Source organism: Amycolatopsis sp. NPDC049253, assembly GCF_040678995.1.
Lineage (GTDB): Bacteria > Actinomycetota > Actinomycetes > Mycobacteriales > Pseudonocardiaceae > Amycolatopsis.
In genome coordinates this window covers 26,688-84,358 of sequence record NZ_JBFAQX010000033.1, presented here as the reverse complement: position 1 = coordinate 84,358, position 57,671 = coordinate 26,688, and the positions used below count along the sequence as shown (strand labels likewise).

The 57,671-nt window shown below is 71.0% G+C and carries 50 protein-coding genes (1 of these 50 only partly in view); 35 read left to right on the top strand and 15 right to left on the bottom strand.

Annotated elements, in window-relative coordinates; genetic code table 11:
* The 6 genes from AB0K15_RS41115 to AB0K15_RS41090 form a co-directional block, all read left to right on the top strand.
* Positions 1-269: the 3' portion of an AAA family ATPase gene (locus tag AB0K15_RS41115; protein WP_364063995.1), read on the top strand. Its footprint begins 802 nt before the window's first position; only the last 269 of its 1,071 coding nucleotides appear in the window; its start codon lies off the left edge, out of view; its stop codon occupies positions 267-269.
* Positions 270-282: 13 nt separating this feature from the next.
* Positions 283-2,532, top strand: a complete 2,250-nt coding sequence (locus AB0K15_RS41110; protein WP_364063990.1) for a DUF5682 family protein — start codon at positions 283-285, stop codon at positions 2,530-2,532.
* Complete coding sequence (locus AB0K15_RS41105; protein ID WP_364063987.1) at positions 2,529-3,629, top strand: VWA domain-containing protein; 1,101 nt, start codon at positions 2,529-2,531, stop codon at positions 3,627-3,629. The genes AB0K15_RS41110 and AB0K15_RS41105 overlap by 4 nt, the downstream gene beginning before the upstream one ends.
* Complete coding sequence (locus AB0K15_RS41100; protein WP_364063982.1) at positions 3,629-5,503, top strand: hypothetical protein; 1,875 nt, start codon at positions 3,629-3,631, stop codon at positions 5,501-5,503. The genes AB0K15_RS41105 and AB0K15_RS41100 overlap by 1 nt, the downstream gene beginning before the upstream one ends.
* Before the next feature lie 513 nt (positions 5,504-6,016).
* Positions 6,017-6,385 (top strand): hypothetical protein, encoded by a 369-nt coding sequence (locus AB0K15_RS41095; RefSeq protein WP_364063973.1) that lies wholly within the window; start codon positions 6,017-6,019, stop codon positions 6,383-6,385.
* A gap of 855 nt (positions 6,386-7,240) precedes the next feature.
* Positions 7,241-8,059, top strand: coding sequence for an alpha/beta hydrolase (locus tag AB0K15_RS41090; RefSeq protein ID WP_364063970.1), 819 nt, complete (start codon positions 7,241-7,243; stop codon positions 8,057-8,059).
* A 928-nt stretch (positions 8,060-8,987) separates the two neighbouring features.
* Here the strand turns inward: AB0K15_RS41090 and AB0K15_RS41085 are convergent.
* Positions 8,988-9,245 (bottom strand): hypothetical protein, encoded by a 258-nt coding sequence (locus AB0K15_RS41085; RefSeq protein WP_364063967.1) that lies wholly within the window; start codon positions 9,243-9,245, stop codon positions 8,988-8,990.
* A 654-nt stretch (positions 9,246-9,899) separates the two neighbouring features.
* On the opposite strand from AB0K15_RS41085, the gene glnA reads away from it, so the two are divergent.
* Entirely contained in the window at positions 9,900-11,324 is a 1,425-nt protein-coding gene (gene glnA, locus AB0K15_RS41080; RefSeq protein ID WP_364063964.1) for a type I glutamate--ammonia ligase, read from the top strand.
* A 176-nt stretch (positions 11,325-11,500) separates the two neighbouring features.
* Entirely contained in the window at positions 11,501-12,193 is a 693-nt protein-coding gene (locus AB0K15_RS41075) for a gamma carbonic anhydrase family protein (RefSeq protein ID WP_364063961.1), read from the top strand.
* Positions 12,194-12,619: 426 nt separating this feature from the next.
* Here AB0K15_RS41075 and AB0K15_RS41070 read toward each other — a convergent pair whose 3' ends face one another.
* Positions 12,620-13,027 carry a metalloregulator ArsR/SmtB family transcription factor gene (locus AB0K15_RS41070; RefSeq protein WP_364063954.1) on the bottom strand — a complete coding sequence of 136 codons (408 nt, stop codon included), beginning with the start codon at positions 13,025-13,027 and terminating at the stop codon, positions 12,620-12,622.
* A gap of 114 nt (positions 13,028-13,141) precedes the next feature.
* Between AB0K15_RS41070 and AB0K15_RS41065 the strand changes: the two genes are divergently transcribed.
* From AB0K15_RS41065 to AB0K15_RS41050, 4 genes are all read left to right on the top strand, one after another.
* Positions 13,142-13,783, top strand: a complete 642-nt coding sequence (locus tag AB0K15_RS41065; protein WP_364063951.1) for an arsenate reductase ArsC — start codon at positions 13,142-13,144, stop codon at positions 13,781-13,783.
* Positions 13,784-13,812: 29 nt separating this feature from the next.
* Positions 13,813-14,217 carry an arsenate reductase ArsC gene (locus AB0K15_RS41060; RefSeq protein ID WP_364063948.1) on the top strand — a complete coding sequence of 135 codons (405 nt, stop codon included), beginning with the start codon at positions 13,813-13,815 and terminating at the stop codon, positions 14,215-14,217.
* Positions 14,218-14,255: 38 nt separating this feature from the next.
* Complete coding sequence (gene arsB / locus AB0K15_RS41055) at positions 14,256-15,353, top strand: ACR3 family arsenite efflux transporter (RefSeq protein WP_364063941.1); 1,098 nt, start codon at positions 14,256-14,258, stop codon at positions 15,351-15,353.
* A gap of 593 nt (positions 15,354-15,946) precedes the next feature.
* Positions 15,947-16,336: a metalloregulator ArsR/SmtB family transcription factor gene (locus AB0K15_RS41050; RefSeq protein WP_364063938.1), complete on the top strand. Its 390-nt coding sequence runs from the start codon at positions 15,947-15,949 to the stop codon at positions 16,334-16,336.
* On the opposite strand, the gene AB0K15_RS41045 is transcribed toward AB0K15_RS41050, so the two are convergent.
* Together AB0K15_RS41045 and AB0K15_RS41040 are read right to left on the bottom strand one after the other, a co-directional pair.
* Positions 16,278-17,492, bottom strand: coding sequence for an MFS transporter (locus tag AB0K15_RS41045; protein WP_364063935.1), 1,215 nt, complete (start codon positions 17,490-17,492; stop codon positions 16,278-16,280). The genes AB0K15_RS41050 and AB0K15_RS41045 overlap by 59 nt on opposite strands.
* 3 nt (positions 17,493-17,495) lie before the next feature.
* Entirely contained in the window at positions 17,496-18,836 is a 1,341-nt protein-coding gene (locus AB0K15_RS41040) for an NAD(P)-binding domain-containing protein (RefSeq protein WP_364063932.1), read from the bottom strand.
* A gap of 102 nt (positions 18,837-18,938) precedes the next feature.
* Here AB0K15_RS41040 and AB0K15_RS41035 point away from each other — a divergent pair, with 102 nt between their 5' ends.
* Positions 18,939-19,778 (top strand): GNAT family N-acetyltransferase, encoded by an 840-nt coding sequence (locus tag AB0K15_RS41035; protein ID WP_364063929.1) that lies wholly within the window; start codon positions 18,939-18,941, stop codon positions 19,776-19,778.
* 199 nt (positions 19,779-19,977) lie between these two features.
* Here the strand turns inward: AB0K15_RS41035 and AB0K15_RS41030 are convergent, their stop codons facing one another.
* On the bottom strand, positions 19,978-20,223 hold the full coding sequence (locus AB0K15_RS41030) for a hypothetical protein (protein WP_364063926.1): 246 nt from the start codon (positions 20,221-20,223) through the stop codon (positions 19,978-19,980).
* A 336-nt stretch (positions 20,224-20,559) separates the two neighbouring features.
* Positions 20,560-21,483 (bottom strand): MarR family transcriptional regulator, encoded by a 924-nt coding sequence (locus AB0K15_RS41025; protein ID WP_364063923.1) that lies wholly within the window; start codon positions 21,481-21,483, stop codon positions 20,560-20,562.
* A 191-nt stretch (positions 21,484-21,674) separates the two neighbouring features.
* Between AB0K15_RS41025 and AB0K15_RS41020 the strand changes: the two genes are divergently transcribed.
* From AB0K15_RS41020 to AB0K15_RS40955, 14 genes are all read left to right on the top strand, one after another.
* A complete protein-coding gene (locus AB0K15_RS41020) occupies positions 21,675-22,727 on the top strand; it encodes a cupin domain-containing protein (protein WP_364063920.1) in 1,053 nt (350 codons plus the stop codon).
* Positions 22,728-22,731: 4 nt separating this feature from the next.
* A complete protein-coding gene (locus AB0K15_RS41015; protein WP_364063917.1) occupies positions 22,732-23,922 on the top strand; it encodes an FAD-dependent monooxygenase in 1,191 nt (396 codons plus the stop codon).
* Between the two features lie 25 nt (positions 23,923-23,947).
* Entirely contained in the window at positions 23,948-24,862 is a 915-nt protein-coding gene (locus AB0K15_RS41010) for a fumarylacetoacetate hydrolase family protein (RefSeq protein WP_364063914.1), read from the top strand.
* A gap of 86 nt (positions 24,863-24,948) precedes the next feature.
* Complete coding sequence (locus tag AB0K15_RS41005) at positions 24,949-26,130, top strand: cytochrome P450 (RefSeq protein ID WP_364063911.1); 1,182 nt, start codon at positions 24,949-24,951, stop codon at positions 26,128-26,130.
* A 12-nt stretch (positions 26,131-26,142) separates the two neighbouring features.
* Complete coding sequence (locus AB0K15_RS41000) at positions 26,143-26,346, top strand: ferredoxin (RefSeq protein ID WP_364063908.1); 204 nt, start codon at positions 26,143-26,145, stop codon at positions 26,344-26,346.
* Positions 26,347-26,354: 8 nt separating this feature from the next.
* Positions 26,355-27,521: an FAD-dependent oxidoreductase gene (locus AB0K15_RS40995; protein ID WP_364063905.1), complete on the top strand. Its 1,167-nt coding sequence runs from the start codon at positions 26,355-26,357 to the stop codon at positions 27,519-27,521.
* Positions 27,518-28,480 carry an amidohydrolase family protein gene (locus AB0K15_RS40990; protein ID WP_364063902.1) on the top strand — a complete coding sequence of 321 codons (963 nt, stop codon included), beginning with the start codon at positions 27,518-27,520 and terminating at the stop codon, positions 28,478-28,480. Before AB0K15_RS40995 ends, AB0K15_RS40990 begins: the two co-directional genes overlap by 4 nt.
* Before the next feature lie 130 nt (positions 28,481-28,610).
* Entirely contained in the window at positions 28,611-29,594 is a 984-nt protein-coding gene (locus tag AB0K15_RS40985) for an ABC transporter substrate-binding protein (RefSeq protein ID WP_364063898.1), read from the top strand.
* On the top strand, positions 29,591-30,451 hold the full coding sequence (locus AB0K15_RS40980; RefSeq protein ID WP_364063892.1) for an ABC transporter permease subunit: 861 nt from the start codon (positions 29,591-29,593) through the stop codon (positions 30,449-30,451). Before AB0K15_RS40985 ends, AB0K15_RS40980 begins: the two co-directional genes overlap by 4 nt.
* Positions 30,448-31,239, top strand: a complete 792-nt coding sequence (locus tag AB0K15_RS40975; protein WP_364063889.1) for an ABC transporter permease — start codon at positions 30,448-30,450, stop codon at positions 31,237-31,239. Before AB0K15_RS40980 ends, AB0K15_RS40975 begins: the two co-directional genes overlap by 4 nt.
* A 1-nt stretch (position 31,240) precedes the next feature.
* A complete protein-coding gene (locus tag AB0K15_RS40970) occupies positions 31,241-32,023 on the top strand; it encodes an ABC transporter ATP-binding protein (protein WP_364063884.1) in 783 nt (260 codons plus the stop codon).
* Positions 32,020-33,222, top strand: coding sequence for an aminopeptidase P family protein (locus tag AB0K15_RS40965; protein WP_364063875.1), 1,203 nt, complete (start codon positions 32,020-32,022; stop codon positions 33,220-33,222). The genes AB0K15_RS40970 and AB0K15_RS40965 overlap by 4 nt, the downstream gene beginning before the upstream one ends.
* Entirely contained in the window at positions 33,222-34,121 is a 900-nt protein-coding gene (locus tag AB0K15_RS40960) for an NAD(P)-dependent oxidoreductase (RefSeq protein WP_364063867.1), read from the top strand. The genes AB0K15_RS40965 and AB0K15_RS40960 overlap by 1 nt, the downstream gene beginning before the upstream one ends.
* Complete coding sequence (locus tag AB0K15_RS40955; RefSeq protein ID WP_364063862.1) at positions 34,118-35,305, top strand: alpha-hydroxy acid oxidase; 1,188 nt, start codon at positions 34,118-34,120, stop codon at positions 35,303-35,305. Before AB0K15_RS40960 ends, AB0K15_RS40955 begins: the two co-directional genes overlap by 4 nt.
* Before the next feature lie 290 nt (positions 35,306-35,595).
* Here the strand turns inward: AB0K15_RS40955 and AB0K15_RS40950 are convergent, their stop codons facing one another.
* The 4 genes from AB0K15_RS40950 to AB0K15_RS40935 form a co-directional block, all read right to left on the bottom strand.
* Entirely contained in the window at positions 35,596-38,319 is a 2,724-nt protein-coding gene (locus AB0K15_RS40950; protein ID WP_364063859.1) for a BTAD domain-containing putative transcriptional regulator, read from the bottom strand.
* 204 nt (positions 38,320-38,523) lie between these two features.
* Complete coding sequence (locus AB0K15_RS40945; protein WP_364063855.1) at positions 38,524-41,319, bottom strand: glycoside hydrolase family 2 TIM barrel-domain containing protein; 2,796 nt, start codon at positions 41,317-41,319, stop codon at positions 38,524-38,526.
* Between the two features lie 278 nt (positions 41,320-41,597).
* Complete coding sequence (locus AB0K15_RS40940) at positions 41,598-42,764, bottom strand: Dyp-type peroxidase (RefSeq protein WP_364063848.1); 1,167 nt, start codon at positions 42,762-42,764, stop codon at positions 41,598-41,600.
* The gene (locus tag AB0K15_RS40935) at positions 42,757-43,914 is read right to left on the bottom strand and encodes an EfeM/EfeO family lipoprotein (RefSeq protein WP_364063845.1); all 1,158 of its coding nucleotides are present in this window, start codon (positions 43,912-43,914) and stop codon (positions 42,757-42,759) included. The genes AB0K15_RS40940 and AB0K15_RS40935 overlap by 8 nt, the downstream gene beginning before the upstream one ends.
* A 204-nt stretch (positions 43,915-44,118) precedes the next feature.
* Here AB0K15_RS40935 and AB0K15_RS40930 point away from each other — a divergent pair, with 204 nt between their 5' ends.
* Positions 44,119-46,317, top strand: a complete 2,199-nt coding sequence (locus AB0K15_RS40930) for an alkaline phosphatase family protein (protein ID WP_364063842.1) — start codon at positions 44,119-44,121, stop codon at positions 46,315-46,317.
* A gap of 266 nt (positions 46,318-46,583) precedes the next feature.
* On the opposite strand, the gene AB0K15_RS40925 is transcribed toward AB0K15_RS40930, so the two are convergent.
* Complete coding sequence (locus AB0K15_RS40925) at positions 46,584-47,285, bottom strand: phosphatase PAP2 family protein (protein ID WP_364063837.1); 702 nt, start codon at positions 47,283-47,285, stop codon at positions 46,584-46,586.
* A gap of 533 nt (positions 47,286-47,818) precedes the next feature.
* Between AB0K15_RS40925 and AB0K15_RS40920 the strand changes: the two genes are divergently transcribed.
* The 4 genes from AB0K15_RS40920 to AB0K15_RS40905 all read left to right on the top strand — a co-directional run bounded on the left by AB0K15_RS40920 (position 47,819) and on the right by AB0K15_RS40905 (position 50,144).
* The gene (locus AB0K15_RS40920; RefSeq protein ID WP_364063834.1) at positions 47,819-47,998 is read left to right on the top strand and encodes a hypothetical protein; all 180 of its coding nucleotides are present in this window, start codon (positions 47,819-47,821) and stop codon (positions 47,996-47,998) included.
* Positions 47,999-48,062: 64 nt separating this feature from the next.
* Complete coding sequence (locus tag AB0K15_RS40915; RefSeq protein ID WP_364063832.1) at positions 48,063-48,542, top strand: hypothetical protein; 480 nt, start codon at positions 48,063-48,065, stop codon at positions 48,540-48,542.
* Positions 48,543-48,622: 80 nt separating this feature from the next.
* Positions 48,623-49,249: a DedA family protein gene (locus AB0K15_RS40910; RefSeq protein WP_364063829.1), complete on the top strand. Its 627-nt coding sequence runs from the start codon at positions 48,623-48,625 to the stop codon at positions 49,247-49,249.
* A 58-nt stretch (positions 49,250-49,307) separates the two neighbouring features.
* The gene (locus AB0K15_RS40905) at positions 49,308-50,144 is read left to right on the top strand and encodes an undecaprenyl-diphosphate phosphatase (protein ID WP_364063826.1); all 837 of its coding nucleotides are present in this window, start codon (positions 49,308-49,310) and stop codon (positions 50,142-50,144) included.
* A 94-nt stretch (positions 50,145-50,238) separates the two neighbouring features.
* On the opposite strand, the gene AB0K15_RS40900 is transcribed toward AB0K15_RS40905, so the two are convergent.
* From AB0K15_RS40900 to AB0K15_RS40885, 4 genes are all read right to left on the bottom strand, one after another.
* Entirely contained in the window at positions 50,239-50,982 is a 744-nt protein-coding gene (locus tag AB0K15_RS40900) for a glutamine amidotransferase (RefSeq protein ID WP_364063823.1), read from the bottom strand.
* Positions 50,975-52,255: a MurT ligase domain-containing protein gene (locus AB0K15_RS40895; RefSeq protein ID WP_364063820.1), complete on the bottom strand. Its 1,281-nt coding sequence runs from the start codon at positions 52,253-52,255 to the stop codon at positions 50,975-50,977. Before AB0K15_RS40895 ends, AB0K15_RS40900 begins: the two co-directional genes overlap by 8 nt.
* 269 nt (positions 52,256-52,524) lie before the next feature.
* Positions 52,525-53,646: a glycosyltransferase family 1 protein gene (locus tag AB0K15_RS40890; protein WP_364063817.1), complete on the bottom strand. Its 1,122-nt coding sequence runs from the start codon at positions 53,644-53,646 to the stop codon at positions 52,525-52,527.
* Positions 53,647-53,650: 4 nt separating this feature from the next.
* Positions 53,651-54,436: a hypothetical protein gene (locus tag AB0K15_RS40885; protein WP_364063814.1), complete on the bottom strand. Its 786-nt coding sequence runs from the start codon at positions 54,434-54,436 to the stop codon at positions 53,651-53,653.
* 328 nt (positions 54,437-54,764) lie between these two features.
* Between AB0K15_RS40885 and AB0K15_RS40880 the strand changes: the two genes are divergently transcribed.
* From AB0K15_RS40880 to AB0K15_RS40870, 3 genes are all read left to right on the top strand, one after another.
* Positions 54,765-56,345 carry an alkaline phosphatase family protein gene (locus tag AB0K15_RS40880; RefSeq protein WP_364064019.1) on the top strand — a complete coding sequence of 527 codons (1,581 nt, stop codon included), beginning with the start codon at positions 54,765-54,767 and terminating at the stop codon, positions 56,343-56,345.
* Between the two features lie 104 nt (positions 56,346-56,449).
* Positions 56,450-57,499 carry a glycosyltransferase gene (locus AB0K15_RS40875; RefSeq protein ID WP_364063811.1) on the top strand — a complete coding sequence of 350 codons (1,050 nt, stop codon included), beginning with the start codon at positions 56,450-56,452 and terminating at the stop codon, positions 57,497-57,499.
* Complete coding sequence (locus AB0K15_RS40870) at positions 57,496-57,651, top strand: hypothetical protein (protein ID WP_364063808.1); 156 nt, start codon at positions 57,496-57,498, stop codon at positions 57,649-57,651. Before AB0K15_RS40875 ends, AB0K15_RS40870 begins: the two co-directional genes overlap by 4 nt.
* The last annotated feature ends 20 nt before the right edge of the window (positions 57,652-57,671 follow it).

The window sequence follows — 57,671 nt, the reverse complement described above, 5'->3', positions numbered from 1 at the left end:
GTGGCGGATCGGCCGGCGACCGGGTGTTGGCGGTGATGAGCACGGCCGAAGCGGTGTCGGTCGCGCACGCGGTCGGTGTGCGGGGTTGGTACTTGCGCGGCGAAGCGGGTAGTCCGGCCGACGTCGTGGCCTGCCTGGCCGGCACGGCGGCGAAGGACAACGCGGACGACCTGGCGCGGCTGCGCCGCTATCTCGAACAGCACGCGGCCCGGCGCGGCGCCGAGACCTGGCAGGAGCTGCACCACGCGCGGCACCTGCTGCCGGGCTGAAGGAGAGCGGGGCATGGGAGCGGTCTTCCTCGGCGTGCGGCACCACAGCCCGGCGTGCAGCCGGGCGGTGGCGTCGGCCGTCGCCGCGCTGCGGCCCGCGTATGTACTGGTGGAAGGGCCGTCGGACGTCAACGACCGGCTCGGTGAACTGCTGCTCGGGCACGAGCTGCCGATCGCGATCCACACGAGCTACCGCGACGAGCAACGCACCCGTTCGTCGTGGTCGCCGTTCTGCGATCACTCACCCGAGTGGATCGCCCTCACGGCGGGCACCGAGGCCGGGGCCGAGGTGCGGTTCATCGATCTGCCTGCCTGGCATCCGGCGTTCGACGGATGGGACAACCGGTACGCCGACGCGGAGCTGCGCTATGCCGAGGTGGTCCGCCGGCTCTGCTCGGAGTTCGTGGTGGACAACCCCGACGCGCTCTGGGACCACCTCTTCGAAGCCGCTCCGGACGAGGACCTGGCCGAGCGGCTGAGCGCGTACTTCGACCTCTTGCGAGGGGAGGCCGAGGCGAGCGAGCGCGACCAGGAGCGCGAGGACTACATGGCTTCGTGGGTTCGCGCGGCGGTCGCCGACGCGGGGGAGCGGCCGGTGCTGGTCGTCACGGGCGGGTTCCACGCCGCGGCGGTGCGGCGGCTGGCCGCGAGCGGCGGCACCGCCTGGCCCGAGGTGCCACGGCGGCCCGATGCGGCGAGCTACCTCGTGCCGTACTCGCACAAGCGGCTCGACGCGTTCACCGGCTACCAATCAGGCATGCCCTCGCCCGGCTACTACCAGCTGCTCTGGGAGCGGGGACTGGCCGGCGCCGGTCGGGGGCTGCTGGAAGCTGTTGCCCAGCGGCTGCGCAAGCGGCGCCAGCCCGTGTCCACAGCGGACCTCATCGCGGCCCGCACGCTCGCCGAGGGCTTGGCGAAGCTGCGCGGGCACAACCACCCCGCCCGGGTCGACGTTCTCGACGGCTTGCTCGGAGCCCTGGTCGCCGACGACCTGACCCAGCCGCCGCCGTGGACTGTCCGCGGACCGCTGCAGCCGGGCGCCCATCCGGTCGTGGTCGAGATGGTGGCCGCACTCAGCGGGGAACGCGTGGGCCGGCTGCATGCGGACACGCCGGCGCCGCCGCTGCCCGGCCGGGTCGCGGCGGAACTGGCGGAGCTGGGCCTGGACGGCGCCGGTCCGGTCCGGCTGGAGCTGACCGGCGCACCGGGCCGGCGCGCCAGCCGGGTGTTGCACTGCTTGCGGCTGCTGGGGATTCCCGGGTTCGACCGGCAGTCCGGTCCGGCCGGCGGCGCGGATCCGGTGGTCGTCGAGACCTGGCGGCTGACCCCTGGTGGCGCCCGCCTGCCCGCCCTGATCGAGGCGGCCGCGTACGGCGCGACGCTGCCCGAAGCGGCGTTGGCGGTGCTGCACGAGCGCATGCCCGGCGCGGATTTGCCCACGTTGGCGGGCGTCCTGTTCGACGCGGCGCTGTGCGGGGTCCCGGCCCTGCCCGAGTCCGTTGTGGACACGTTGGTCGCGGAGGTGGGCCGGGCGGACGACCTCGCGCCGCTCGGCGGTGCGCTGGGCACGGTGCTCGCGTTGTGGCGCCACGACGAGCTGTTCGGTCTCGCGGGCAGCCCGGCGGCGGCCGCGGTGCTGCGGGTGGGCGTCGACCGGGCCCTGTGGCTGGCCGAAGCCGTGCGCGGTGGCCCGGCCCCTGCGGAGCGGCGCCGGCTCGCCGCGGTGGTGGCGGTGCGCGACACGATCCGTCACGCCGAGCACGTCCTCACCGTGGACCGCGCGACGGCCGCCGCGGTCGCCACCCGCGTTGCCGCGGACGCCGGCGTGCCGCCCGACCTGCGTGGCGCCGCGACCGGCCTGGCCTGGTCACTGGGCACGGCCCCGGACCCGGAACGGACCCGGGCCGCGGTGCGGGACATGGCCGCACCCGACACCATCGGCGACTGGCTCGCCGGGCTGTTCGGCATCGCTCGCGAGGAAGTGCTGGAGTCCGATGGTGTGCTGGGCACGCTCGACGAGCTCGTGGGCGAGCTGACGGAAGCCGAGTTCCTGATCGCCTTGCCGGCGTTGCGCCTGGCCTTCGGCTACTTCCCGCCCGCCGAACGGGAGCGGATCGCCGAGCGGCTGCTGGACCGCCGCGGTCTCCGCGGGTCGGGGCGCGCCCTGGTGCGACCCGGTCGGGTCGACCCGCTGGTGGTCGCCGAGGCGACGGCGTTGGAGGCCCGGGTGGACGCCCGCTTGGCCCGGGAGGGGCTGGCATGACCGATCTCGAACGCTGGCGGCTGATCCTCGGACAGCCGGCGGAGCCGGCGACGGGAGGGCTCGACCTTGTCGGGGCGCGGCAGGACGCGGCCCTGTCGTGGCTCTACGACCGCGACGAAGAGCTGGCCGAGCGGGACGTGCGCGGTGGCTCAGGTGCCACCGTTTTGTCCACAGTGGACTGGCTCGACGACGTGCACCGGCTGTTCCCGCGCGAGACCATCGAGCGCCTGCAGCGCGACGCGGTGGAGCGCTACGACATCACCGAGATCGTCACCGACCCCGACGTGCTGGCCCGGATCGAACCGAGCCCGGCGCTGCTGCGGGCGGTGCTGCGCACCAAGCACCTGATGAACCCGGACCTCCTGGCGATGGCGCGGAAGCTGGTCGAAGCCGTGGTGCGGGACCTGCTGCGACGGCTGACCCCGGAGCTCCGCCAGTCGTTCACCGGAACCCGGTCGCGGCGCCAGAGCCGCCTCAAGCAGGCGCGCGACTTCGATTTCCACCGGACGATCCGGGCGAACCTCGGGCGCTACCAGCCCGCCGAGCGGCGGCTGCTCATCGACAGCCCGAAGTTCGCCTCCCGCACGCGCAAACATCTCGAGCGGTGGCAGCTGATCCTGCTCGTCGACCAGTCCGGGTCGATGGCCGGCTCGGTGATCCACTCGGCGGTGACCGCGGCGTGCCTGTGGGGCCTGCCCGGGCTGAAGACGCACCTGGTCACGTTCGACACCGCGGTCGTCGACCTCACCGAGGACGTCACCGACCCGGTCGAGCTGCTGATGAAAGTCCAGCTCGGCGGCGGTACGGACATCGCGAAGGCCGTCGCCTACGGCGCCGGGCTCATCGAGAACCCGCGGCGCGCGATCGTCGTGGTGGTCAGCGACTTCTTCGAGGGCGGCGACGAGTACCGGCTGGTGCACGACGTGCGCAAGCTCGCCGAAGCGGGCACACACATGCTGGCGCTCGCCGCGCTGGACGAAGAAGCGAGCCCGGTTTACGACCGCGCGCTGGCACAACGGCTGGCCGACGTCGGCGCGCACGTCGGCGCGATGACGCCCGGGATGCTGGCGGAGTTCGTCGCGGAGCGGCTCGGTTGATGCGGGCCGACCTCCTCGCGCTCACCCCGGACGCGCTGGCCGCACTCGCCAACCGCGGCCTGGTCAAGCGCGCGCAGAAGGACATCGACGCGGGCCACGGCCCGGTCGTCGAAGCCGTGGAGACCGGTGAGGTGCGCGGCCGGTTCGCAGACGGCATCGAGGTCGTCTTCCCGCCGGAAGGCGCACTCGACAGCGCGGCGTGCACCTGCGGCGCCTCCGGCGTGTGCCGTCACCGGATCGCGGTCGTCCTCGGCTACCAGCGCCTGCCCGCCGCGGCGCCGGAGTTCACGGCGTGGTCGCCGGGTGAAGTCGGCGACGACGTCCTGACCGCCGAATTCGGCGCGCGTGCGGTGACGGCGGCCCGCCGCGGGTGGCGAGCCGGGCTGGCCGTGCGGCTGCGCCGGCCGACCGCGACGGATCCGGTGGCAGTGGCCGAACTGCCCACGGCGACCGTCCGGTTCCTGGTGCCCGGCGAGCTGAGCTACGCGCACACCGACGCGACGGACCGGGCACAGCAGGTCGCGATCGCGGTCTGGGCGTTCCGGGAGGCCGACACGCGCGGCCTGGCCGGCGAGGACATCCGGTTCGCGGTCGGCGGCCCGAGCACGGCACGGGTGGCGTCCGGGCCGGCGCTCGAGGTCGTCACGCGAGTGCTGTCCGAGGGGGTCGCGAACACGAGCCCGGTGCTGCGCGCGTCGATCGGCCGGATCGCCGACGATCTGGGAGCGTCCGGGCTGCGCTGGCCCGCGGCGGCGATGGCGGAGCTCGGCGAGCAAGTGGACGCGTATGCCGCCCGCAGCGCCAAGCACCGGATGGAGCGGTGCGCGGAGTTGTTGGCGGAACTGCCGGCGCGGTTCAGGGCGACTGGCGCACCGGCCTTGGTCCTGGGCACGGACGAGCAGGCGGAGACGAGACTGCGAAGGATCCGGCTGATCGCGCTGGGCGCGCGGGTGCGGGGTGCGCCAGGAGAACGCGAGGCGGAGGTCTACTTCGCCGGCGACGGCTCGGTGCTGGTGCTGAAAGCGCGATGGGACACCGGTGAAGAGCCGGTGACCGGTCACGAACTGGCCGGCCGCCGGATCGCGGGCACGACGCTGGGGGCGCTGGCCACGTCGAACGTGGTGTCGGAAACGGCGGTGCGCAGCGCCAGCCGCGCATTGAGGCTGGGCACGGCCCGGATCGGCACGATGTCGGTGACCCCGGTCGGCGCGGCGTGGGACGACCTGCCGTCGGTGGTCCGCGACTTCGCGGCAGCAGCCGAGCAGCTGGCGGACCTGCCACCGAAGCTGGTCCGGCCGCGTGTCGAAGCCGAGGACGTCGCGGTGGTGGCGGTCGCCGAGGTGTGCGAGCTGGGCTACCACCCGGGCGCGCAGCGACTGGACGCGGTGATCGCGGACGCCGCCGGGACGCGGGCCCGGATCACGGCCACCCACAGCGGAATCTGCCCGGGCCGCCTGGCCGCGTCGCACCGCGCTTTGGCCTCGGGCCCCACCCGGATCAGCGGTGCGCTGCGCCGAACCGGCAGCAACCTGCTGATCGAACCGCTGGCGGTGCGCACGGAGGCCGGAGTGCTGGTCCCGGACCTGGCCACCGACGATCGCGCCGAGCTGCTGGGGCCACCGCCCGCAGTGGATCAGGACCCGCTGCGCACCGCGCTGGGCGCAGCGGGGTCGGTGCTGGCGGAGGCAGCGCACCGAGGCCTCTCGCACGCGCCCCCGACGTTGCGCACCCGAGCCGAGCAGACCGCAGCGGAGCTGGCCGGCGTGGGCTTGCGTGCGATGGCGGCGGCGATGACGAACCTCGCCACGGAGTGGACGGCGGAGTCCTGGACGGCGGCACAGACCCGAATGCTGACGACGGCGGAACTCCGCTGACATATGCCCAAGGAGGTGCGGGCCCGCCGAGCCGGCGGGCAGGCTGATGGTGCCCGACGGACATGATCGTGTCCCTGACGGGCGCCCAGACCATTCGCCGGACCAAGTAGCAGACCGGCGCGCCTCGGCGGCCGGCGCTGTCACGAAAGCTTCAGGGCAGTGGCGAAACTCGGTGTGCGGTTATGGGCCAACTCGGTCCTCGGACACATATGTGGTGAACTTTCACCGATAGTCTCCCAGCCAGCCGGTCCTGCAGAAGCAAGGTCGGCCTCGTGCTGTCAGCCTTCTCCGATCCATGCGGTGGTCGGCATGGCATCGATCGTCGCTCCCGTGATCCCCACGTCCGATCCCGAGCTCTGGCCTGCTGACGCGGCCGGTGTGCTGATGGCGTCTCGGCTGCCGCTGCCCGAGCCGGTGGTCCGCGGCCCTCGACGGCACTCGAGTACGACATCGCCCGGATTGATCGCCCGGGCCGACTCCGCGTCCGGCCGGTGCAGGCAGGTGCCCGACGGTGTGCCCGAGACCATTCCCGGCGGCCACCTCATGGATACCCGCGCCGGTGACTTCCCGATCAACGCGGGCGAGTACCTCCACGCCCAGGCCGAGAATCGGAGGTTGTTCGCCGCGATCTCCATCAGTCTGAACACGCGGCCGGCACCGGCGCGTTCGCCCTACGACCACAATCCCGGCCTCGACCGCGACTCGACACGACGAAGCCGGCTTGACGGTGACTGCTGTCGAAGACACGGTGAGATGCCAGACGGGCTCGTGGGCGACGGCCAGGCTGTCTGCGACCGCGATGGCGAGGGCGCCCGCGACGCGGGCCAAGGACCCTGCGACCGGCACCGGCGCGGAGACCGGCAAGCCCTGCGCCGCGGTTGAGACTTGCCAGATGCGGTGTTCGGGGTTGTTGGCCTAACACAACGCGATCCGAACTCTGCGATCCTCGTCGACGGGCCGGAGATCGTGATCAAGAGGGTGAATTCCCGCCGGATGCCGACGGACGTTGCTCCATTCGGCCGGCCGGGAGGTGAGGCTTGATCCCGCTTTGGAGAATCGGCCACGCCAACATCGGCGCGCTCGTCCGCGCCGACGCCCTGGCCGACCTGCGCGCCCAGTTCGACGCCGTCCGCGCCGCGCTTCGTTCGGGGTGAAGGGCGGCCGGGCCTCGGGTGAGAAGTCCGTGGAGTCGGTGGAGCTGCTGTCGCACCTGGCCGTGCCATGGTGCCCGTCGTGACCGACGACCCCATGGCACGGCCGCCCTGCCCGCCGCCGTCTCGTGGACGTCGTTCGCCGACACCAGCTGCACTCTCGCGGCCTCCTGGCGCAACGAGGTGGCGCTGTCCGAGTAGGAGCCGGCGGCCTGCCTGCTGTTCATGCCCGCCGTCGAGGTCCACCTGACCCAGGGCGGAACTCGCCATCGCTGCCATCGAGAACGCCCGCGAGTCGAAACGCATGATCCTCGACCCGTTTCGACACCTACGTCCGCTGCATCGAAGCCTCGGGAGCCCCGGCGCGCGACCGGTTCCAGGGGCGGGCCATGAGCGGTACCTGTGCGAAGTCGCCGAGCTGCTCGCCGCCGACGGGCCTCCGGACCAGCCCGCCATCGTCGTCAGGCGCCGCGAGGCCGGCGTGCTCGCCCGCGATCAGCCGCAGGACTCATTACGTGCCAGGTAATCGACTGGCCTCTCGGCTTCGCCGAGTATTGGGTCATAACACAATGGTGAGGAGCTGAAAATGCCTTTCTTCGAGGTCGGTGACGGGACGCGTCTTTCGTACGAGGATTACGGTGCGGGAGCGCCGATGGTGTTCGTCTCCAGTTGGGTGCTGAACGCCGAAATGTGGGAGTATCAGGTCCCCTTCTTCGTCGAGCAGGGATACCGGTGCGTCCTGCTGGACCGGCGGGGGCATGGCCGCTCGGACCGCCCCTCCTCCGGCTACGACGCGGACACCGGCGCCGACGATCTGGCCGCTTTGATCGAGCATCTGGACCTGCGCGGCATCACGCTCGTCGCCCACTCGGCCGGCGGTGGCGAGGCCGCACGCTATCTGTCCCGGCACGGTGAGGAGCGGGTGTCCAGTGTCGCGTTCCTGGCATCGACGTTGCCGTGCCTCCAACTGACCGAGGACAATCCCGAGGGAATTCCCGAGACGGTCAACGAGGCGACGCTGGCACAGTTGCGGAAGGACCGGCCGAAGTGGTTCGCCGATCGAGCGCAGGGTTATTTCGCCACGCATCTGGGAAACGACGTCTCACCGGCACTGATCGAGCATGAGGTCCGGCGCTGCCTGTCGGCATCGCCGTTCGCGACGGCCGCGATGTTCCACTCGAACTTCCACGCCGATTTCCGCCCCGACCTGCGTCGCGTCACTATTCCGACGCTGGTTGTGCACGGAGTGTCCGACCAGTCCGCACCCATCGACGTCACCGGCCGTCGTACCCGGAAGCTGGTGACCCATGCGGTCTACCGGGAATATCCCACTGCCGGACACGGCCTGTACGTCACCCATGCTGAACAACTCAACGCCGATATCTTGGAGTTCATCAAGAGCTGAAGTGGTTTCCACGTCGCGTGCAAGTGCTCGTAGCCGATCCGCGTGGTCCAGACACCATCTGGACGCGAGCTGAACCAGCCGGTCGGCTGTGCCCCGGAGCGCAACGGTTGGCCAACTTCGACTCGGCTATCCAGGCCGGCGTCGACATCGCTGATCTTGCGCCATGCCGGTTCGGCACGCCGTCGAAACCGGCGACGGTCGTCGAGGGTGAGCCGGCGACTCGGCCGAGCGGCTGGGCGTAGAGCAGAACGAGCGTGGCCGCGACTCGGGAACGGAGTGGCTGATCATGCTCGCCACACCCGGTGGCCGATAAGCCCTCAGGTGCGGTGTTCGCGTTGCGTCACACTTCGCGAGTTCCGGCCGTAGCCCCACCGAGTAGTAAAACCGCAGGTCAAGCGACTCGAACGGGTTGCCGGTGTTTCGGGGTTGCGGGCTTCCCGTCCCCGAGAAGGTAGGCGAGAGCCATGGCGTGATCGTGGTGCTGGGAATCTCGGGCGAGCGACGGCTGAAGGAACGGCGTCAGTAGCTACGGGTCACGCGGCCGATGACGGACGACAACCACCCTATCGATTGGCGAAACGATCTGTCGGCACCGGTCGCGACGTAGGGGAGACGTCGCCGCTCGGCGTCGAGGTCGCGGGTGGCTATTGGGCGTGCCTTGAGCTTGTAGTCGCCGGGGTGGGTAGTAGGACGTTTTTGTCGCTCGGACTCGCTGTGATGACGGCGAGCATTACGCGTCCGTGCGGGGTGTGGAATGTGTGCTCGGGATCAGTCGGTGATCATGGTGTAAAAGGGGTCGCGTTCGGGGATGCGGTCGTCGGCTTCCCGGGTGCCGAGCCGGGTCCCGGCGTTCTGGTTGTGGGTGGAGAGGGCGGGCTTCACCGCGAGGCTTCCTGGGGTCGGCTTTTGCTTGACGGCGCACGTGCCTTCATGGGTTGCGGCGAAGGGGGTATTTGTTGCAGTCGCTGGTCTGAGCGGGGTTGGGGTGGACCGTGTAGTTGTCGCCGAACCCTGCCCTGCGCACGGAGATCGAGGTGTCACCGTTGGCCTTGCGCATGGGCTCGTCGTAGTGGAGCCGGGTGAGGGGCGGGGTGGCAGCCCATTGGTCGGGGCCGTACGTGCCGGGGTAGGTGCTGGTGATGTTGGTTTGCGCTTGGCGGATGAGAAGATCGCCACCACCGCACATCACCTGTGGTATGACGTCACCAGACACAACTGGACCGACGCCACGAACCTGAAGCCCGGTGATTCCTGGACACACTCGGCGATGGTCACGCCATCATCCAAACCTGGCAGATCACCGTTGAGTTCCCCGCGACGGGTGTCCAGATGTACTACGACGAACGCCTGGCGCTCGGTCACCGCTGGAACCAGCACTCGGAGGAGAAGCTCTCGTCCCGTTCGGCTTCGGCCTGTCCTACACCACCTTCCGTCTGGGCAAACTGCGGCTTTCCCACGGCGGCGGCGGACTCCGCGCCCAGACGACGGTCACCAACACCGGCAGGCGGACCGGTTCGGAGGTCGTCCAACTTCATCGGCCAGAGGCCGACACGGGCCATCCGCTGCGCATTTCAGCCCTTCGTGTTCCACTTCGCGCTCTTCCGGGACACCGGAGCGGCGCTTCGGCTGGGCCTCGGGTGCGACGCCGTGTGCAGGTTTTCGCCGAGCTCACCGGAGACGTCCGCGAAATGCAGTAAACTCTTTCGGCACAACATCTGTGCCCGGTGGTGAGGCTCGCCGGACCCGAACTGTGGTCTCGGCCCATCGCGATCAGCGTCCTCGGCCTGTCCTGAGGCTCGCCGTTGTTCGTCATCGACACCCGCGAAGGAGAGAGGGGAACATGTTCACCAACGCCGACGAGATCCTGAGCTTCGTCGCCGACGAGGACGTCCGGTTCATCGACGTCCAGTTCTGCGACCTGCCCGGCATCATGCAGCACTTCACCGTTCCGGCGGCCTCCTTCGACGCGGAGTCCTTCACCGACGGGCTCGCCTTCGACGGCTCCTCGGTCCGCGGGTTCCAGTCCATTCACGAGTCGGACATGCTGTTGCTTCCCGACCCGGTCACCGCCCGCGTCGACCCGTTCCGCGTCCAGAAGACGCTCGCCATGAACTTCTTCGTGCACGACCCGTTCACGCGCGAGGCGTACAGCCGCGACCCGCGCAACATCGCCCGCAAGGCCGAGCAGTACATCGCCGAATCCAGCATCGCGGACCGTGCGTTCTTCGGGCCGGAGGCCGAGTTCTACATTTTCGACTCCGTCCGGTTCGACTCCGCGGAGAACGGCGCCTTCCACGAGGTCGACTCGATCGAGGGCTGGTGGAACACCGGCGCCGACGAACTCGGTGGGAACCAGGGTTACAAGACCCCGTACAAGGGCGGTTACTTCCCCGTCCCACCACGTGATCACTTCGCCGACCTGCGCGACGAGATCGTGCGGAACCTGGCCGGCGTCGGGATCGAGGTCGAGAAGGCCCACCACGAGGTCGGCAGCGGCGGCCAGGCCGAGGTCAACTACAAGTTCAACACTCTCCTGCACGCCGCGGACGACCTGCAGCTGTTCAAGTTCATCGTGAAGAACACTGCCTGGGCGGCCGGCAAGACCGTCACTTTCATGCCCAAGCCGCTCTTCGGCGACAACGGTTCCGGCATGCACTGCCACCAATCCCTGTGGGATGAGAACGGGCCCCTGTTCTACGACGAAACCGGTTACGGCGGCCTTTCCGACATCGGGCGCCATTACGTCGGCGGCATCCTGCACCACGCGCCGAGCCTGCTGGCTTTCACCAACCCGACGATGAATTCCTACCACCGCCTCGTCCCAGGTTACGAAGCGCCGATCAACCTCGTGTACTCCCAGCGCAACCGCTCCGCCTGCGTCCGCATCCCGATCACCGGCAGCAGTCCCAAGGCCAAACGCATCGAGTTCCGCTGCCCCGACTCCTCCGGCAACCCCTACCTCGCGTTCGCCGCGATGGTGATGGCCGGGCTCGACGGGATCCGCAACAAGATCGAGCCGGCGGCGCCGATCGACAAGGACCTCTACGAACTCCCGCCCGAGGAAGCTCGTGATGTCGCCCAGGTTCCCGGCTCGCTGGAGGCGGTGATCGACCGGTTGGAAACCGACCACGAGTTCCTCCTCAAAGGTGACGTGTTCACCCCGGACGTGATCGAGACGTGGGTCGATTTCAAGCGGGAGCACGAAATCGACCCGTTGCGGTTGCGCCCGCACCCGTACGAATTCGCGTTGTACTACGACGTGTGAGGGGTGACGAAGCTGACTGCCCGCGGCCGCTGGGCAACCGCGTTCCGGAGGTGAGCTCGGCAGTCGGTGAGTGAGGCGCCTGGCCTTGGCTGAACGTCGGGCGTAGCGTCGTTCTGTGGTGCGGGGCCCGGCGCTGCCGCGCCGGTACCGGTCTTGCCTGCCGATCGGAGGCCGCGATGACCTTTCCCGAGGACTACCTGCATCCGGTCGGCCGCGGCGCGGTCTTCATCGAGCACCAGCACCGGCACCCGCGGGTCGACAAGTCCGCGTACATCGCCCCGACAGCCGTGCTGTGCGGGGATGTCACCGTCGGTCCGCACAGCCGGGTCCTCTTCGGCGCCGTGCTCACCGCGGAGGGCGGGCCCGTCGAGATCGGCGCCCACTGCGTGATCATGGAACACGCCGTGCTGCGCGGTTCCCGGCGCCACTCGGTTCGGCTCGGTGATCACGTCCTGGTCGGGCCCAACGCCCACCTCAGCGGGTGCGTCATCGACGGCGATGCGCGAGTCGCGACCGGAGCGATGATCTACAACGGCGCCCGCATCGGGTCCGGCGCCGATGTCGAGTTCGGGGCCGTGGTGCACGTGAACACCGTGGTACCGCCGGGAACGGCGGTGCCGATCGGCTGGTTCGCCGGTGGTGATCCGGTACAGCTGTTCCCACCGCAGCAGTGGGATCGCATCGCCGCGGTGATGGAACCGCTCAACTACCCGGGCACCGTCTTCGGCGTGACGGAGGCGCCGAACGAGCCGGTGATGACCCGGATCGCGCAACGCTACGCCCGGGCGCTCGCCTTGCACCGCTACGACGAGAACGTCACCCCGGAACTGCTCGACGAGGCCGACCTCGAGCGGACGGACCGGGTGTGACCCCTCCGCAGCCGGTGGCCGGGCGGCCGCTCGGATGCCGAGGGGTGACGCGGTCGCCTGCCGCTCAACTGCCTGACGTCGGCTGGCGGGTTCTTCGCCACCAGCGGGCGCCGGACGAACGTGGCGTACTCCGTAGTCTGGATTCGACGTCAGGACACCCTGTTGGCCGAAGAAATCGTTGACCCTGCTGGGAAATCCGGGGATCAGATTTCGGGCAGGCCCTGCAGCACCAGGTCAAGTGTCGACGTTCTGGCCCCGGGCCGCCGACGACGGGCAGCCATCGAGGAAGTGCTTCAACTGCCAGAAGTCCGAGCCCGGCTCGTCCGTCGGCGCGGATCTTCCTCCGGATGGGCGGTTTCCTGGACGTTGAGATGGGGGCCTGCTGGATGACTTTGATCATCCGCGGTGACGAGAGAGGCGCTGAGGTCAGCAACGTCCTGCGCGCTCGGAGTCGGTTACCGGAGCGATCCGATCGACCAGCGGCCCGCCGGCTTGCAGGAGCGCCTGCAGGCTTTCCAACGGCTCCGGAACGAGGCTGTACCAGCTCCAGGTGCCGCGGCGTTCGCGGGTGAGGATGCCGGCGGAGACGAGGACGCGCAGGTGGTGGCTCAGCGTGGGCTGGGGCATGTCGAACTCTTCGGCGAGGTCGCAGAAGCAGGCTTCGCCGCCGGGCGAGTGGCGGATGAGGGACACGAGCCGGATGCGCAGCGGGTCGGCGAGGGCCTTGAAGAGCTTGGCCGCGTCGGTGGCGTCGGTGGCGGTGACGACGGCGGCGGGCTCGGCGAGCAGGAGGGTCACCCGGATCGGGGTCCTGTGCTGGTGCTCGACCGTCATGCGCCCTCCCGCCGTGTCGTGCGTGTCTCTCCTCTGACCATACCGCGTGGATTGACAAAGTTCGATCCAATCGCGTTCAATTGGATCGAGATAAGTCAATCCAAGGAGAGCGTCATGGTGCAGCCTTCGCGAGGCCTGCCCGCGCACGAGGCGGACGCGCAGGTCGAGCGCATCGTGGACGAGCTGGCCGACCGGTTCCGCGGGACGTTCGCGCGGGAGATGGTCGCGCGGTTCGTGCACGAGTCGTACGCGTTGCTGGAGGCGACGGCGACGGTGCAGGCCCACCTGCCGGCGCTCACGGCCCGCTTCGCCCGCGAGCGGCTGCTGGATCGCGGGCGCGCGACGGGTTTGGTGCGGGTCGAAGTGCCGCAGGTGCTGTTCGTCTGCGTGCACAATGCGGGTCGGTCGCAGATGGCGGCGGCGATGCTGGATCACCACGCGTTCGGGCGGGTGTCGGTGCGCTCGGCGGGCTCGCGTCCGTCGCGGGGGATTCCCGAGGTGGTCACGGAGGCGATGGCCGAGCGGGACATCTCGCTGACGTGCGCGTATCCGAAGCCGCTGACCGATGAGGTGGTCCGCGCGGCCGACGTGGTCGTGACGATGGGCTGCGGCGACGCGTGCCCGATCTACCCGGGGCGCCGGTACCTCGACTGGGAGGTGCCGGATCCGGACGGGCAGCCGCTGGCGGTGGTGCGCCACATCCGCGACGAGCTCGACTCCCGCGTGCGCGGGCTGCTCGGCGAGCTGTCTTCATGACGTTCCCTGGTGCTGGAAGGAAATCGACGGTGACCCGAGTGCCCGAAGTGCTGTTCGTGTGTGTCCACAACGCCGGCCGTTCGCAGATGGCGGCAGCATTGCTGCAGCACCACGCCCTGGGCCGGGTCGCGGTCCGTTCGGCGGGTTCGGAGCCGGCCGACAAGGTCAACCCGGCCGCCGCGCAGGCGCTGGCGGAGTGGGGGCTGGACATCGCCGCGGAGATCCCGACGAAGTTGTCGACCGCCGACGTCGAGGCGTCGGACGTGGTGATCACCATGGGCTGTGGTGACACGTGCCCGGTGTTCCCGGGCAAGCGCTACGAGGACTGGCCGCTGGACGACCCCGCGGGCCAGGGCGTGGACGCGGTGCGCCCGATCCGCGACGAGATCGACCGGCGGATCCGCGGCTTGCTGGCCGAACTGCTCGACGCCTGACCCCGACCTGACGTTGCGACTTCCTGGAGGCCTGCTCCGTGACCCAGACCGCTGACAACCGAACAACCCCGGCCCAGGGCGAAGTCCTGCGCCAACTGTCCTTTCTGGACCGGTTCCTGCCGGTGTGGATCATCGCCGCGATGGCGCTCGGGCTGCTGCTGGGCAGTGTGATTCCCGGGCTGCAGGGCGTGCTGGACGCGGTGAAGATCGGGCAGGTGTCGCTGCCGATCGCGCTCGGGCTGCTGCTGATGATGTACCCGGTGCTGGCGAAAGTCCGCTACGACCGGCTCGACACGGTCACCCGCGACAAGCGCACCATGGTGCTCTCGCTGGTGCTGAACTGGCTCGTGGGCCCGGCGCTGATGTTCGCGCTGGCGTGGCTGCTGCTGCCGGACCTGCCCGAGTACCGCACCGGGCTGATCATCGTCGGCCTCGCTCGCTGCATCGCCATGGTGATCATCTGGAACGACCTCGCCTGCGGCGACCGCGAAGCCGCCGCCGTGCTGGTCGCGATCAACTCGGTCTTCCAGGTGATCATGTTCGGTGTACTCGGCTGGTTCTACCTCGACGTGCTGCCCGGCTGGCTGGGCCTGCAAAGCCAGAGCATCTCGTTCTCTCCGTGGGAGATCGCCCTGTCGGTGGTGATCTTTCTCGGGATCCCGCTCGTGGCGGGCTACCTCTCGCGCCGGATCGGGGAGCGCACGAAGGGCCGCGAGTGGTACGAGAGCAAGTACCTGCCCAAGGTCGGGCCGATCGCGCTGTACGGGCTGCTGTTCACCATCGTCATGTTGTTCGCGTTGCAGGGGGACAACATCACCTCGCGCCCGCTGGACGTCGTGCGGATCGCCCTGCCGCTGCTGGCCTACTTCGCGATCATGTGGGGCGGCGGCTACCTGCTGGGCAAAGCCGCCGGCCTGTCCTACCCGCGCACCACGACACTGGCCTTCACCGCGGCGGGCAACAACTTCGAACTCGCGATCGCGGTGGCGATCGGCGTGTTCGGGGTGACGTCCGGGCAAGCGCTGGCCGGGGTGGTCGGGCCGCTGATCGAGGTCCCGGTGCTCGTCGCGCTGGTGTACGTGAGCCTGTGGCTGCGCAAGCGCTGGGCCGACAAGGCCGTCGACGCGCCGAAGTGAGCAGCGCAGACGTTGTCGTGATCAGCGGCGGGCCGCTCCACCACCGTCACCGCCGTATCCACAGTAGACGGAGTGGTGGCGCCGGTTCGTGCCGATTATGAGCGGCAATGTGTTCACGGGCCGGCAGTTGCACACCGTGGATTACCGCAATGTCGCCGAGTTCGCCGGGCAGCGCGTGGTGGTGGCCGGCGGTGGACGGGTGCGCAGATCGCCGCGGACCTGACGACCACGGCGAAGGTGACGCGGCGTCCGCCCCGCTTCCTGCCCGACGACATCGACGGGTGCGCCTTGTTCGACATCGCCACCCAGCGGCGCTCGACACCGGTCTCCGCGACACCGACGGGGTAGCGGCACTGGGTGACATCGTCGCGGTTGGGTCCATTCGCCGCACCCGCGACGTCGGCCGGCTGCGCCCACTTCCCATGCTCACCCGGCTGGCCCAAGCGGGACCGGTGTGGTCCGACGGCACCCGGCGACGCGCCGACGTGGTCGTCTGGTGCACCGGGTTCCGTCCCCGCCCTCACGGTGCAGGTCGCCACGCACGCGTGGACCCAGCAGCACGGCGACTGACCTGTGTTTGCGAAGATCACCTCGTGCCCGACTCGACGCCTGCGCCCGACGCCTGTTGGGCGCCGTTGTCGGCCGAGGACGCCGCGGGTCTGGCGACGGGGTTCAAGGCTTTGGGGGACCCGGTCCGGTTGCGGCTGCTCTCGCTGATCTGCTCCAGCGGCTACGACGCGCGCGTGGGCGATCTGGCCGCGGCGTTCACAGTGTCCGGGCCGACGATCTCCCACCACCTGAAACTGCTGCGCGAAGCCGGCCTGGTCGAGGCCGAGCGCCACGGCACGTCGATCCGTTACACGGCACGGAGTGAAGCACTGGACATGCTGGCCGACCGGCTGGCCGCACCGCCATCCTGCCAGCTCACGGAATTCTCCGCGCGGGAGCGCCGGCCGGCGCCAGGACGGCCGCGGCGACGTTGACCGCGGCGAGGACGAGGAACGCGGGGGTGTAGCCGCCGAAGAGCGCGGCGAGGCCGGCGCCGGCGAACGGGGCCAGGGCCATGGTGATGGTCATCGGCGCCGAGAGCAGCCCGTTGAGCCGGCCGTAGTGCGCCGCGCCCCAGCGGTCAGTGATCGCGGTGGCCTGCAGCAGGGTGAACACCCCGCGCGCCATCCCGGCGACGATCGCGGCGGCGATCAGGGCCGCGGTCGAGGTGAGCACGCTCAGCAGCGCGGTGGTGAGCGAGGTGGCCAGCAGGATCAACGCCGTGCGGGTCCGCACGCTGGTGCGCCGGGTCAGGGTGGCGTAACCGAGCCGGCCCAGTACCTGTCCGGCGCCGCCGAGTCCGAGCGCGACCGCGGCCGTACCCGCGCTGACACCGCGTTCGATCATCAGCGGCACCAGGTTGACCACGACCGCGAACACGGAGAACGTCGCCAAGCTCAACGCCACCACCAGCGTCAGGAACGCCCCGCTGCGCGCGACCTGCGACGGATCGGCGTGCTCGGGTGCCTCGGCGTGGTGCTCGACCTGTGGCCAGGGCCCGCGCAACCCCCAGAGGTGCCCGGGAACCGTGATCACCGCCAAGACGGCGAGCAGCACGAGGTAGGTGTGGCGCCAATCCAGATGCGCCGCCAGCAGCGCGGTCAGCGGGGCGAACACGGTACTGGCGAGCCCCGCGGCAAGAGTCAGCACGGTGAGCGCCGACACCCGCCGCGGCCCGTACCAGCGGGTCAAGGCGGCGAATGCGGGCGGGTAGAGCACCGCGCTCATCGCCAGCCCGGCCAAGGCCCACGCGGCGAGGAACCACCCCAGGTTCTGGGCGGTCGCGATCAGCACCACCGCCGGCACCGCCAGCACAGATCCCGCGGTCATCACCGCCCGCGGGCCCCGCCGGTCAAGCCACCGCCCGACCGCGATCCCGGCCAGGGCGGACACCAGCTGCGCCCCCGACAGCGCGGCGATGACCGCCGGCGCCGGCCACCCCGTGTCACGGCTGATGTCCGGCGCCAGCACCGGAAACGCGTAGTAGAGCACGCCCCAGCTGGTGATCTCGGTCAGGCACAACACCGCCAGGACCCGGCGCAGCCCCGACGCCCGCAACGTCGCCGCGTGTGCGGTGGTGTCACTCGGCACCGCTCAGTTCCCGCGCGTGGGCGGCGCCGACAACGTCAGCACCTCCGGCTCAGCCGCGGAACCGCAGCACCCACCGGCGCCGGAGTCCTGCTCGTCGAACAGGCCGGCACCCCCGCAGACGCCGGTCTCGGCCAGGATCAGCTCCACCCGCGCCGCGGCCTCGTGGTCCCCGGCCAGCTCGGCGGCGATGCTGCGCACCTGCTCGTAGCCGGTCTGGGCGAGGAACGTCGGTGCGCGGCCGTAGCTCTTCATCCCGGCCAGGTAGAAGTCCTGCTCCGGGTGCGCGAGCTCCTTCGCCCCGTGCGGGTAGACCGTGCCGCACGAGTGCACGTTCGGGTTGACCAACGGGGCCAGCCGCACCGGCGCCTGCAACGTCGGGTCCAGCTCCAGCCGGATCTCCGAGAGCCATTCGAGCTGCGGACGGAACCCGGTCAGCGTCACGACCTCGTCCACGTCCTCGAGTCGTTGCCCGGCCGCCGACACCAGCGTGAGCCGCCCTGCGGCGTCGCGCTCGACGGTCTCGGTGCGGAACCCGGTCACCACGCTGATCAGCCCGGACTCCACCGCGGCCCGCGCGCGCATCCCCAGCGCGCCGCGCGCCGGCAACTGGTCCGCGTCGCCGCCGCCGAAGGTGTTCCCGATCCCGCCGCGCCGCAGCACCCAGCTGATCCGCGTCGCCCGGTCCTGCTCGGCCAGCCCGGACAACGCCACCAACGCCGTCAGCGCCGAATGCCCGCTGCCGGCCACCACGATGTGCCGGCCCGCATACCGGGCCCGCGTCGCGGCGTCGGCCAGATCCGGCACCCGGTAGGTGATCCGGTCCGCCGCCGCGGCCTCCCCGATCCCCGGGAGCCCTTCGCCGCCGAGCGGGTTCACGCCGACCCAGGTGCCGGACGCGTCGATCACCGCCCGGGCGAAGATGCGCTCCTCGCCGCCATCGACGCTCCGCACGTGCACGGAGAACGGCTCGGCTTCCCGGCCGCTGTCGACCACGCGATCCCGGCCCCGGCGCGCCACCCCAACGACTTCCGCGCCGAACCGCACCCGCTTACCCAGTACGTCCGCCAGCGGCTGCAAGTAGGACTCGGCCCACTCCCGCCCCGTCGGATAACCGCTGGTGTCCGGGCGCATCCATCCGGTCGGCGCCAGTAGCCGGCCCGCCGCCGGGTCCACCAGCTCCGACCACGACGAGAACAACCGGACGTGGTTCCACTCTGCAACCGCAGCCCCTGCGCGCCCACCGCGTTCCAGGACCAGCGGCTCCAGTCCCCGCTCCAACAGCTGCGCAGCGGCCGCCAGCCCCACCGGACCCGCACCGACGACCACGATCGGGTATTCGCTCATCCCCAACACTCTCCATCGATCCCGCTCGATTAACTCGAGCCAGAGAGTATCGACCGAAATCGATGGATGCAACCATCGATTCGGATCGATATACTGACGAGCATGCCGATTGCGCTGCCCCAGGCCCAGGTCCTGCCCACCGCGGATGCCACCACCTACGCCGAGTGGTTCGCCTGTCTGGCCGAGCCCGTGCGCGTGCGGCTGCTCCACGCCATCGCGACCACCCCGCGCGGCCTCACCGTCGGCGCGCTCACCGAGATCCTCGGCACCAGCCAGTCCACGACGTCGCATCACGTGCGCAAGCTCGCCGACGTCGGGTTCGTGCACCTGGAGAAGGTCGGCACGGCCACCGTCGTCACCGTCAACGAAGCCTGCTGCTCCGGGCTCCCACACGCCGCCGACGCCGTCATGGGCCTGCTCGGCCCACGCCCCTGCTGCCCCGACGACGTGCCCGCCGACGTCACCGTCCGCGCCCTCGAACCCGGCGACTGGGCCGCTGTGCGCCGCATCTACGCCGAAGGCCTCGCCACCGGCAATGCCACCTTCGAAACCACCGTCCCCACCCGCGCCAGCCTCGACGCGAAATGGCTGCCCGAGCACCGCTGGATCGCCGAAGCCGACGGCCAGGTCGTCGGCTGGACCGCCGCCGGCCCCGTGTCCTCACGCGACTGCTACTCCGGCGTCGCCGAGACCTCGGTCTACGTCGCCGAAACCCACCGCGGCCGCGGCGTCGGCAAAGCCCTGCTGCGCAAGCAAGTCATGGCCGCCGACGATGCCGGCCTCTGGACCCTGCAAACCTCCATCTTCACCGACAACCGCGCCAGCCTCGCCCTGCACCACTCCGCCGGCTACCGCACCGTCGGCATCCGCGAACGCATCGCCCAACGCGACGGCACCTGGCACGACACCGTCTTCCTCGAGCGCCGCAGCGCCGTCAACTGACCGGATGATGACTGGCGGGCGCGGAGCGGATTCACGCGGTCGGTTGACTCAATCGGCATTCGAAGTGCATCAAGAGATCAGCGCGGGCTCAGTCTATTCCAAGTAAAGATTGGCGTGGGGTGAGCGGGGCGACGTTGGAATCTCTTCGATGTGATCCTTGGGATCGAATTCGTGCGGCCGTGGAGGATAGGTTGAAAGATCAATTTGCATCGCGAGGTCGACCCCGGGGTATCCAGAACGGTGGCTCGATCGTCGCGCGGTCGAGCAGCCGCACGAGATCGTCGCGCGCGGGCGCGGCGAGCGGGGTGGCGACCAGGTTGATCACCGAGCGGGCCGCGAGCCACAGCTTGGTGATCGCGTTGCGGGCGGCGTTGGTGAGGCGGTTGTCCGGACCGAAGAGCCTGGTGTCACTGGCGAGGCCCCGGTCGACACTCGCCGACTGCAACAACGAACGTTCGAAGGGGACTCCGGAAAGGATTCGACAACCCAAAACGGCGCGGCGCCGAAGGCCCGATTGCTCTGGCGCGGTGAAGGCATGACCAGCCGGTCACGGACCCGCCCCGGAACACCGTCAGAACCGGGTCAGACGAGCACCGGTCACTTTCAAGGACGGCAAACCAGACAGTACAGCGGTTCTCGGCGGCAGGGCGGTTGCGTTGTCCACACAGGAGTGTCGGGCGTGAGCCCGCCGGGAGTTGCCGCGACACCGTCCAGGGCTTCCTCGTCGATCCGGCGATCAACCCTGGCGTACCTGATGCGGCGACAAGTCGTCACCGGACGGTCATTGGTAGGCGACGCGCCGCAACAGGCTGATCAGCTTTTCCTGTTCGGCGGGGGACAGCGGGGCCACCAGGTCGCGCTGAACGGTCTGGACCGCGGGCGTCACCTCGGCGAGCGTGGCGCGCGCGAGGTCGGTGAGCGCCAGGAGCTTGCGCCGGCGGTCGGTCTCGTCGCGGGTGTCGAGCAGCCAGCCGCGCCGCCGCAGTCGGGCCACGATGTCCGCCGCGCTCGACTTGTCGAGCGAGGCCATTTCGCCGGCGGCGGTCTGGTCGATCGCCGGGCGCCAGACGAGGCTGCACAGCAGCGCGTACTGCGATGGTGTGAGCTGGGTGCCGACGTGCCGGCTCCAGAGCGCGCCGTGGACTTGCTCGGCCCGCCGGATGAGGTGGCCGGGCGTCGAGCTGAGCCGCAGTACCTCGACGTCCTTGTCCTCGTCCTTGCCTCCGGTGGGTACCTGCCCCTGGTAGGCCACTCGGCCCAGCAGCCGGCCGAAGCTGCGTCGCAGGTTGGGGCCCAGTGGGTGCAGCAGCCGGTCCTGCACCGTCTCGACCCGGGCGGTGAGGTCGGGCAGCATCGCCTTGGCCGAGGGGGTCAGCGACAGCAGGTACCGGCGGCCGTCGCCGGTGTCGCGGTCGCGCCGGATCCAGTCCTTGCGCCGCAGCCGGTCGACGATGTCGGCCGTCGTCGACTTGTCCAGTGACGCCGCGCGCCCCGCGGTCACCTGGTCGACCCCCGACCGGCGGCTCAGTGCGCTCAGGATCGCGTACTGCGGGCCGGTGACTTCGGTGCCGACCTCGGCCGACCACAGCGCCGTGTGCGCCTGCTGGGCGCGGCGGATGAGGTGCCCGGCCGTCGTGTCGGGTGGCAGTACGAGGGTGACCGGACCCGGGGGAGGTGGGCTGCTGCCGATGGCGGTGTTTCGCACGAGAGTCCCCTTCTTGACCGGTTCACTGTAGCGGACCGAGATCGGCCGTGTCCGTACTATCTCCGCTCGCTCGACGCCCGTGGTTGCGCCGCAAAGCCCTTGACTGTCACGAAACCAGCGTCTAACGTCCGTTTCATAGTACGTATACGTACTAATTCAGCTTCTCTCGTGGCATGCGGAGGGAAACCCCCATGGCGACATCTCGCTTCACGGATCAGGACAGCCGGCTGGACGAGCTGTACGGCGAAGTGGCGGCAGCCGATCTCCAGCCGTTGTGGAAGCTCTCCGGCCTGCTGACGCCGGAGCCGGTGCCCCGGACCGTCCCGTACCGGTGGCGGGCCGAAGCGCTCAGCGGGCTCGCGGCTCGCAGCGGCGAACTGGTCGGCATCGACCGGGGCGGCGATCGCCGGGTGCTGGCCTGCGCGAATCCCGGTCTCGGCGGTGCGCCGTACGCGACCTCCACCATGTGGGCCGGGATGCAGTACCTGGGTGCGGGGGAGCGCGCGCCCGCGCACCGGCACACCCCGGCGGCCCTGCGGTTCGTCCTCGCCGGCGAGGGTGCCTGGACGCTGGTCGACGGCGACCCGTTGCGCATGGCGACCGGTGACCTCGTGCTCACCCCGAGCATGACCTTCCACGAACACCACAACCCCGGCGCCGAGCCGATGATGTGGCTGGACGTGCTCGACTTGCCGGTCGTCGCCGCGCTCGACGCGGTGTTCTTCGAGGAGGGCGCCGACGCCCAGGGAAGCTCGAGCAGCGATCCGGCCTCGGCCGCCGAACGGCTCTGGGGCGCTGGTCCCGGCCTCGTGCCCGGCGGGCTCGGCAAGGCGCGGCACGAGGCGGCGCACTCGCCGCTGCTGGTGTACCGGCGCGCCGACACCGACCGGGCGCTCGCGGCGCAGCTGGCCGCCACCGGCGCGAGTGAGGCGCAGATCCGCTACACCAATCCGCAGACGGGCGCCGACGTCATGCCCACGATGCGCTGTGAGATGCGGCGCGTGCGCGCCGGCAGCCGCAGCCGCACGACCCGGCAGGCGGGGTCCCGGGTGGGAGCGGTGCTGGCCGGCACCGGCGAGGTGCTGATCGGTGACCAGCGCTTCGAGCTCGCGCCGGGTGACGTCTTCGCGGTGCCGTCGTGGGCTCCCTACGGCCTTGCCGCCGAGGAGCACCTGGACGTCTTCAGCGTCAGTGACGCACCTGTGCTGGAAGCGCTGGGCCTCTACCGCGAACGGGAGTGCTGAGCGCATGGCGACGACACCACTGCCCACGTTGATCGTCGGTGGCGGTATCGGCGGGCTGGCCGCGGCGCTGTCCGTGGCCCGTGCCGGGCGCGAGGTCCACCTGCTCGAACGCGCGGCCGAGTTCACCGAGATCGGCGCCGGCCTGCAGTTCGGCCCGAACGCGATCCGGATGCTCGACCGGCTCGGCCTGCTCACCGAGCTGCTCGACGTCGCGGTGCTGCCACGGCACGGTGTGATGCGGCACGCGATCACCGCCGACCCGCTCACCACACTGGATCTCGGCGGTGCCTTCCGGGAGCGCTACGGCTACCCCTACGTGGTGGTGCACCGCAGTGATCTGCTGTCCATTCTGGTCGAAGCCTGCCGGGCGGAACCGTTGGTGCGGCTGGAGAACAACCGGGTCGTCGCCGAGGCGTGGGCCGACGAGGACAGCGCCGGTGTGCGCTGCGAGGACGGCGCCACGTACCGCGCCGAGCTGCTCGTCGGCGCCGACGGGCTGCACTCCGTGGTGCGCAAGCTGGTCTCCGTCGACCAGCCGGTGCCGAGCGGATTCGTCGCCTACCGCGGCGCGCTGCCCATGAGCGAGGTGCGGACCGAGGTCAGCAACGACGACGTGGTGCTGTGGGTGGGACCCGGGCTGCACCTCATCCAGTACCCGGTGCGCCGCGGCGAGCTGTACAACCAGGTCGCGGTGTTCCGCAGTGACAGCTTCGGCCGCGGCGACGAGCCGGTGGGGCCGGTCGAAGAGCTGTTCGGCCGGTTCGGCGAAGCGTGCGAGGAGGTGCAGCGGCACGTCTCGCGCATCGAGACCGGCCGCTGCTGGCCGATCTACGACCGGGACCCGCTGCCCACGTGGGTGCACGGCCGGGCGGTGCTCCTCGGCGACGCGGCGCATCCGATGCTGCAGTACCTCGGCCAGGGGGCGTGCCAGGCCCTCGAGGACGCGCTGGCGCTGGGCGAAGCGGTCCGCGGGAGCGGCACCGACATCGGGAAAGCCGTGAAGTCCTACGACGCCGTCCGCGTCCCCCGCGCGGGGCTGTGCCAGACGCGGGCGCGGCTGTGGGGCCAGGTCTGGCACACCGGCGACCCGGTCACGCTCGGACTGCGCGACCGGTACATGCGCGCCCGGCGGCCGGACGACTACAGCGAGCTGGACTGGTTGTACGCCGCCGAATCCGCCGTCCTTTCGTCCTGATCGGCACGACACCGAGGAGCCGACAATGAAGTTGCTCAGTTACCGCGGCCGCGACGGCCTCGACCGGGTCGGCGTCGTCGCCGGCGGCGTGGTGCGCGAGGTCTCGCCGGACCGCACCGCCGGACCGGCCGGGCTCAGTCCGATGCGCCGCCTCATCGTGGCGTCCGGGTCTCCCGCGGCGGACCTCCCGCTCGTCGGCGGTCCCGGCGTCCCGCTCGACGAGGTCCGCGTGCTGCCGCCGGTGCCGGATCCGACCAAGATCGTGGCCGCGCCGGTGAACTACGTGGACCACCAGGCCGAGATGAGCCAGACCGTGCACGTCGGCTCGCTCGGCGTGTTCCTCAAGGCGCCTTCGTCGCTGGTCGGTGCCGGCGACGTGGTCCGCCTGCCCTACAGCGACCGCCGGTTCGACCAGGAGGGTGAGCTGGCCGTGGTGATCGGCCGCACGGCCCGCGGGGTGCCCGCGGCCGACGCGCTGTCGCATGTGTTCGGCTACACGTGCCTGCTCGACATCACCATGCGCGGCGGGGAGGATCGCTCCACCCGCAAGTCGTTCGACACCTTCACGCCGATGGGGCCCTGGCTGGTGACACCGGACGAGGCCGGTCCACTCGAGACACTCCGGCTGACCTGCTCGGTGAACGGCACCCTGCGCCAGGACGCCGACGTCCGCGACCTCATCTGGGACGTGCCCGCGCTCATCGAATACGTCTCGTCGGTGATGACTCTCCACCCCGGTGACGTCATCAGCACCGGCACGCCGGCCGGCGTCGGGGCCATCCACGACGGCGATTCGGTGACCGCCGCCGTGACGCGGGTCGGCGAGCTGACCGTCGGCGTCAGCGCGACCGGTGCCGTCACCTGCCCGACCCTGGGCGCGGGGGCGGGCCCGGTGCCGCCGGCCGAGCTGACCCCGGTCCGCGCTCGTACGGCGAACTGATCCGTTTTTCCCGGCCGCTCAAGCCAAGTCGGAGGTGCACCATCACTACCACGGAGATTTCCGGGCAGCCGATCCCCGAGTACCCGATGTCCCGCCCGCCGGGCTGTCCGTTCGACCCGCCCGCCGAGTTCCGCGAGCTGCGCGCGGACGAGCCGATCTCCCGCGTGCGGTTGTGGGACGGCAAGATCGCCTGGCTGGTCACCCGTTTCGACGACGTCCGCGAGGTGCTGGCCGACCCGCGGTTCAGCGCGGACATGACCAACCCGGGGTTTCCCAGCCACAGCGCGGGCGTTTCCGTGACCCGCCAGAAGCACCCCACGTTCCTGAACATGGACGACCCCGAGCACGCCAGGCACCGCCGGATGCTCACCCGGGACTTCATGATCAAGAGGGTCGAGGGACTGCGGCCGCGCATCCAGCGGCACGTCGACGAGCTGCTCGACGAGTTCACGGCCGGCCCACAGCCCGCCGACCTGGTCACCGGATTCGCGCTGCCGGTCACCTCGTCGGTGATCTCCGAACTGCTCGGGGTCCCTTACGAAGATCACGAGTTCTTCCAGCGGCAGAGCGGATTGCTCATCTCCGGTGAGACCGGTGCGGACGAGGCGTTGGAGGCGTTCGCCACGATCCGCGAGTACCTCGGCGGCCTGGTCGAGCGCAAGGCCGCCGAGCCCGCACCGGACGTGATCAGCCACCTGCTCGAAATCGAGCGGGCGGGGGGCCTGAGCCGTGACGAGCTGATCAACATGCTCAACCTGCTGCTGCGCGCCGGGCACGAGACGACCGCCAACATGATCGCGCTCGGGACGCTGGCGCTGCTTCAGAACCCCGCCCAGCTCGCCGCGCTGAAGGCCGACACTTCACCGGCGGCAGTGGCGAACGCGGTCGAGGAGTTGTTGCGCTACCTGACGATCACACACTACGGCCGGCGGCGCGTCGCGCTCGAGGACGTCGAGGTCGCGGGCACGCTGATCCGCAAGGGCGAGGGCGTGGTGGCAGCCAACGACTCGGCCAACCGCGACCCGGAGGCGTTCGTCGGCAACCCCGACGAGCTGGACCTGTCCCGGTCCGCGCGGCACCACCTCACCTTCGGCTACGGGGTCCACCAGTGCCTCGGGCAGCCGCTGGCGCGCGTCGAGCTGCAGGTGGTGTACCCCACGCTGCTGCGGCGCCTGCCGGATCTGCGGCTCGCGGCGCCGGTGAGCGAGCTGCCGTTCAAGACGAAGAACGTGTTCTACGGGCTCTTCGCGATGCCCGTCGAGTGGTAACGGAGCCAGGACATGAAGGTCGAAGTGGAAGCCGACAAGTGCATCGCGTCGGGGCAGTGTGTGCTGTTGTCCGACGCGGTGTTCGACCAGCGTGAGGACGACGGGATCGTCGTGCTCCGCGTGAACGACGTGCCTTCGTCCGAAGAGGACGCCGTCCGCAGCGCCGAGCGGATCTGCCCCGCGCGGGCGATCCGCCTGGCCGCGTCCGGCGGGTGAGCGCGGACATGAGAGCGGTGGTGGTCGTCGGAGCGGGCGCGGCGGGGCTCACTGCGGTGGAGACGCTGCGCGAGCACGGGTTCGACGGCCGGCTGACCCTGATCGGCGCGGAGTCCCATGCCCCGTACGACCGGCCACCGCTGTCGAAGCAGGTGCTGCTCGGTTCCTGGGAGCCGGACCGGCTCGCACTGCGCCCGCCCGGCAGCTACGCCGAGCTCGGGCTCGACACCCGGTTCGGCCGGCAGGCAACCGGGCTGGACCTGTCCGGCCGCCGCGTCCGGCTCGACGACGGCACGGCGGTGGCGTTCGACGCGCTCGTGATCGCCACCGGGGTGCGGCCGCGGCGGCTGCCCGGCGCCGAGGGCGTGTATTACCTGCGCACGGTCGAGGACGCGGTGCTGCTGAGGGAACGGCTGCGCTCGGCTCGGCGCACCGTCGTGGTCGGCGCGGGGTTCCTCGGCGTCGAGATCGCGGCGGCCGCCCGGTCGCTCGGCTCGACCGCCACCGTCGTCGATCCGTTGCCCAGTCCCATGATCCGGCAATTCGGGCCGGCACTGGGCGAGCTCGTGCGCGCGGCGGGTGAAGAACGCGGCGTGGAGTTCCGGATGGGCGTCGGGGTCACGACCGCGGACGCCGGATTGGTGCGGCTGGACGACGGCACGACGCTCGCGGCCGACGTCGTGGTCGCGGCCGTCGGCGCCGAACCGGCCACGGAGTGGCTTGCCGGCTCCGGGCTCGACCTGCGCGGTGGCGTGCGTTGCGACGCGTTCTGCCGAGCCGCCGACGGCGTCTACGTGGCCGGCGACGTCGCGGCCAACCCCGATCCGGCGACCGGTGCCCACCGCCGGTTCGAACACCGGATGAACGCCGCCGAGCAAGGCCGGCGCGCCGCGCTGAACCTGCTCGGGCACGACGAGCCGTTCGCGCCGTCGCACTTCTTCTGGACCGACGCCGGCGACATCCGGATCCAGGCCGCCGGCACCTTCGCCGACGGCGAGCTGACGGTCGTCGACGGCTCGGTGGCCGACGGCAAGTTCGTGGCCGCCCACGCGGCGGGCGGCCACGTGACCGGCGTCCTCGGCTGGAACAACCCCCGAGGGTTCACCCGGGCCCGAGGCAGGCTCGGTGCCCCGGCGGGGGAAGGGAAAAGCACGGAAGGGAAAGTGCTGACATGACCACCGGCCGGATCGACACCCACCACCACATCGTCCCCCCTGTGTGGGCGGACGCGCTGCGCACGAGCGGCTACTTCGGCGGGCAGGCCACGCCGGCGTGGAGCCCGGCCGCGGCGCTCGAGCTGCTCGACGAGCTCGGCATCGCGACGGCGGTCGTTTCCGTCGGGCGTCCCGGCGTGCACCTGGGCGGCAGCGCCGCCGACACGCGGAAACTGGCACGGCAGGTCAACGAGTACTCCGCCGGGCTGGTCCGCGATCACCCCGGTCGCTTCGGGTTCTTCGCCTCGGTACCACTGCCCGATGTGGACGGTTCGCTCGCCGAGGTGGCCTACGCCTTCGACGAGCTGCACGCCGACGGCGTGATCCTGCTGGCCAATGTGGACGGTGTGTACCTCGGCGACCCGGTGTTCGACCCGCTGATGGCCGAATTGGACCGGCGGGCGGCCGTGGTGTTCGTCCATCCGACCGCGCCGCCCGGCCCCGCGGTGCCGGGCGTGCCGCCCTTCGCCGCCGACTTCTTGCTCGACACCACCCGCGCGGCGCTCAACCTGGTGCGCCACGGCGTGGTGGCCCGGTCGACCCGGATGCGGATGATCCTCTCGCACGCCGGCGGGTTCGTACCGTACGCGGCACACCGCATGGCCAGTCTCACCGAGGGCGCGGCGGGGCACGTCGTCACGCGCGAGAACTTCCTGCGCGACCTGCGCACGTTCTACTTCGACACGGCGTTGTCCGCCAACGCGGACACCTTGCCGAGCCTGCTCGCGTTCGCCGGTCCGGACCGCGTGCTCTACGGCAGTGACTGGCCCTACGCCCGCGGCGACAACTCCCAGTACTTCACCGCGCAGCTGGACGCGTATCCGCTGTCCGAAACGCAGCGCGCCGCCGTCAACCGGGGCAACGCGCTCGCACTGCTACCGCGGGTGTCCGAAGCGGACACGGCGAGTATTTCCCAGTAATAACAACGAAAAACTGTGTCCGTGCGCGCGAGCGCGGCGTACGATACGGGCACACTTCTTCTCCCGGACGGGCGATTTCCGCGGCCCCGCAAGGACTTTGATTCGTTTCACCGGCGAAACGGAGCCAACCGTGAAGTATCGACGCAAACTCGCGTGCCTGGTGCTCACCGGGGCCATGTTCCTGTTGTCGGCGTGCGGGGCGCTGAGCGCGACCAACACGCTCGGTGGCGGGTCGACCGGCGGCCTGATCCCGATCACGGCGGGGGTCGCGGCGTCGCAGTCCTCCACCGCGATCCTGGTGGGAGAGCAGCACGGGTTCTTCGCGCAGAACGGGATCGATCTCACCATCGGCCGCGCGGCCACCGGTGCCGGAGCGATCACCCAGGTCATCAACGGCCAGCAGCAGGTGGCGCTCGGCGGGATCTCGCCGGTCGTGATCGCGGCGGCCTCGCACATCCCGGTGCAGATCGTGTCGGGCGCGGTCGCCGATCGTCCCGCCGCGGCCGGGGCGCAGTACCAGACCATGGTGGCGGGCGGCAGCCCGATCCGGTCCTTCAAGGACCTCGCGGGCAAGACGGTCGCCGTGAACTCCCTGAAGTGCTGCTGGGAGTTCTGGATCCGCGAGGCGATCGAGAAGGACGGCGGCGACGCCTCGTCCGTCCACTTGGTACAGCTCACGTTCCCCGACCAGATCACCGCCCTCGAACAGGGCAAGGTCGACGCGATCAGCACCGCCCAGCCGTACGCGACAGCTTTGCGGAAGAAGGGTTTTCGGGACATCGGTGACTCGCCGGCCGTCGCGTTCGCCGATCCGGACGCCGACAACACGGTGTTCTTCATGGCCAAGTCCTTCATCGACCAGCATCCCGGCATCGTGGAAAGGTGGCGCAAGGCGGTGCGAGAGTCCAGTGAGTACGCCAACGCACATCCCGACGAGACCCGCGAGGCCATCGTGAAGCAGACGAAGGCCGATCCCGCCCTCGTGGCACAGGCCCCGCTACCGCTCTACACCGCGGACGTCAGCCGCCAGGTGATCGAGAAGGAAGCGGCGTTCACGGTCAAGTACGGAGTGGTCTCGGCCGCGCCCGCGTACGGAACGTACGTCGTGCCGTGAGCACCCAGCCGACCCCCACCGGCCTGGCCCCCGCGCCCGCCGGATTCGACGCACCGACGCCGGCGGCCGCCCCCGCCCGCCGGGCTTCCCGGCCGTGGCTGCTGCGCGGACTCCCGTGGCTGACCACGCTCGGCATCCTCGTGCTGTGGGAACTGATCGCCCGCGCCGGCTGGCTACCGCCGGAGGTGCCGTCGATCAGCGCGATCGGGGCGGCGCTCGTCGAACTGGCTCCCACCGCGGGGTTCGTCCACGCCCTGATGGCGACGCTGGAGCAGGTCGCGGTCGGTCTGGCCGGCGGTGTGGTCGCCGGCCTGGTCCTCGGTGTCGCGCTCGGCGCCGTGCCGCTGCTGTACCGGCTCGTGCACTACCCGCTCGACTTCCTGCGTTTCGTGCCGGCCGTGGTGTTCCTGCCGCTGATGCTCCTGTTGCTCGGTGCCACCCCCCGGGTGTCGACTCTGCTCGGCATGGTCGGTGCGCTGTGGCCGATGCTCTTCCAGACCTTCTACGGGGTCAGCGGCATCAACGATGTGCTGCGCGACAGCGCCCGCGTGTTCGGGTTGCGGGCCCACCAGCGCCTCGGGCACGTGGTGTTGCCCGCCGTGGCGCCGTTCGTGGCCACCGGGGTGCGGCTCGCCGCGTCGCACGTGCTGGTCGTGGTGGTGGCGGTCGAGATCATCGCGTCGGTGCGGGGGATCGGGGCCGACATCGCCGTCTACGCCTCCAACGCGGTCTACCCGAGCATGTACGCGCTGGTGTTCGTCGTCGGCGTGCTCGGTGTCCTGGCCAACGTCGGACTGCTCGCGATCGAGCGGCGTGTGCTGCGCTGGCACATCTCCTACCGTGAGGAGGCCAGATGACTTCGATGGTGCGTCCGCGCCGGGCCCGGCGCCGGTTCGCGGTGTGGCTCGTCTCGCTCGTCGTCCCGGTCGCGGCCCTGCTGACCTGGTGGTTCGCCTCGCTGGGCAGCACCTCGCCGTTCTGGCCGTCGCTGCGTTCGATCCTGGTGTCGTTCCAGCAGCTGTGGCTGTTCAGCCGGTTCGCTTCCGACGTGCTGCCGAGCGTCGGCCGGATGCTGCTGGGCTACTGCATGGCCGTGGTGCTCGGCGTCGCGCTGGGTGTCCTCTTCGGACGGTTGCCTCTGCTGCACCGGGCGTTCGACCCGGCGCTGCAGTTCTGCCGGGCCCTGCCCGCCACGGCGCTGGTACCGGTGAGCATCGTGCTGCTCGGGATCGGTGACCTGCCGAAGATCGTGCTCACCGCGTTCGTCACCGTCTTTCCGGTGCTGCTCAACACCATCGACGGGGTGCGGGCAGTCGACCGGGAGCTCGAGGATGCCGCGCGGTCCTACCGGCTGACCCGGGCGCAGCGGGTGCTGCACGTGCAGTTGCCCGCCGCCGCGCCGAACATCCTCGCCGGGATGCGCATCGCCCTGACCGTGGCGTTCGTGATGATGGTGGTGACCGAGCTCGTGGCGGCGACCAACGGGATCGGGTTCGTCACGTTGCAGGCGCAGCAGAGCTTCGAGGTGTCCCAGATGTGGGCGGGCATGCTCCTGCTCGGGATCCTCGGCGTGCTCTTCAACGGCGCCTTCGTGCTGGTCGAACGCCGGCTGCTGCGCTGGTACACCAAGGATCGGGAGAGCTGACATGCTGACCGTGGAACACCTGAGGAAGTCCTACCGCTCCGCCGGCAGCGAGCTGGAGGTGCTGCGCGACATCTCGTTCACCGTGAACGCCGGCGAGTTCGTCACGATCGTCGGCCCGTCCGGCGCCGGCAAGACCACCCTGCTGCGCTGCCTGTCCGGGCTACTGCCCTCGTCCGGGGGCAAGGTCGTGCTCACCGAGACGGGCAAGGTGATCCAGAGCCCGCCGCCGGAGGTCGCGTGTGTCTTCCAGGACTACAGCCGTTCGCTGATGCCGTGGTCGAAGGTCGGCCGCAACGTCGCGATCCCGTTGAAGAACAAGATCCGCGACCGCGCGGCGCGGCGGGCGGCGGTGCGCAAGGCGCTGGAGGAGGTGGGCCTCGACGGGTTCGACGACAGCTACCCGTGGCAGCTCTCCGGCGGGATGCAGCAGCGGGTCGCGATCGCGCGGGCCATCGCCTACAGGCCCGAGTTCCTCATCATGGACGAGCCGTTCGCGTCGGTGGACGCCCAGACGCGTGCGGACCTGGAGGACCTGGTGCTGCGGGTGCGCCACGACGCCGGGCTGACGATCGTGCTGGTCACCCACGACATCGACGAGGCCGTGTACCTCGGTGACCGGGTGATCGTGATGTCCGGACGCCCGACCACGGTGCTGCGGACGCTCGACGTCGACCTGCCCCGGCCGCGCAGCCAGGTGACGACCAAGGCCCTGCCGCGGTTCACCGAGCTGCGCACCGAGGTGCTCACCCTGATCAGCGGCGCGAAGACGGGAGCTGCCCGATGACCGCAACCGTGCTGTCCGAACGGCTGAACCACCCCGTGAGCACCGCCGAGCTGCAGCGGCGGTGGCGCGCGATCCGCGAGGGTATGGCCGCCTGCGGGATCGACGTGCTGGTGGCGCAGACGAACAATGACTACGTAGGCGGCTACATCCGGTACCTCACCGACATCCCGGCGACCAACGGCTACCCGGTCACCGTCGTGTTCCCGCGCGAGGAGCCGATGACGATCATCCGGCACGGCGCGCGGGGCGAGGATCTGGTGATCGATCCCGGCCACGACCCGGTGCTGCGCGGCGTCGGCCGGGCACTGGCGAGCCCGTACATGAGCTCGGTGTCCTACACCCGCTACGACGGGGCGGAGCTCGCGCTCGACGCGCTGCGTCCGTTCGCCACCGGCCGCATCGGGTGGGTCGGCACCGGCACGATCCCGCTGGCGTTCGGCGAGTACCTGCAGCGTGAGCTGCACGCGGCGTCGTTCACTGAAGCCGCTGATGTCGTCGACACCGTCCGCGCGCTCAAGTCCGAAGAGGAGCTGGAGCTGGTGCGCGCCACCGCGAAGCTGCAGGACGCGGCGATCGCGGCGGCGTTCGACGCGCTGCAGCCAGGCATGCGCGACAGCGACGTGGCCGCCGTCGCGCAGCACACGGCGCAGTCGCTGGGCAGCGAGCAGGGCATCTACTGGTGCGTCTCGACCCCGCTCGGCGAGCCCGGCCGGATCGCGCACCCGCACAGCCAGCACCGGGTGATCCGCGAGGGCGATGCGTTCCACCTCATGGTGGAGGTGAACGGCCCTGGCGGGATGTACACAGAGATCGGCCGCTCCGGCGTCGTCGGCCGCGTCCCGGACCGGATCGCCGAGGAGTACGACTTCTGCCTGCGGGCGCAGCGATTCTGCTACGGCCTGCTGCGTCCCGGCGCCGCACCCGCCGACATCTGGGCGGAGTACAACGAGTTCCTGCGCGACAACGGGCGACCGGAGGAGCTGCGGCTGCACTGCCACGGCCAGGGCACCGACCTCGTCGAGCGCCCGCTGATCCGGGCCGAGGAGCCGATGGCGCTGGCGGCCGGAATGAACATCGCGTGCCACCCCCGGTACGTGCTCGACGGCTTCTGCCACTGGGTGTGCGACAACGTGATCATCGGCGACGACGGCGTCGAGGAGCTGCACAAGTTCGACAAGCGGCTGGCCGAGCTGGGCTGATGACGAGTCAGGTCGTGGCTGCCGGCCCGGACGAGGCGCTGCCCGCGCTGCGCGCCGCCGCGCCGGGGCGGGTCCGCGTCGTCCCGCTGCCCTCGTCCGGGGGACCGGCAGCGGTGCGCGCGTTGCGGGACGTCGAGTTCCTCGTGCTGGAGCACCAGCGCACCGACCTGCTCCCGGTGCTCGGCGAGCTACCCGCCTTGCGGGTGGTGCAGACGCTGATCGCCGGTGCCGAGTGGCTCGAGCCCTACCTGCCGGACCGGGTGCGGCTGAGCCGGCCCGCCGGTGCGCGCGACAACGCGGTGGCCGAGTGGGTCGCCGCGGCGTTGCTCGGGCTGGCCAGCGGGCTGCTGCCCGCCGTGCGCGAGCAGCACCAGCGGCGGTGGCGCCGGGCGGAGAGCGCGGAGCTGGCCGGGGCCCGGGTGGTGCTCGTCGGTGCCGGGTCGATCGGCCGTCGCGCCCGCGACAAGCTCGCCGGCCTCGGGGCGGTGGTCACCGTGGTCGCGCGCAGCGCTCGCGCCGGCGTGCACCCGGTGACCGAGCTCGCCGACCTCGTGGCCGAGGCCGACGCGGTGGTCCTGCTCGTGCCGGCGACCGCCGACACCGCGGGGCTGGCCGGGGCGGGAGTGCTGGCCCGGATGCCGGACGGGGCCGTGCTGGTGAACGCCGCGCGCGGCACGGTGGTCGACACGGCGGCGCTGACCGCCGAGGTCCTCGCGGGGCGGCTCCTGGCGGTGCTGGACGTCACCGACCCCGAGCCGCTGCCCCCGGATCATCCACTGTGGACGGCCCCGGGGTGCTTCCTCTCGCCGCACATCGCGGGCGCGACGCGTCAGGGAAAGGCGCGGGCGATCGAGGCGGCGGCCGACCTGCTGGCGCGGTACGTGCGAGGCGACGGGTGAACCGCGCCGGCAACATCGCCGAACTGCGCGAGCGCGCCCGCCGCCGGGTCCCTCGCCCGGTGTTCGACCTGGTCGAGGGCGGCGCCGAGGACGAGGTGACGGCGCGGCGCAACGTCGAGGCGTTCCGTGCCACGCGGCTGCTGCCCTCGGCCCTGGCCGTGCCCGGCGAGCGCGATACCGCGGTGCGGATCTTCGGCGACCGGGTGGCGGCGCCGATCCTGCTCGCCCCGACCGGCGCGGCTCGGGTGCTGCACGGCGAAGCCGAGATGGCCGTCGCCCGGGCGGCCGCCGCCCGCGACACCGTCTACGTCCAGGGCATGGTGTCCAGCTTCACGCTCGAGCAGGTCGGCGCCGCAGCGCCTGGCCCGCGGTGGTACCAGCTCTACCTCTGGCCGGACCGTGCGGCGGTGCGCGCGCTGCTGGACCGCGTCGCGGCGGCGGGGTACCGGGCTCTGGTGGTGACTGTGGACAGTGCGGTGTTCGGCAATCGCGAACGGGATCGCCGCAACGGGTTCACCGTGCCGATGCGGTTCGGGCCTCGGATGGCGCTGCACTGCGCCACGCGACCGAGCTGGGCGGTGGACATCGCGCGCGGCCACCTGCGCCGGCGCGGCTCGCGCCACGGCCGGGTCGCGCCGCACGCGATGCAGCGAGACATGCTGCGCAGCCTCTACCCGGTGACTGCGCAGGACCTCGCGGACCTGCGCGCGTGGTGGCCCGGGCCGCTCGTGGTCAAGGGCGTGCTTCGCCCGGCCGACTGCCGAGTGCTGCTCGACCACGGCGCCGACGGCATCGTGGTGTCCAACCACGGCGGCCGACAGCTCGACCGCGCGCCCGCCACCATCGAAGCCCTCGCAGGCGTCGTCGCCGAGGTCGCTGGCCACGCGGAGGTGTTCCTGGACGGCGGCGTGCGACGGGGCACCGACGTGCTCGCCGCCCTGGCCACCGGCGCCCGCGCGGTGCTGGTCGGCCGGCCCTACTTGTACGGGCTCGCGGCCGGCGGGCAAGCGGGCGTCGAGCGGGTGCTGCAGGTACTGACCTCGGAGCTCGACCGCGCGATGGCCCTCACCGCCTGCGCCCGCATCGAGGACATCGACCACCGCGTGCTCGCGACGAGCATCGCCGGAGCCCTCACCGTGGCCCACCCTCCCGCGGGCGGCTGCCAGAGGGGGCGGTTGCGGTGATGAGCCTTGGCGAGGAACGCGATCCGGTGCCCGCAGCGGTCACGCTGACGGTGGGATCAGCGTGGCTCTGACGTTCCTGTGCGGTTTCGGGAGCATGCCCACTTTGGCACGTCGACCGGGAGCGCAGGCCTGGGTCGCGCCGCTTGTGGCACCCGAGGCGCGACGTCGGCACGCAGATCGTGAGGTGGTCGGACGGTGCGCCGGCTGATCCTGCCGGTGGCGGCCGTCGGGGGAGTCAGGCTGGTGATCGGCACGCCATGCCGCTCCCGATGCACCTCCGGCGGAGGGATCTACCGGTCGGGTTCGGCCTCCGCCAGCCGCTCCTGCAGGCGGGCGTGGCGGAACTGGTAGACGCTGCCCGCCTGCCGCAGGACACCGCGGCGGTGGGCGTCGTCGAGGAAGTGCATGAGCCGCCAGGGAAGCCGGCCGGTCGCGGCGAGCCAGAGGTGGTGGACGAAGTAGTTGCCCCAGGCGCGCGTCACCAGAACCGCCAGACCGATGCCCCCGCCGAAACACACGCCGACCACGAACGGCAGCACCGGGTCCGTCGCCGGAGGGAACACCTGGCCACCGGCGATCGCGCCCGCGAGGCCGTAGCACACGGCGGCGACGCCACGGGCCATGAAGAACCCGAACAACGCTCCCGCCAGCCCGCCGGCGACCGCGAGCGCCAGGTCGAACCGGCCGCCCAGCACCGGCAGGAACCGCGTCTGCGCGGTGAACGCGAACGCGATCCCGTCGAACAACCCCCCGGACACGAGGAAGGAGACGGACAACGCGATCGCACCGGTCCGTTCGTTGCGCAGGATCGTCGTCGGGCTCGACACCCGGCTGGCGTCGACGGGTTTCGCGAGCCACACGTGCACCGCGAAGACCACGCCGAACACTAGCGCCAGGAAGACGACCAGCCCGGGGGCCAGCGACCAGCCCAGCCCGAGCGCGACGCCCACCACCGCGCCGACCGCGAACCGGCCGGCGAACTTGCCCGCCGCGCCGGCGAAACGCAGTTCGGTGCGCAGGGGCTCCGGCGGGCGCCCGAAGCGGTGGGTCAGGTAACCGGCGCCGCCGAACGAGAGGGCGTAGATCGCGGCCAGCGCCGGCCCGTCGGACAACCAGCCGGTGGCGAGGAAGAGCAGCGCGATCAGCACACCGACCAGTCCGGCCCGGGTCCCGGCGGGAACCGCCCGGTGGAGCTGCCACCAGGCCAGGTCGCGGCTGCGTGCCCGCTCGAGGTGCCGGGCCAGGAAACCCAGCCAGCGGTTCGCCTGTGCTGCCGTGTACCGCCCGGACGGGCTGGTCTTCGGGTTCCGCCCCGGCGGCTGTGGCACCTGCGCGTAGGTGTGGGGGAGGAACGAGTCGAGCAACTGCGCTTCCAGCGCCGCCGCGTCTTCCGCGGCGAGCAGCTCCGCGGGATCCTCGCCCGGGCGGCCGTAGACGATCCGCGCGAGGTCGACCATCAACGGTGTCCGCAGCACGCGCCCCAGCGGCCCGTCGGGGTCCCGGCGCAGCCGCTCGGCCACGGGATGCCAGCGGTCGGAGCCGGCGCGTTCCCGCGCGGAAAGGTAGGTGATCGCCTCCTGGCGGCTCACGGGTTCGAGCCGCACCACGGTGGCCGAGCCCATCACGGTGCCGGACTCGCGCGTCACTTGCTCGTACTCGGCGGAGCGGCAGGTCAGGACCAGTGAGCGGCCCACGGCCGCGGTCTGGTCCAGTGCGTCGAGCGCCGCGACGCGCAAGTCGGCCGGCATCTCGTCGAGCCCGTCGAGGACGGGGACCACATGGCCGCCGAGGACGAGCCGGGTGGGCGCGTCGGGTCCGTACTCGCGGGCGTTGAGCAGAGCCGGGTGGTTGTCGGCGAGCCGCCCCGCCAGCCACCGGTCGAGGTGTTCGCGCCGCGGGTCCCACGAAGCCAGCGACAGCAGGAGCGGCACCGGGGCGCCCGGGGGCCGGGTGCGCAGCAGCTCCAGCGTCAGCACCAGGGCGAGTACCGACTTTCCGGAACCGGGATCGCCGAGCACGACCAGCTGCCGCACGGGCAGCTCCGAGTAGGTCTCCGCGATGTCGTCGAGGTCGCCCCGGAGAGCCGGCTTTCCCGGTCGCGCGCCGGCCGACCACCGCAGGGTGATCGGCTGCGGCCGGTGCAGTGAACGCAGCTCGGCTTCGGCCCGCCACTGCCACGTGACGGCTTCGGCCAGCTCCGTGATCGCAGGGCCGAAGTGGTGATCCGGCGGGGATTCCGGCTCGGCCTCGGGAGCGGGGATGACGGCAGCTGCGGCGGTGGGCGTGGCGTCGGCCAGAATCTGCTCGTGGAGCCGGCGCAGGTCGGGGTTCGGGTCAACGCCGAGCTCGTCGGCCAGCCGCCGGCGCAGGCCGTGGAACAGCGTCGAGGCCTCGGCGTAGCGGCCTTCCTCCGCGAGCGCGCGCATCAGGAGCAGGTGGGACGATTCGCGCACCGGGTGCTCACCGCAGAACGCGGTCAGCTCGCGGACCACCTCGCCCGTTTCGCCGAGCCGCAGCTGCCATTCCGCGCAGAGCTCGACGGCGTCGGCGCGCTGTTCGTCGAGCAGCGCCGCCCGGCCGGCCAGCGTGGTTGTCCGCAGCCCGTCGAGCGCCGGGCCACGCCAGAGGGCGAGCGCGCTGCGGATCTCCTCGACGGCGTCGACGAGCTTCGCCTGCCCGGCGAGCCCTCGCGCCGTCGCGACGTGGCGGCGGAACCGGAGCAAGTCGAGGTCGCCGGCGTCGGTCTGCAGCCGGTACCCCGGCCCGTCGGTGAGGATCACCCCGCCGGTCTCACCGAGCCGGGCCCGCAGCGCGGAAACACAGTTGCGCACCTGCTTCACCGCCGTCGTCGGTGGCTCGTCCTCCCACAGCGCATCGATCATGCGCTCCACCGGCACGACCGAGTTGGGGCTGAGCAGAAGGGCGGCGAGCGCCCGCTGCTGACGCGGGCTCACCAGGAGGACCCGGTCCCCGTACGCCCGCACTTCCAGCGTCCCGAGAATCCGGAACCTCATGCACATCCCCCCTCGGTCTCAAGGCTAGCGCCCGGCGCCCGGTCCGAAACGCGCAGGTCGCAGCCGCAGATGTCGACCGGAGGACGAAACGAGGACGGCGTCGGCGACTCTGGGGACACGGCGAACGAGGGGGAACGCCGGGGGAGACCCGGTGGCGGGCGCGTCGTTTTGGGGGTCGCGCCCACCACCGGGACCGTCGGAGGGTTACCGGCCGAAGGTGTTCTTCGACGGGTGGGTCGACAATGCCGCCTGGTTGAAGGTGACCGCCACGCCGTGGCCCCGCAGCCGCGAGGCGCGCTGGTCGATCTTCCAGCCGTCGATCCGAACGCCCACGGTCCGCTGCCGGGTCTGCTCGTCGGTCAGCCGCACCCGCACGGAACTCGACTCGCCGCCCGCCAGGTTCAGGTAGTTGTCGCTGAAGGTGGCCGGCAGCACGCGTTCGCCGGTCCGGGTGTCGTACACCTGGAGGTGCACCATCAGCGCCACGGCTTCGCCGGTGTTCTCGACGTTTACCGTCAGCTCGAGGCTGTCGCGCCCGTGGTCCGCGTCGGCCGTGACGGAGACGGCGGCGGCGGGGGCGTCGTCCAGGCTCGTGAATCCCGCGGGCCGGGCCGGGTTCTCGAGCCAGTAGAAGTTGCGGACCAGTTCCGCGCCGCGCGAATCCTCGAACACGAGCCGGACGAAGGCGATGTCGGAAGGCGTGCCGTTCAGCTGCTCGGCGATGCTGCCGATCACGGTGTGGTCGGACCCCGCCGCCCCGCCGACGCGCAAGGACGTGCTCGCGAACTCCGCGCCGGTCAAGTCGTAGAACGTCGCGGCGACGGTGCCCTTCACCGCCGACCGGGTGTGGTTGGCGACCACGACGTCGAGGGTCTGGCTGTCGAGGATCACGTTGACTCTGCGGCACGCGTGCTGCACCGCGTAGAACGACGAGTGCGCCTCGAGGTCGTGGCTGTACATCTGCCAGACGAAGCTGGGCTGCGCCGGGTTGGTCATCCACATGATGACGCCGGTGCGGGGGTAGGGCTTGCCCGGCGCGGCACTGACCATGTTCGCGGCGTGCGCCTCGTAGATCGCCTTGATGCACTCGTAGTTCATCAGCTGGGACTTGCGGGCGAAGTCCGGGAGGTTGCGCAGTTCGCCGTAGCGCTGGGCGGTGAGCTGGAGGTACCCCGCGCCGCCGCCGTTGCCGCCGTTGCCGTTGACGTCGCGATCGGCCCAGAAGTCGTCCGGGTGCTCCCACGACGCTTCGGGGAGCATCTTCTTGATGAACTCCAGCGTCGGGATCGAGTACGAGCCCACCTCGTTGTGGAACGGCGGCCAGCGCGTGCCGTCGTTGAGGGAGAAGTGGGTGCTCGGGGTGACCCAGTGGTACGGCCCGCCCGAGCTGTACCCGCTGATGGGGTCCTTGCCGGTGTCGCCGGCCGAGCTGGTCAGCGAGGCGCGCTTGGGGTCCAGCTCGGCGACCAGCGCGTCCAGGCCGTCGATGAGCGGCTGCGGCGGCGGGCCTTCATTGCCCCCGCACCACAGCAGGATCGACGGGTGGTTGCGGAACCGCACGATGCAGTCGCGGATGTTGTCCAGATCGCGGGCGACGTTCTCGGGCGGCGGGCCTTCGGTCGAGCAGAAGAAGTCCTGCCAGACGAGGATGCCGAACTCGTCGCACGCGTCGAAGAAATCTTCGGTGCTGCTCTGGCCGTTCCAGTTCCGGATCAGGTTGAGGTTGGCGTCGCGGTGCAGCCGCACCTGATCGCGCAGGCGTTCGCGCGGGATGCGCTTGAGCGCTTCGTCCAGGCCCCAGTTGCCGCCCATCACCATGATCGGCTGGTTGTTGACGGTGATCGCCAGGCAGTCGGCCGGCGAACCGGACGGTGACTGGATCGGCTTCGTGTACTCGATGCGCCGGACGCCGAAGTCCACCGTCCGCTCGTCGTGGACCTGACCGCCGGCCTCGACGGCGATCGTCAGCCGGTAGCGGTGGGGGTCGCCGTACCCGTTGGGCCACCACAGCTTCGGGCGGCTCAGCCGCAGCGCGGCGATGTCCTTCGACGTCAGCGTGACCGAGGACGCGCCGGCCGCCGCGGTCACGGTCTTCTCGAAGTCGCGACCGTCGAGGGATCCCTTCACCACCACGGTTTTCGATGTGTCGAACGCGCTGTCGAGGCCGAGGTCGATCGTGATGTCGGCCGTGCGCAGGTCGGCCGAGAGCGTGGGGTCCACGCGCACGTCGGCCAGCCGGACCGGACCGGTGGTGGACCAGGTGACCGGCTGCCAGATGCCGAGGTCCCGGTCGGGGATGGTGGGCAGCCAGTCCCAGCCCGCCGTGCAGAAGAACGTGGGCCCGTTCTCCAAGGTGATCCCGGTTTTGCCGCCGTTGCGCCCGCCTCGGGTCACGCCGCTGGCGTAGCTCGGCAGCGACGGCTGCTCGGAGTGGTCCAGCTTGCCCACGAGCACCGCGAGGTGCGCCGTGCCGTCCGCCTTCGCGACGATGTCCGTGACGTCGAAGACGCCGCGCTTGAACGCGCCCTCGACGGTGCCGACCTCGGCGCCGTCGAGCCAGATGGTGCCGAGGTAGTTGATGCCGTCGAATCGGAGCCAGAACCGCTGGCCCGGCACCAGCCGTGGCACGGGGAACGCGACCCGGTACCAGTAGCCGGTGTCCTTGAGCGTGTCCGGGACCGTGTCGGTCACGATGTGGCCGTAGAGCGGATCGGGGTACTCGCCGTTCGCGATCATGCTGGTGAGCGGTGTGCCCGGCACCACGGCCGGCTTCAGCCCGGCGACTTGGCGCCCGCTGGCCAGCTGCGCACCGGTCACCGGCGTACCGTCGGCCGCCGCGAAGCTCCAGCCGCCGGTGATCTCACGCCCGTCGACGCGCAACGGGTGGGCGCTCGCCGTCCCGCCGGGGGCCGCACCGGCGACACCGCCCAACCCGAACGCCCCGAGTACACCTCCACCGGCGACGGCGATTCCACCGGACAGGAAAAGTCTGCGATTCACCTGGGTCACGTCGCTCCCGATGCGTTGTGTTGACAACGTTGTCAGTGGTGCTGCGAATTCCATCGTCGACAGACGGTGGTCTTCTGTCAACCGACCTTGGGAGGGTTGTGGCGACTGATAAACGACGCGAACTGCACCCGTGCAGGTGGCATTTGTGCGCTGTGTGCCCGACAGAATACGTCTTCGGCATCCTGCCGAACCGAAGGTGATCGACTTGGCTGCGAAGCCCGGGCCACGCCGACTGACGACGATGTCAGGAACGCCCGACCGGCGACCGCTCAGTCGAGCATGCCGCGACCCAGCCAGTCGTCGGCATCCCGGACGCCGGGCAGGGCGAAGAAGTAGCCGCCGCCGAAGGGGGAGATGTAGTCGACCAGCGCTTCGTCGATGAGGAGCGTCTGGACGGCGACGAACTGCCGGTCGAGGTCGGCGTTGAAGCAGATGAAGATCATGCCCATGTCGAGCTGCCCGTTGCGCTCGATGCCGGCGCTGTAGTTGAAGCCGCGGCGCAGCATCCGTCGGTCGTCGGCGGTGCCGTCGTGCGGGTTGGCGAGGCGGATGTGCGCTGTCAGCGGCACCGTGTTGCCGTGCGCATCCCTGTGGTAGCTGGGGATCTGGAACTCCTCCTCGCCGGCCACTCGTTCGCGCCGGCCGGACAGCGGTGCGCCGGTGTTCCGGTCACGGCCGAAGATCCGTTGCTGCTCGTTGATCGAGATCCGGTCCCAGAACTCGACGAACATCCGGATCAGGCGGACCACGTGGTAGGAACCACCGGTCACCCAGTCCGGTTCGTCGCCGCCGGCCTTGGTCCACACCAGCTGATCGACGAGATCGGCACGGTCGAGGATCTCCTGGTTGGCTGTGCCGTCCTTGAAGCCGAACAGGTTGCGGGGCGTCCCGCTCGGCCGCGGCGGGCTGGTGAAGCCCTCCATCTGCCACAGCACCTGCAGGTCGGCCCGGGTCGCGCGCATCAGGATGCGCAGCGCGTGCAGCACGGTGTCGGGGTGATCGGCGCAGATCTGCAGCAGCAGGTCGCCGTCGCAGCGTTCGGGGTCGAGCGCGTCGTTCGGGAACTCGTCCATGGCGCGCAGCCGGGCCGGTTTGACGTCGGCGAGGCCGAAGCGGTCGTCGAACAGGCTCGCGCCGACACTGACCGTGACGGTGAGGCCGTCGGGCACCGTTCCCGGGCCGAGCACGCCGTTTTCGTACGGGGGAGACACGAGCCCGTCGTCGCTGCCGCGCCCGGCCGGTGCGTCGCCCCCGGCGACCAGGTAACGGATCGTCGCCGTCAGCGTGCGGAACATCCGCCGCAGCGCCGGCCGGTCGGCCGCGGTCACGAGGAACGCGATGACGACCGCCGCGCGCTGTGCGGGCTCGAGAATGCCGGCCTGGTGGGCACCTTCGAACGGCCGGTTCGCCGGCACGGTGGTGTCGTGGTCAGTCATGGGTGATCGGGCCTCGGTCGCGGGTGGCGTTGCGCGGGTCGACGACGACCGCGGCGTGGGAGAGCAATTCGACGCTGTGCTGCACTGCCGCATTGACCGCGGCCCGCTGCCGAACGGTCAGTGAAGCCAATCCGGCCCAGCCCTCGGCGTGGTGGTGGCCGCGGACCAGCTGCTGGGTGAGCCGCAGCTGCTCGTCGGTCTGGTCCAGGTACGGGTTCTGCTTGCGCAGGATCGGGCGCAGCGGGTCCAGAGCCTGCCAGACCCCGGTGAGGTTCGCGTCCACGGTCGCCAGCTCGGTCTGACTGCCGGCGTCGCCGATCCCGTTCAGGTCCCATTGCAGGGCGTCTTCGAGGATCTCGTGCGCCCGCCGTCCCATGTCGATCGGCGTGATCGCGTTCGGCAGCGCCAGCTCGTCGGCGAGCCGCCCGATCGCCTCGAGCAGCGCATCGACGTGCGGCACGATCGTCGCCGGTGGCCGGTCGTGCCACACCATCGCCTCGATCTTGCGGAAGCCGGTGAAGTCCGCGTCCGCGAGGCGGACGGGGGCGACGCCGCGCGGCGGGTCGGCGTTGATGTCGTCACCGGTCTCGTCGTACGCCCGGTAGGCCCCGCCCAGCGTCTCGTAGGTGAGGTGCGCGATCAGCCAGTCGGCTTTGGCGGCCGCTGCATCGCCGGCTTGCAGGTCGCCGCGCAGCCGGTTGACCTGTTCGGTGAGCGCGGGCAGCTGCCCGGTGATCCAGCCTACGTAGGTGTTGATCGGGATCCGCAGGTCGAGCCCGGTCACGGGGATGATCCCGTGCACGTCGTAGGGCAACGGGGCACCTGTGACGACGACCGGCCGGCTGTACTTGATCGTGTAGTCGGTGATGCAGACCCAGCGGTAGGTCCCGGGCGGCACCGATGCCGTGACCGTGCGGGTGACGCCGCGGCCGAAGTGCTCGACCTCGACGTAGATCCGCTCGGTCGCGGGGTCCTCCAGGTAGATCTCGGCGCCGGCGCCCTCGTTGTTGACGAAGAGGAAGTCGTAGCGGCCGGCCGGTCCGCCGAGCCAGTCGTCGATGCCGTAGGGCGAGCCGACGACCAGCACGATGGGCTGCGGCCGGCTCGGTGGTGTGGCCGGGATGTTCACCGAGGCCGTCGTGCTGGTCACCGGGCCCAGCTTGGGTGTCGGTCGTGAACGCATTCGATGGTGCCCGTTGCGCACCGGTGAACAGCACGTGACCGGCCGCGCAGGTCGAGACCGCGGTCGTCCTGAGACTTCCCGGAACGTTCATAACCTGATTCTCGCGGCGTCAAGACTTGCGGCAGTTGACTTTGCGGGACTCCCCACCACGAGAGGTCAGGTACCAAACCCATGTCTGACAACGATTCGGCATCCGCGGACGGCAACAGAGCGGCCACGGAGCGCAACCGGATCAGCCGGCGCCGACTGATCCAGGCCGCGGGTGCCGCCGGCGCCGCGGTCGCCGCCGGCGGGCTGTCGGCCGTCCCGGCCGAGGCCGCACCGGCCGGTGCCACAGTGGCCGACGCCGCGGTGGCCGACGCCGCGGTGGCCGACGCCGCACAGGGCGGCAAGTCCGGCTCGAAGCATCGCACCGGCACGATCAAAGACCTGAAGCACATCGTGATCCTGATGCAGGAGAACCGGTCGTTCGACCACTACTTCGGCACCCTCGATCTGGCCGGCGCGCGCGGCTTCGGTGACAAGCAGGTGCTGACCTGGCAGAACGGCCAGACGATCTACTACGACCCCAACAGCCGGGCCGAGGGTTATCTGCTGCCGTACCACGCCGACAGCCTGAAGTACAACGCGCAGAACACCAGCGCGCGCAACCGGTACTTCAAGGAAGCCGACGTGCCGTGGCACCACGCGATCGCCAAGGCCTACACGATCGGTGACCACTACTTCTGCTCGCTGGACACCAGCACCAGCCCGAACCGCATCATGATGTGGGCCGGCACCAACGACGCCGCCGGCACGCAGGGCGGCCCGGTCGTGAACAACAACGGTGACTACGGCTACGCCTACAAGTTCAAGACGTACCCGGAAACGCTGCAGGACGCCGGTGTCAGCTGGCAGATCTACGTCAACAACGACACCGACGACAACTTCCTCGGCGACTACACCGACAACACCGTCCGTTCGTTCGCGGCGTTCGACCCGAAGAACGCGACCCCGGAGAACACCCACCCCCGCAAGGGCCTGCTCGCCCGCGGCGGCGTGGTGCACGCCCACACCGCGCAGCCCGCCGGCATCAAGAACGACACCTCCAACCTCGACTACGTGTTGAGGGACTTCATCGCCGACTGCGAGTCGGGCGATCTCCCCGAGGTGTCCTGGGTCGTCGCGCCCGCGGCGTGGACCGAACACCCGACGTACGCTCCGAACAACGGCGCGGTCTACACCGACCGGGTGATCCAGGCGGTGCACGACAACCCCGAACTGTGGGAGTCGACGCTGATCATCCTGAACTACGACGAGCCCGACCACGCGAACCGCATCGGTGAAGGCGGCTTCTTCGACCACGTCGTGCCGCCGATCCCGGAGACCGGCACGGTCGGCGAGCGTGCGCCCGGCATCAAGCCCGGCATGGGCGGTCGCGTGCCGTTCGTGCTGGTCTCGCCGTGGACCCGGGGTGGCTTCGTCAACTCCGAGGTCTTCGACCACACCTCGACGATCCAGCTGATCGAGGAGTGGACCAAGAGCCTCGGCAAGCCGGCCATCTGCACGAACATCAACGACTGGCGGCGCAGCGTCTCCGGCAACCTGCTCTCGGCGATCGACTTCGGCAACTTCGACACGTCGTTCCCGAAGCTGCCGAAGCCGGCCGACCTGCTCAAGTCGGTCGTCGTCGACGCCGGCCTGCCGGCGGTGCCCCAGCCGGCCGTCGGGGCGCAGGTCATGCCGACCCAGCAGATCACCGGCAAGGCGAAGCGGAGCCCGCTGTCGTTCCAGCCCAACGGCGTCCTCGTCGAGAACCACAGCACCGGGACCGCGACCGCGACCTTCACCGTCGAAGGCGGCAAGGCGGTCAGCCTGGTCGGGCTGGCCGACAAGTACGTGCCCGCCCTCGTCGGCGCCGAGCCGCTCGGCATCGGCCAGGACGCGCTGCCCCTCACGGCCGGCACCCACGGGTCGAAGTCGTACACCTGGGACACCAAGGCGACGAACGGCAAGTACGCGTTCACGTTCTATGGGCCCGACCACTTCATCCGGTCCTTCGCCGGCACCGTCGTCCCGGCCAACGACCAGACCTCGGCCCAGCCGCGGGTCGACGTCCGGCTGGTCAAGGGGCGCACGCGGCCGGACGGCCGGGGCAAGTCGGCCGACGCGACCGTCGAGTTCACCCTGTCCGCCGACGGCCGCCGGTCAGTGACCTACACGCTGACCCCGAACGACTTCGCCGGGAAGAAGACGACCATCCAGGTGCCCGCCGGCAAGCACAGCGTCGTCACCTGGCCGACCGAGGACGGCTACTACGACGTGATCATCACCGCGAAGGAGTCTGCCGACTTCATGCAGCGGTTCGCCGGTCGCGCCGCGGAGAAGTGAGCCTTTCGCCGTTTGTTTTGAGCTAGTCGCGATGTGCCCGCGGTCCCACCGGATCGCGGGCACATCCGCGATACGGCCGACGGCCTGGCCATGCTGGCGGAGTGCCGAAGTTGTGGCGTGCGGTGGGGTGCCGCGGTCGAGTGGGTCGTCAGGGCGAGCAGTCGCAGCCCAGGGACTGACCAACCACGCCCGCACCCATGACGCCACACGAAACAGCAGAAGGGCCGCCTCCGGACCAGCACCGGTCGGGATGCGGCGGCTGCTGCTCAGTCGGGCGGCGGCGTCGGCTCCGCGCCGGAACGGCTGCCGGCCTGCAAGGCCCGGCGGATGACGAGAGCGCCGCACAGCCACGCGGTTCCGAAGGCGATGCCGCCGATCACGTCGGTGGGCCAGTGGACGCCGAGGTACACCCGGGTCCACGCGATCGCCACCACGTAGGTGCCCGCGATGATCCACAACGTCGAGCGCAGGACCGGCCGGTCGCGCAGCCGTTGCGCCGCCAGCCAGGCGAGCACGCCCGCGGCCAGGATCGCGTCCGAGGTGTGGCCGGAGGGGAACGACTGGCCCGACGCGGCGACCGCCCAGTCGGTCTCGGGCGGGCGCGGCCGCGCGATCAGCGCGGAGAGCCCGAACCGGCACAACACGCCCAACCCGACGACCCCGGTGACCAGCGCGGCGCGCGTCAGCCGCGGACCGAGCGAGCCTCGTGTCAGCGCGAGCGCGGCGAGGAACACCGCCGGCACGGCGAGCGCCGAGGACGCCGTGCTCGTCAGGGTCGCGGCGAACGAGACCACCGGCGCGCAGCGGTGCGCGACGACCCACGAGTGCACGCCGAGGTCGAATCCCTTCGTCCAGGGCAGGATCCCGGTCGCCGAGACCGTCAGCAGCAGGAAAACCAGCGTCGCGACCTCGGCGACGGCCGGGACCAGCACCCCGCCGCCGGCCTCCGGTTCCGCGGTCGGCTGCACGGCTCGACTGTAGGTTCCCGACGACCGACGGGAGGTTCGAGCGAGGTCAACGGCTTCGCAAGCCGATTCAACCCACCGCTCACCGAACGCTCGCGGTCCGCTCAGCCACGCGCCGGTAGCTCGCGGTGGAAGCGCCCGGAGGCGCGACTGCACGTCGTGATCGTCGATGACGAGGCCTCGCTGCGGGACGCGCTGTCGCGCATCCTGTGGTTCGCCCGGCTGACCGTACTGGTGGCGGTGGCCGTGGTCGCCGTCTCTCTCCTCGTGGCTGGTGACGCAGGCGAGCCTGTTCCGGCAGTTCGACGCGCAGGTGCAGGCCTGTGCTCAGGTGGCCGCGAAATCCACGTCGCCGGCCGACGCGCGGGCCACCTTGCGCTCGGCCGATCGCGACGGCCGAAGCACGGACCCGGGCCACGGCATCGGCCTCAGCGTCCAGTTCCTCGACCCCGCCGGCAGACCCACCGGGGCTGCCGGGGAAGTGAGCGGCTTTCCGGTCGCCGCGCTCATCGGCCCGTGCGGTCGCGGAAACGGCGTTGCACCCGCCGATCGCGGTGCTGCTGGTTCTCTCCGGCGGGATCGCCCTCGCAGTGGTGGCGCATCTGGCGACGCTGCCGCGGAACGGTGCCCTGTCCGTCCTCTTCGGACTGTGGATGGCCGGGCTGTTCGCGGCTTTGCTGGTCCTGGAAACCCCAGCACCACCGTCGTCACGGTGAACGGCGACGACCGCGCCGGCACGCGCGAGAGGCTCGTCTCCGCGTACCACCGCTGGTGCTGTGCGTGGCGCTCTTCGGGTCGGTCCCGATCTGCTTCGGGCTCGCGTCGTCGGTCTTCGCCGAGGATCGGGCGGCGGATGGGCGGGCCGTCGTGCGTTACCAGGTCACCGCGAGGGTGTTTCCCGGCCCGCTCGCCCTGCCGACGGCCGGCACCGAGGTCTCGCCGGGCACGCGCCGCGTCCGTGGAATGTGGACCGCGCCCGACGGGGCGGCCCGCGGCGGAGATCTCACGGTCGAGATCGACCCCGCCGGACCGCGGACGGTGAAGATCTGGGTCGACCGCCAGGGCGTGCAGCAAGCGGCGCCGCGGACCACCGCCGACCTGCTGTTCGTCGCGCTCAGCTACGGCGTCGTGGTCGAGTTCTGCGCGGTCGTGGCGGCCGCGCTGGTGTACGTGACGACGCGGTGGTGGCTCGACCGTTTCCGTGCCCGGGGCTGGGACCGTGAGTGGCGGCGGCTCACCGGCGTCGGGACGGACGTCTGATCTCCTCGTAAAACGACAGTGGTGTAGAAATACTACATGCCTGTCGAAGATCTGGACTACCGCGGAAGGCGGTCTCCCGCATGAACCCGTTGAGCGCGACGTCGTGGCTCTCGAGCCTCGGCACGGCGGGGGTGTTCGTCGTCCTGTTCGCCGAAACCGGCCTGCTGATCGGGTTTTTCCTGCCCGGTGACTCGCTGCTGTTCACCGCCGGGCTGTTCTGCACCACCAGCGCCACGGCCACCGTCCACCTGTCCCTGCCGCTCGTTCTGGTGGCCGCGGTCGCCGGTGCGCTGCTCGGGGCGCAGACCGGGTTCGTGCTGGGCCGCCGCGGGGGCCGGGCGCTCCTGGCGCGCACGAGCAACGCGCACCTGCACCGCGGGATGACCAGAGCCGAAGAGCTCTTCACCCGCTACGGCCACGCGAAGGCGATCGTCCTCGCCCGCTTCATCCCGGTGGTGCGCACGGTGCTCAACCCGCTCGCGGGCATCCTCGACGTGCCCGCGCGGACGTTCACCCGGTGGCAGATCCTCGGCGGGCTGCTGTGGTCGGTCGGCGTCACGATCGCCGGGTATCTTCTCGGGGCGAGCATCCCGGGGATCGACCAGTACCTGCTCCCCATCATCGCGCTCGTGGTCGTCGTCTCGCTGATCCCGCTGGCGCTCGAACTGCTCAGGAGCCGCAAGCAGCGCCGGGGAGCCGGCTCCTGATGTTCCCGCTTCGTAGCAGCTTCAACACCCTCAGTATCGTCGGCAAAGGAAAAACGCGGTGAGTGCGATCGACCTCGGCCAATCCGTGATCCTCGGGATCGTGGAAGGTTTGACCGAATTCCTGCCCGTGTCCTCCACCGGGCACCTGAAGATCGCCGAAGGGCTGCTCGGCATCCCGGTCGACGACCAGTCCGTGGTCGGGTTCACCGCGGTGATCCAGGTCGGTGCCATCGCCGCGGTACTGGTGTATTTCTTCCGCGACATCGTGCGGTTCGCCGCCGCGTGGGGGCGCGGGCTCGTCAACGCGCAGGCGCGCCGGGAACACGACTACAAGTTCGCCTGGTGGGTCATCCTCGCCACGATCCCGATCGTCGTCGCCGGCCTGCTGTTCCAGTCGCTGGTGAAGGGACCGCTCGCGTCGTTGTGGGTCGTCGCGATCTCGCTCATCGCCGGCAGCGCGATCATGTGGGCCGCGGACCGCTTCGGGACGGGCAAACGCGGTGAGGCCGACACCACGTTCACCGACGCGATGCTGGTCGGCTCGGCGCAGATCCTCGCCCTGCTGTTCCCCGGGTTCTCCCGCTCCGGTGCGACGATCTCGACCGGGCTCCTGCGCGGCCTGGACCGGGTCGCCGCCACGCGGTTGTCGTTCTTCCTGTCGATCCCGGCGCTGACCGGCGCCGGCCTCTACGAGCTGAAGGACGCCCTCGGCGGCGGCCTCGACGTGCTGCCGCTCGTGGTCGGGACGCTCGTGTCGTTCGCCGTGGCCTACGCCTCGATCGCCTGGCTGCTCAAGTACGTCGCCGGGCACACGTTCACGGCGTTCGTGATCTACCGGGTCGTCGCGGGGGTCGCGCTGCTCGCCGCGTTGGGATCGGGCCTGCTGTCCGCCTGACCGGCACCGGGTCGCGCGGGCAGATCGTTCAGGCTCCGCTCACGCAGGATCGGTGCGTCGCGATGACCCCCGTCAGGGAGCAGTCCGGCGACGTTTACCTGCGTGGGCCGCGTTTCGCGGCGCGCAGCCGTTCCTGGCGCAGGGCCCCGATTTCCGGCAGCGGCAGCGCCGCGGGCGGCGCGCCGAGCGACCAGCCCAGCAGCAGGTCCGCGAGGGCGGGGTTGCGGGCCAGGACCGGCCCGTGCAGGTAGGTTCCCAGTACCCGGCCCGTGAGGGCGCCTTCGGTGCCGTCTCCGTTGCCGGTGCCCGCGCGCACGGGTCCCAGGGGACGGCTGCCGATGCCGAGCCGCGAGCGGCCGAGGTGGTTCTCGAAGCCGGTGAGCGGTTCGGTGCCGAGCTCGGCCGCGACGTCGACGACGACCTCGCCCACCGCGCGCCGCCTGCCCGGGGTTGTGCCGGCGTCGAGGAGCCCCAGCCCGGTGTGGGTGGCGCCGTCGGAGGTGGTGAACTGCGTGCCGAGGATCTGGAAGCCGGCGCAGACGCCGAACACCGCGGCGCCGCGGGCGACCGCCTGCTGCAGGCCGGGGTGGGCGCGGAGATGGTTGACCGCGAGGGCCTGGGCGTCGTCTTCGCCGCCGCCCAGCAGGTACAGGTCGAGCGACGACGGCACGGTTTCGCCGTGGCGGATCTCGGTCACGGTGGCGGCGATGCCGCGCCACTGGGTCCGGCACCGCAGGACCTGCGCGTTGCCGGCGTCGCTGTAGGTGCCGAGGATGTCGGGCAGCACCAGGCCGATGCGCAGCGCCGAGTCAGGCGGCGTCCGGGCCGGGTCAGCCATGGCCGAGGTGCTGTTGTGTGTCGCGGAAGGCGGTGTAGTTCGCGACGAGCTCGACAGGCCCCGCCGGCAGTGACGTGATGGCCGCCAGCGGCTCCCGGCACAGCGTGTGCCGCACTTCGGCGTAGGTGAGGCGGACGGCCACGTCGGTCGCGCGCTCGCCGGCGGCGACCACGTGGCGCCCCCGCAACTGCTCGAACGGCACGTCCCACAGCCACGACGTGTCACGCCCATCGGCCTCGCCGCTGTTGACCGCGACCACCACCGGCGAGCGCGGTGCGAGCAGCGGCAGCGTTTCCCGCCAGCCCGCGGGGTTCTTCGCCAGGAGGACCCGCACCGACCGCCCCGAGACGACGGCCCGCCGGTAGCGTCCCGAGACCTCGCCGATCGCGCGCAACTGGGCGACGGCGACGTGGGGCGACACCCCGAGGCGCTCGGCCGCGGCGACCGCGACGGCGGCGTTGGCGGCGTTCGCCCGGCCCGGCAGCCGCAGGTGGAGCGTGACGGTGGGTCCGCCCGCGGTTTCCACCGTGTCGTCCCGCAAGATCCACAGTGGATCCGGGCGGGCGAGGCCGCACACGCAGCGCCAGCCGGCCCTGTCACGGCGGATGGCCTGTCCGCACCGGGCGCACGCCACGGCGTCGGCGTGCCACTCTTGTCCCACGCTGATCCAGAACGGCCGCGCCGACGCGAGCGCGGCGGAGGTGACGAGCGGGTCGTCGCAGTTGGCGACCACTGTCGTGTCCGGCAGTGCGGCGCAGATCGCCCGGAACTCCCGTTCGATCGTGCGCACCTCGCCCACCCGGTCCAGCTGGTCGCGGCTGAGGTTGAGCAGCACCAGGCACGAAGGCCGCACCTGCGCCGCGACGCCGGACAGGTAGGTCTCGTCGACCTCGAGCACCGCCACAGTTGCCGTCGGTTCGGCGACCAGTGCGGCGACGACTCCGTCGGGCATGTTCGCACCGTCGCCGTTGCCCGCGACTTCGCCCAGCGTCTCCAGGACCCGCCTGAGCATCAGCGCCGTCGTGGTCTTGCCGTTGGTGCCCGTCACCAGCACCACGGTGCGGTTCCGGCTCAGCCGCCGCAGCACACCGGGGTCCAGCCGGAGCGCGATCCGCCCGCCGATCACGCCACCGGCGCCCAGCCCCAGCCTGCGGGAGACCGCGGCGGCGAACCGGGCCGCCGCGACGGCCAGCCGGGTCCGCACCGGCAGGCGCCGCGGACCCGGCTCGATCGAGGCTCGCGCGTCGAGCACTGCCGGGGGACGGGGGCTCACCACTGGATCTCCTTCGCATGCCTGCGGGGGTTCGCGGTCACCCTCGTCGGGACCTCCTGTGAGGACGCTGAGGACGTGGCGAATCCCGCATTCACCGAACGTTACGCCAGTGCGGCTCAGGAGACGGTTCGAGCAGGGTTGACCGAACGCTGTCCAATAGATCCACAGTGGATGACGTCAGCGGCGGGCAAGATCGCGTTGGCTCATGGCTTACCTCGGCAGCGGCAGCCGATCCGGCAACGGATGCCGGCCGCCGGTGTGCCGCTCCATCACCCGGCCCGGTGGGCGCGGCGAGCAGCGCCGGCACGGGAGCGGCCGGCCGAGCTGAGTGTCTCGGTGTACAGCGTCAGCAGTTGTTCGGTGGCGGTGTCCCATCCGGAACCGGTTGCGTGACGGCGCGCCTCGGCGCGGTGGTCGCCGCTCAGCAGGGCGCGGGCGTGGGCGGGCAGGTCGGCGAGCCGGTCGACGGGGAAGAACTCGGCGGCCGTGGTGCCGGCGAGCGTCGAGCGCGCCGCCGGGCTTTCCGCGGCGAGGACGGGCAGGCCGCTGGCGAGCGCTTCCAGCAGCACGAGCCCGAGAGTGTCCGTTGTGGACGGGAAGACGAACAGATCGGCCGCGCGGTAGGCCTCGGCGAGGGCGTCGCCGTGGAGCATGCCGGTGAAGACCGTGCCCGGCGGCAGGGTGCGTTCGAGGTGGGCGCGGGCCGGGCCGTCGCCGACCAGCACGAGGCGGAAGCCACCTGCCGGCGCGGCCAGGGGAGCGAGCCGGTGCAGGCCCTTCTCCGACGCGAGCCGGCCGACGTACAGCACGACCGGTCGCCCGTCGGTGCGCCCGCGCGGTGCGGGGCGGAAGCGCTCGAGGTCCACGCCGCGCGGCCACAGGCGGACGCGGTGGATGCCGTGGCGCGCCAGCTCGTCGACCGATGCGCTCGACGTCGCGAGGTTGAGGTGCGCGCGCCGGTGCAGGGCGCGCAAGAGCGTCCAGATCAGCGGCACGGCGGCGCCGAGGCGGTAGTGACGCGCGTAGCGGGCGATGTCGGTGTGGTACGACGCCACGGTGCGGCGGTTCTGCTTCCGCGCGGCGAGTAGCCCCGCGATGCCCAGGAACGCCGGGTTGACCAGGTGCACCACGTCGGGGCCGAACTCGCGCAGGTGCCGGCCCACCCGGGGGAGCGGCAGCCCCCAGCGTTTGCCGCCGTAGAGGAACTTCGCGCCGGCCGCCCGGACCGTGCGCACCCGCGCGCCGGCCAGCGTGCTCGGGCCGCCGGCTTCCGGGGCGATCACCAGAACGTCGTGGCCGCGCGCGTGCAGTTCGCGCACGGTGGCGACGAGCCGGGTCACGATCCCGTCGGTCGAGGGCAGCCACGTCTCGGTGACGAACGCGATGCGCACGGCCTTACCGGGCCTGCCGGCCGGACGCCTGCGTCACGCCCAGGAAGGCGACCAGTGCCGCGATCACCAGCAGCAAGGTGACACTCACGGGACCGGTGCCCAGCCCCACGCCGCCGCGGTCGGGCTCGACGCCGAGCCAGTCGGCGAACGAGGCCCCCAGGGGCCGGGTCACGACGTACGCGGCCCAGAACGTCGCGACGGAGCCGAGTCCGGCGAACCGCCGGGCCAGCGGCGGGACGGCGATGACGACCGCGAAGACCACCCCGGAGCCGAGGTAGCCCAGGTGCAGGGTCGTGGCGGTGAGGTCGCCGAGCGCGGTGCCGAGCGCGAAGGTCGTGCCGACGGCGAGCCAGTAGAACACCTCGCGCCGCGGGGTGGTGATGTCGTGAATGGACAAGGTGTGCTCGAGCCGGTGCCACAGCAGGAAAACCGCGGCGAGCACGATCGCGAACACCGCCGTCGACACCGCGTACGGCACCCCGAAGCCGACGTGCGCGGCGTCGGCGGCCATCGTCCCGAACACGCTCACCAGGACCACGGTCGTCCAGTACAGCCACGGGCGGTAGCTGCGTGAAACGAACTGCGCGACGAGGGAACCGGCGAGCACCAAGCCCGCCACGCCCACCGCGATCACGGGATCCACGTGGTGCGCGAAGAAATCGCTCGTCGTCTCGCCGACGCCCGTCGTGAGCACCTTGATCACCCAGAACAGCGCGGTGACCTCCGGGACCTTGCTCACGGTGCGGCGGCCGGTGCGCGGGCCGCCGCCGCTCAGTTCCGCTGTCGTCATGGGGAAATCCTCCCAGGTGCCGACGCGCTCCGATTAGTCGGAATGATTGTTCCGACGGTGTTCTCGATGCTCATTTTGCCGGTTTTCCGCTTGCGGAAAAATTGCCGCTGGTAAACCTTCGGCTAACCTTCGAGGCGGTATCGTGTCGCCGATTTTCTCTGCTGTAGTGGGAAATTCAGTTCACGCGTTGTTCTTTCTCGTGTTCCCCGGAGTCCTCTTCGGGGGCCTGGAATACCCCGGGCGCCGCAGCCGGCGGCTGCCGGACAACAGGAGGAAATCCGTGTCGAGAACCCGTACACCCTTGTTCGCCCTTCTCGCCGCCGCGGGATTGTTCGCGACCGTCGCCCCGGCCGCGACGGCGCAGCCCGAGCAGCGGCACGTGCTGCTCGTCTCGGTCGACGGCATGCACCAGTCGGACCTCGCCTGGTACACCGCGACCCACCCGCACTCGGCGCTCGCGAGCCTGGTGGCGCACGGCACGCAGTACACGCACGCGAACACGCCCGTGCCCTCGGACTCGTTCCCGGGCCTCGTCGCCCAGGTGACCGGCGGCAACCCAGCGACGACCGGCGTGTACTACGACGCCACCTACAACCACGCGCTGCTGCCCGCGGGCACCACGAACTGCGCCGGCGTGAAGCCGGGCACCACAGTGGACTACACCGAGGACCTCGACCTCGACAAGAACTCCGTCGACGCCGGGCAGGGCCTCGCCGGGCTGCCCGCCGGTGTGCTGAAGATGACCGGGAACCCGCGTACGCTCATCGACCCGGCGAAGCTGCCGGTCGACCCCCGCACGTGCAAACCCGTTTACCCGCACCAGTACCTGCAGGTGAACACGGTCTTCGAGGTGGCTCGCCAGGCCGGGTTGCGCACCGCGTGGTCGGACAAGCACCCGGCCTACGAGCTGCTGAACGGCCCGTCCGGCACCGGTGTGCAGGACCTGTTCACGCCGGAGATCAACAGCCGGGTGCCCGGCGGGCCGTCCGGCGGCGACTGGACCACGGACAACGCCGCGACCCAGCAGTACGACTCGTACAAGGCCCGCGCGGTGCTCAACGAGATCGACGGCTACGACCACAGCGGCACCACGAAGGTCGGCACCCCGGCGGTGCTCGGGCTGAACTTCCAGTCGGTGTCGACCGCGCAGAAGCTGCCCGTCTCCGGTGGCCGGGCCGGCGGGTACACCGCCGGCGGCGCACCCGGCCCGGTCGTGCGCTCGGCGCTGGACTTCGTGGACCGGCAGCTCGGCGCGTTCACCGCGGAGCTCCAGCGCCGCCACCTCGACCAGAGCACCACCATCGTGCTGTCCGCCAAGCACGGCCAGTCGCCGATCGACCCGAACGCGCTGACCCGCATCGACGACGGGGCCCTGCTCGACGGTCTGAACGCGGCCTGGCGCGCGGCCCACCCGGGCGCGGCCGACCTCGTGGTCCAGTCGACCGACGACGACGCGATGCTGCTGTGGCTCAGCGACCGCTCGGCCGCGGCCACGACGTTCGCGAAGAACTACCTCCTCGCGCAGTCGGGCACCGGCAATGGCGTTACCGGCGCGCCGAAGCCGTTCGTCCACTCCGGACTGACGACCGTCCACGCGGGAGCGGACGCCGCGCGTTACTTCGGCGTGCGCCCCGGTGATGCCCGCGTGCCCGACCTCGTCGGCATCACCATGCCCGGAGTGGTGTTCACGGGCGGGCAGTCGAAGATCGCCGAGCACGGCGGGGCGGCCGCCGACGACCGGTCCGTCCCCCTGGTCGTCAGCGGCACCGGCCACGGGCGCAGCGTCGGCGGCGCGGTGGAGACCACGCAGATCGCGCCGACGATCCTGCGGCTGCTGCACCTCGACCCGCGCTCGCTCGCCGCGGTGCGCGAGGAAGGCACCCGCGTGCTGCCGGAACTCGACCGGTAGCGGGGCCGGCGCCCGCACCGCGGTTCGGGCGCCGCACACCCGACGAAACAGGCGCCGCCCGCACCCGGAGAACCCAACCGACTACATGGATGTAGATTTACTACATGCCTGTAGAAATCTTCGACGGCGACCGCGTGGTGATCGTGTCCGCGCGGGTCGGCGCCGGGCACGACGGTGCGGCGCGGGAGCTCGCCCGGTGGCTGGCCGAGCGCGGGGTGCGTGCCGATCGCGTCGACTTCCTCGACCTGCTGCCGGGCCGGCTCGGGCAGACCCTGTGCGGCGCCTACCACCGTCAGTTGCAGGTCGCCCCGCGCAGCTGGGACTGGCTGCTCGGGGCACTCGGCTCACCGGCGCTCGCGGCGGTCGCCCGGCGGCTCGCGGCCCTCGCGTCCGCCGGGCTGGCCGAGGTGGTGGGCGACGACGCCCGGCTCGTCCTGTCGACCTACCCCCTCGCGACCCACGCGGCGGCGCACCTGCGGGCGCACGGGCGGCTCGCGCCGGGGCTGGTGGCGTACCTGACGGATCCGTCGGTGCACCGCCTGTGCGTCAGCGCGGAGGCCGATCTGACCGTGGCACCCAACGAGACGGCGGCACGGCAGGCGCGAGCCTGGGGCGCGGGGCGGGTGCTGGTCGCGCCGCCGCTGGTCGCGCCCGCGTTCCGGCCGGTGGCCGGCGCGGCCGAGCGGACGCGGCTGAGGTTCGCGCACGGCCTGCCCGCAGATCGCGCGCTGGCCTTGGTCGTCTCGGGGTCCTGGGGCGTCGGCGAGGTCGAACGGACGGTGGCCGACCTGCGTGCCGACGGTTCGGCCGAGCCCGTGGTCGTCTGCGGCCGCAACGACGCGTTGCGCGAACGTCTGAGGGACACGGGGCTCCGGCACGTGTTCGGCTGGGTGGACACGATGGCGGACCTGATGCGCGCGTGCGACGTCGTGGTCCAGAACGCGGGCGGGCTCACGACTTCCGAAGCCCTCGCGACGGGGCTGCCGGTGCTGACCTACCGCTGCCTGCCCGGCCACGGCCGCGCCAACGCCGCCGTGCTGGACCAGGAGGGCACCGTGCCGTGGGTCCGGACACCCGATGCGCTCGGTCCGGCCTTGCGTGCGGTGCTCGCCCGTGACGCCGTGCGGGCTCTGCCGGTCGAGGTGGCCGGGTGATCCGCGTGGCGGCGGTGGGTGTGCCCGCAGAACATGCCGTTCTGGCCGCGTTGTTCCTGCCGCGCCTGCGTCTGGATGCGCTCGGTCCGGCCTTGCGTGCGGTGCTCGCCCGTGACGCCGTGCGGGCTCTGCCGGTCGAGGTGGCCGGGTGATCCGCGTGGCGGCGGTGGGA

Excerpts from the sequence above, each read along its gene's own strand:
- AB0K15_RS41110 (WP_364063990.1), top strand. The coding sequence starts at position 283 with ATGGGAGCGGTCTTCCTCGGCGTGCGGCACCACAGCCCGGCGTGCAGC.
- AB0K15_RS41105 (WP_364063987.1), top strand. The coding sequence starts at position 2,529 with ATGACCGATCTCGAACGCTGGCGGCTGATCCTCGGACAGCCGGCGGAG.
- AB0K15_RS41100 (WP_364063982.1), top strand. The coding sequence starts at position 3,629 with ATGCGGGCCGACCTCCTCGCGCTCACCCCGGACGCGCTGGCCGCACTC.
- AB0K15_RS41090 (WP_364063970.1), top strand. The coding sequence starts at position 7,241 with ATGCCTTTCTTCGAGGTCGGTGACGGGACGCGTCTTTCGTACGAGGAT.
- AB0K15_RS41085 (WP_364063967.1), bottom strand. The coding sequence starts at position 9,245 with ATGTGCGGTGGTGGCGATCTTCTCATCCGCCAAGCGCAAACCAACATC.
- glnA (WP_364063964.1), top strand. The coding sequence starts at position 9,900 with ATGTTCACCAACGCCGACGAGATCCTGAGCTTCGTCGCCGACGAGGAC.
- AB0K15_RS41075 (WP_364063961.1), top strand. The coding sequence starts at position 11,501 with ATGACCTTTCCCGAGGACTACCTGCATCCGGTCGGCCGCGGCGCGGTC.
- AB0K15_RS41070 (WP_364063954.1), bottom strand. The coding sequence starts at position 13,027 with ATGACGGTCGAGCACCAGCACAGGACCCCGATCCGGGTGACCCTCCTG.
- AB0K15_RS41065 (WP_364063951.1), top strand. The coding sequence starts at position 13,142 with ATGGTGCAGCCTTCGCGAGGCCTGCCCGCGCACGAGGCGGACGCGCAG.
- AB0K15_RS41040 (WP_364063932.1), bottom strand. The coding sequence starts at position 18,836 with ATGAGCGAATACCCGATCGTGGTCGTCGGTGCGGGTCCGGTGGGGCTG.
- AB0K15_RS41035 (WP_364063929.1), top strand. The coding sequence starts at position 18,939 with ATGCCGATTGCGCTGCCCCAGGCCCAGGTCCTGCCCACCGCGGATGCC.
- AB0K15_RS41020 (WP_364063920.1), top strand. The coding sequence starts at position 21,675 with ATGGCGACATCTCGCTTCACGGATCAGGACAGCCGGCTGGACGAGCTG.
- AB0K15_RS41015 (WP_364063917.1), top strand. The coding sequence starts at position 22,732 with ATGGCGACGACACCACTGCCCACGTTGATCGTCGGTGGCGGTATCGGC.
- AB0K15_RS41010 (WP_364063914.1), top strand. The coding sequence starts at position 23,948 with ATGAAGTTGCTCAGTTACCGCGGCCGCGACGGCCTCGACCGGGTCGGC.
- AB0K15_RS41005 (WP_364063911.1), top strand. The coding sequence starts at position 24,949 with ATGTCCCGCCCGCCGGGCTGTCCGTTCGACCCGCCCGCCGAGTTCCGC.
- AB0K15_RS41000 (WP_364063908.1), top strand. The coding sequence starts at position 26,143 with ATGAAGGTCGAAGTGGAAGCCGACAAGTGCATCGCGTCGGGGCAGTGT.
- AB0K15_RS40995 (WP_364063905.1), top strand. The coding sequence starts at position 26,355 with ATGAGAGCGGTGGTGGTCGTCGGAGCGGGCGCGGCGGGGCTCACTGCG.
- AB0K15_RS40990 (WP_364063902.1), top strand. The coding sequence starts at position 27,518 with ATGACCACCGGCCGGATCGACACCCACCACCACATCGTCCCCCCTGTG.
- AB0K15_RS40975 (WP_364063889.1), top strand. The coding sequence starts at position 30,448 with ATGACTTCGATGGTGCGTCCGCGCCGGGCCCGGCGCCGGTTCGCGGTG.
- AB0K15_RS40970 (WP_364063884.1), top strand. The coding sequence starts at position 31,241 with ATGCTGACCGTGGAACACCTGAGGAAGTCCTACCGCTCCGCCGGCAGC.
- AB0K15_RS40965 (WP_364063875.1), top strand. The coding sequence starts at position 32,020 with ATGACCGCAACCGTGCTGTCCGAACGGCTGAACCACCCCGTGAGCACC.
- AB0K15_RS40960 (WP_364063867.1), top strand. The coding sequence starts at position 33,222 with ATGACGAGTCAGGTCGTGGCTGCCGGCCCGGACGAGGCGCTGCCCGCG.
- AB0K15_RS40950 (WP_364063859.1), bottom strand. The coding sequence starts at position 38,319 with ATGAGGTTCCGGATTCTCGGGACGCTGGAAGTGCGGGCGTACGGGGAC.
- AB0K15_RS40940 (WP_364063848.1), bottom strand. The coding sequence starts at position 42,764 with ATGACTGACCACGACACCACCGTGCCGGCGAACCGGCCGTTCGAAGGT.
- AB0K15_RS40930 (WP_364063842.1), top strand. The coding sequence starts at position 44,119 with ATGTCTGACAACGATTCGGCATCCGCGGACGGCAACAGAGCGGCCACG.
- AB0K15_RS40910 (WP_364063829.1), top strand. The coding sequence starts at position 48,623 with ATGAACCCGTTGAGCGCGACGTCGTGGCTCTCGAGCCTCGGCACGGCG.
- AB0K15_RS40900 (WP_364063823.1), bottom strand. The coding sequence starts at position 50,982 with ATGGCTGACCCGGCCCGGACGCCGCCTGACTCGGCGCTGCGCATCGGC.
- AB0K15_RS40885 (WP_364063814.1), bottom strand. The coding sequence starts at position 54,436 with ATGACGACAGCGGAACTGAGCGGCGGCGGCCCGCGCACCGGCCGCCGC.
- AB0K15_RS40875 (WP_364063811.1), top strand. The coding sequence starts at position 56,450 with ATGCCTGTAGAAATCTTCGACGGCGACCGCGTGGTGATCGTGTCCGCG.